The sequence below is a fragment of the Sphingomonas sp. LT1P40 genome, assembly GCF_036663835.1.
Taxonomy (GTDB): domain Bacteria; phylum Pseudomonadota; class Alphaproteobacteria; order Sphingomonadales; family Sphingomonadaceae; genus Sphingomonas.
This window is the reverse complement of sequence record NZ_JAXOJT010000002.1, coordinates 1080071-1131412: the sequence shown is the minus strand read 5'-3', so window position 1 is coordinate 1131412 and position 51342 is coordinate 1080071. Positions and strand designations below refer to the sequence as shown.

Genomic DNA, 51342 nt, shown 5'->3' with positions numbered 1-51342 from the left:
CGTTGCAACGCGGCCCGGTCGGTGACAGCAACAGCTTCGACATCACGCTGGACGACAGCCTGGTCGCGGACGACGGTCGCCTGACGATCTGGGGCTATCCGCTGCTGACCTCGCTCACGGTCGATGGCTCGGCGGAAGTGGGCGGCGACCTGCGCATCTATGGCGGCGCGGTCGGCGACAACCTGATCGGCGGCGGCGGTGACGACTGGTTGTGGGGCGGCGCTGGCGGCGACCGGCTGACCGGCGGCGGCGGCCGTGACACCTTCGCCTATGACGTGGCGAGCCAGTCGACCGGCATCAATTACGACACGCTGGTCGGGTTCGATGCGACGCAGGACAGGATCGACCTGCCGTTCGAGGTGACCAGCGTGGCGGCACCGGTGAGCGGGAGCCTTTCGCTGGCGACGTTCAACGAAGACCTTGCCGCCGCGATCGGCGCAGCGCAGATGGGAAGCGGGCAAGCGGTGCTGTTCACCGCGACCGGTGGCGACATGGCCGGCCAGACCTTCCTGATCGTCAACGGCCTCAACTCCGCCGCCGGCTATCAGAATGGCAGCGATTACGTCTTCCACCTCGAAAGCCCGGTGAGCACGATCATCACACCCGACCCGTTCGTTTAAGGACCAGCATAATGAAGACGCCTTCCACTATTGCGCCCCCGGTCGCCGTCCGTCAGCGCTGGGTCCGCCCGGCGCTGCGCGTCCTCAACGCCAGCCACGCGCAGATCGGCACGCGCCCCGAAAACGAAGACGGCGCTTTCTCGACCTCCTGATCGCGGATTTATGGTTCCTGCGCGTTTTCAAACGGGGTAGCCTGCGCGCAGGAGGACATATGGGCATCTTGGATTTCCTGTCGAAGCAGTTCGTCGACGTCATCGACTGGGTGGACGAACCTGGCGTGCTTGCGGTGCGCTATCCGATGCAGGACCGCGAAATTCAGAATGGCGCGCAGCTCACCGTGCGCAGCGGACAGACCGCGATGTTCTATAATGAAGGGCAGCTCGCCGACGCCTTCCTCCCCGGTCAGCATACGCTCGAAACCTCGAACCTGCCGGTGCTGTCGTCGCTGAAAAGCTGGCAGACCGGCTTCAAATCGCCGTTCAAGGCCGATGTCTATTTCTTCTCGCAAAAGGAGCAGACCGGCCTCAAATGGGGCACGCAGCAACCGATCACGGTGCGCGACAAGGAGTTCGGCCCGCTGCGCGTGCGCGCGTTCGGCAGCTACAGTTTTCGGGTCGAGAATATCGCCGTGTTCGCGGTCAAGATGATGGGGTCGCTCGACAAGCTGACCGTCGCCGATCTGGAGACGCAACTGCGCGGCGTCATCGCCACCGCGATCGCCACCGCGCTGGGCGGCGGCGATGTCGCGTTCATCGACCTCGCCGCCAATCAGACCGCTTTGTCCGAACGGCTGAAGGCCGCAGTCGAACCCGCCTTCGCCGCATGGGGCCTCAGCTGCACCAGCTTCTTCGTCGAAAGCGTGTCGCTGCCCGAAGAAGTCCAGGCCCAGCTCGACAAGGCCAGTTCGATGCGCGTGGTCGGCGATCTCGACCGCTATGTCCGTTACCAGAGCGCCCAGGCGATCGAATCCGCTGCCGAACAATCGGGCGGCATCGCCGGGATCGGCGCGGGCGCGGCGGCGGGCATGGCGATCGGCCAGAGTATGGCTGGCGGCATTGGCGGCGCGGCGGCCCCGACTGCGGCGGCACCCGGTGAGGATGTCTATGCGCAGATCGAAAAGCTCCACAAATTGCTGACGATCGGCGCGATCGAACAGGCCGAGTTCGATGCCAAAAAGGCCGAGTTGCTGAGCCGGATTCGCTAGGACCCATCGCTTGAGCCTGACGGTTTCCTGCCCCACTTGCGGTGCCGATGCGGTGTTTCGTTCACCCGCATTGCCGTGCCGAATCTGCGACTATTGCCAGACGATGCTGGTGCGCAGCGACGGCGGAATCACCGCGGTCGGCGAAGCGGCGGTGTTGCCGTTCGATGTCAGCCCGGTCCGCATCGGCATGCGCGGCAAAGCCGACGGCCATGACTTCGAGGTCATTGGCCGCGTCCGCTGGGCGTGGAGCGACGGAGCGTGGAACGAATGGCTGTTGCTCTTCGCCGATGGTGCGCATGCCTGGCTGGGTGAGGCGATGGGACAGTTCATGCTGCTGCGCGAGCGCCCGGTCGCCACGGCCCGCGCGCGCGTTTTGCGGGAGGTCGTCAATGGCGGCACCGCAGCACCCGGCACCGACGCCCAGTTCGACGGCATCAAGTTCAGCGTCGCCGATGCCCGCGACATACTGTGCATCGCCGCCGAGGGCGAATTGCCGTTCACCGCCCCGCCCGGCTGGCGCGTCTATAGCGTCGACCTGAAAGCGCCCGACGGCAGCTGCGCGACGCTGCAACGCGACCGCACCGAATCGACCTTCTATGTCGGTCGCTACGTAACCCTTGCCGAGCTCGCCCCAAAAGACATGCGCGCAATCGAAGGCTGGACGCTGCCGACCTATGCCCGCTGATCCCGCCCCCCTTGCCGCCCCGCCCGCACCGGCGGTTCGCGCGCTCGCCTGTCCCGCCTGTGGCGCGGCGGTCAGCCTGCGCGCTGCGGGCTATTCGGTGACCGCAGGCTGCACAGCGTGCGGCAGCATCCTCGACGTCAGCGACCCGCTGGTAAAGCTGGTCACACAATACAGCGCTCAGGCACTCGCGCTCGAGATCCCGCTCGGCACCCGCGGCACGCTCGACGGGATCGAATGGGAGGCGATCGGCTATCTCGCGCGCTCGATCGACGGCAGCTATCCGTGGGACGAATATCTGCTGTTCAATCCCTATCACGGCTATCGCTGGCTGGTCACCGACGGCCAGAGCTGGAGCCTGGGCGAGACGCAGACGGCCTCGCCGCAATTCGTCACCTATGACACGCTGGGCATCGGCGAGACCCATTTCCGCCGTTTCTTCTCCGAACGCGAAGCGCGCGTCGACCGGGTGCTCGGCGAATTCTACTGGCGCGTTGCAATCGGCGAGCGCGTCGTCACGTCGGAATGGGCTGCCCCCGGCCATCTCCTCTCACGCGAAGCCAATGCGAACGAAGTAAGCTGGACGGTCCAGCGCCTGCTCGCCCCGCGAGAGATCGCGGCGGCATTCGGGGTCGATGCTGCGCGAAATCCGTGGCCGCCGCCGCCGCATATGCCCTCCCCGCATGCGCGGTCGCTCGGCACATGGTTCAAGATCGGCAGCGCGGCGATGGCGTTCCTGCTGCTGCTCACCTTGTTCATGAGCGGCGGCGCGTGGCGCGATGCCGGCTGGCTGCGCATCGCCAGCGACGGCAGCGCGCAAACCGCGACGGTCGGCCCGCTGCAATTCACTCAGCCGTGGCAGCGCGTGGAAATCCGCGCGCGCGTCCCCCGGCTCGAAAATGGCTGGGTCGATTTCGATTACGCGCTGGTCGATCGCACGACGCAGCAGGTGTACGAGGCCTATGGCGCCGCCGAACGCTATTCCGGCCGCGATTCCGATGGCGACTGGACCGAGGGGTCGCGCCGCTCGCAAATCTCGATCGCCAGCGTGCCGCGCGGGACTTACGATCTGGTGGTTGAATATCGCGGCAACCGCTGGATCACGGGTGAGCAATATGGCGACGCATCCGGCTGGATGTCGCCGCTGCGCCAGCCGGAGGTAAAGGTCGAGGTGAGGCGCGGCGGCGTCTATGCGTCGAACCTCATCATCGCATTGCTGTTCATTCTGCTTCCGTTCCTGTGGACGCTGGCGCGCCACGCCCGCTTTGAACAGGCGCGGCAGGCGGAGAGCGACTACGACCCCACCGGGGTCGCGGCGATATTCAAGGAATCGGAGGACGACGAATGACCCGCGGCACCTTCTTCTTCGCTTTATGGTGCCTGATCGTCGCCGCCGCCTTCGTCATGGCGGGCATCTTCGGCTACTCGCCCTTCGCCCAGGGCGGGCGCTCGGCGGCGCGCGCCGGTGCCTATGGCCCAACCCACAAATAAAGGAGACAAGACATGGTCACGACGATTCCAGCCCTTCTCTCGACCCTGCTCTATGCCGGGGTCGGCATGCTCGTCTTCGTCGCCGGGTTCGTCATCCTCGACCTGCTGACGCCCGGCAAATTGTGGGAAGAGATCGAACAGAAACAGAATGTCGCGGTCGCCATCTTCGCGGGTGCGGTCGCCATCGGGCTGGCGATCATCGTCGCCGCCGCCATTCATGGCTGAGGGCGATGTCGCGCCTTCGATGAAGACCGCCGCCCCCGCAGCGGCGCTGCTCGCCTCGGCGTTCGTGGTGGCGACCTGTGGCCTGATCTATGAATTGCTGGCGAGCACGCTGGCGAGCTACCTGCTCGGCGACAGCGTCACCCAATTTTCCACCGTCATCGGCAGCTATCTCTTTGCGATGGGCATCGGCAGCTGGTGCTCGCGCTATGTGAAGCGCGACGAGCTGCGGCTGTTCGTGCGCGTCGAATTGCTGATCGCGGTGATCGGCGGCTGTTCGGCGGCGGGCCTGTTCCTGCTGTTCCCGCTGATCGATCATTTCCGCGTCGCGCTGTACAGCATCGTGCTGGCGATCGGCTTTCTCGTCGGCCTCGAAATCCCGCTGCTGATCCGCATCCTGCGCGGCTATGATTTTCGGGAGGTCGTGTCGAACGTCCTGACGTTCGACTATGTCGGCGCGCTGGCGGCGTCGTTGCTGTTCCCGCTGGTGCTGATGCCGCATCTCGGCATGATCCGCACCGGATTCCTGTTCGGCTTCGCCAATGCCGGGGTCGCGCTGGCACTGCTGTTCACGCTGCCGCGCGCGGCGCGCTACGGGGCTGAGAAAATCGCGTCGGTCATTATCATGGTCGCGCTGGCGGCAGGCTTCTTCGCGTCGGACCAGCTTCAGCGCTGGGCAGAAGTCGCAAGCTATGGCGAGCCGGTGATCTATGCCGAGACCAGCCGGTTTCAGCGCATCGTCCTGACCCGCCGCAACGACGATTTGCGGCTCTACCTCAACGGCAATCTGCAATTCTCGTCGCGCGATGAATATCGCTATCACGAGGCGCTGGTGCATCCGGCACTCGGCCGCGTCGCCAATCCGCGCAACATCCTGATCCTCGGCGGTGGCGATGGTCTCGCCGCGCGCGAAGTGCTGCGTTATCCGGGGATCGAGCGGATTACTTTGGTCGATCTCGACCCGGCGATGACCGGACTGTTTTCAAAGAGCGGCATGCTGACGCACCTCAATCGTGGCGCACTCACCGACCCGCGCCTCCGCGTCATCAACGCCGACGGCTTCCGCTGGGTACGCGAAGCACGCGGCCGCTACGACGCGATCATCGTCGATTTCCCCGACCCGGTCGATTTCTCGGTCGGCAAACTCTATACCGAGACCTTCTATCGCAGCGTGATCCGCCTGCTCGCGCCGGGTGCGATGCTGGTGGTGCAGAGCACCTCGCCGCTGATCGCACCGCAAGCCTATTGGACCGTCGCCGCGACGATGGAGGCCGCGGGTCTGCGCACGCGGCCCTATCACGTCTATGTCCCCAGCTTCGGCGAATGGGGCTTCATCCTCGCGGCGGCGGGCGAGATCCCGGAACGGGCGCGCTTTCCGGCGGGAAAATTCCTGACCCCCGATGTCGAGCGCCAGCTGTACCAGTTTCCGCCCGATATGGCGCGCCGCCCGGCGCAGGTGAACCGGCTCGACAACCAAATCCTCGTGCGGGAATTCGCGGCGGCATGGGGCAAGTATGAAGGCTGACCGCCGCACGATTCTGGGCGTCGGTGCTGCGGCGGCGTGCGCGGCGGGCGGCGCGTTCGCCCTGACACGTTCGGCAGCATTGCCCGAAGGCGAGATCGACGGTGCCGACGTGGCGCGCGGCCACCGCCTGCGCGACGGCAACTTCCCGGCACCCGTGCGGGTCGAACAGACCGACCTGCTGATCGCGGGCGGCGGCGTTGCCGGATTATCGGCGGGCTGGCGGCTGGCGGATGCCGGGTTTACCCGCTTCCGGCTGGTCGAGCTGGAGGACAGGATCGGCGGCAATTCGCGCGCCGGACGCAACGCCATATCCGCCTTCCCGCTCGGCGCGCATTATCTGCCCGTGCCCAATCGTGAGGGGAAAGCGCTTCACCATCTGCTGCGCCAACTCGGCATGGTCACCGGCGAACAGGATGGCGCGCCGGTCTATGATCCCACCCAGCTCTGCGCGGACTTGCAGGAGCGGCTGTTCTGGCAGGGCAGCTGGCAGGAGGGCCTGATCCCGCGCACCGGCCTGACCCCGGCCGACCGGCGCGACCTCAGCGAATTTCAGCGCGCGATGGCCGGTTACTCGGCGCAAATCGGCAGCGACGGCAAACCCGCCTTCGCCATCCCGATCGCCTATAGCTCGCAGGACGCCACATTGCGCGCACTCGACCGGACCAGTTTCACGGCATGGCTCGACGATCGCGCATGGCGGTCGCCGGTGCTGCGCGCGCATGTTCGCTATGCCATGCGCGACGATTACGGGACCGAACCCGATCAGGTCTCGGCCTGGGCAGGTATCCATTATTTCGCCAGCCGGCGCGGCTGGGCGGCGAACGATGCGGGCGGCAACGAGCTGACCTGGCCGGAGGGCAATGCACGCCTGACCACCGGCATGGCGGCGCGCTTCCGTGACCGGATCACACCGGGCATGGTCGTCCACCGCGTCACGCGCCAAGGCGGCCATATCGACGCCGATTGCTTCGACGTGGCGGCCAATGAGAGCATCCGTATCCGTGCCCGCGCGGCGATCCTGGCGATACCGCACTTCATTGCCGCCCGTGTCTGCAGCGAAGTGCCGCCCGCGCCGGGCTTCAGCTATGCGCCATGGCTGGTCGCCAACGTCACCGTCGATCGCCTGCCTAGCGGACGCGGCGCGCCGCTGGCATGGGACAATGTGGCGAGCGGCAGCAACTCGCTCGGCTATGTCGTCGCCACGCATCAGGGTCCGGCGGCGATGCCCTCGGCCAGCGTCCTTACCTGGTATCTGCCGCTGTCCGACATGACACCGGCCAGCGCGCGCCGCTTGTTGCTCGAACGTCCGGCGAGCGAGTGGAAGAAGATCGTCCGCGACGACCTGATGGCCACCAACCCGGAACTCGACGGCGCGATCCGCCGCATCGACCTGTGGCGCTGGGGCCATGCGATGATCCGCCCGACCCCCGGTTTTCTGGATCGCGGCAAGGCGATACCCGCCCCGCCCTTGTTTCTGGCGCATAGCGACCTGAGCGGGCTGTCGCTGTTCGAGGAAGCAAACTATCATGGCGTGCGCGCCGCCGAAGCGGCAATGACGCATCTCGCCCACCGCCACGAAAGCCTGTTGTGACCGCTTCACCGCCCACTGAGGGTCATCATCTGATCGCCGACCTGACCGGCGGGACCGGGCTTGACGACATCGCGCGGGTCGAGCGCTGCCTGATCGACGCGGCGCAGGCGGCCGGGGCGACCCTGCTCGAAGTGCGGCTTCACGCCTTTGGCCCCGGCATGGGCGTGACCGGCGTGGCGCTGCTCGCGGAATCGCACATCTCGATCCATACCTGGCCCGAACATGGCACGGCGTGCGTCGATATCTTCATGTGCGGTGCCGCCGCCAGCGTCGATGTCGCGCTCGACACGATCGCCGGACAGCTTAGCGCCAAGGTGCGCAGCCGGACGATCCTCGCGCGCCATTATGGCGGGGATTGAAGGCCGTCTTGGTTAGATGGCACCGGCCCGCGCCCCCACCCGGCCACCCATTCAGATTACGCTGTGGGTGGCCGGGTGGGGGCGCGGGCCGGTGCCGTTTCCACGCAAGTGGATCAGCCTCTAGCGCGCCTCGGTCTGCCAGCTAAAGCGTAGCGCGCCCACGCTCGTCGGCTTTTTCGGCGGCCCGCTGCGCGTCGTCGATCCGACCAGCGCGGCATCGATCAGATCCTCGATGCCCGTGCCTGGGCCGGTGCGGTCGCGCATGCGCGTCCCCGCCAGCGTCGGGTCGCTGGCGGCGGCACAGGCCGGGCCATCCTCCGGCCCGCTGACCACCGGACACTGGATCAGCCGCGCATAGCTCAGCGGCACGCCGTCGGTGACGTCGCTGACCAGCAGCACGAAATCGTCGCGCAGCTGCGCACCCGCCTGCGCATCGCTCAGCATATATTGCAGCACGCCGCTTTCGCCCGCGCGCAGCCGCGTGGGATTGTCGGCCTTGATCCCCAGCCTCTTGTCCTGTCCGTCGAACAACAGGATGCCGCCATCCGGGGAGAAGATCAGCGGATTGACATACACGTCGCTCTTGCCGGTGTTCGTGACCTTGATGAACAGCCAGTCGCAACGCTGGAAGGTAAAGCTCCCCGCCTCGCTCCCGTCGCCGCCGATGCGGCGCGCGCCCTTGTCCACCGCATAATAATCGGCGGACGTGTCGGGGCATTTCGCACCCGTCGCCAGCGCCTTCGGCCGTCCCACGTAGAACTCGACCGAGACGTCCTTTGCCGGGTTCTCGCTCTGGTCGCCGGTCGCAAGGCCGGGGCTGGCTAATACGCGCTGCAAGCGGTTAAAGCGCGTCGCCTTCACCAGCGCGCCGCCGACGGTGAATTGAACGCGGATATCGGGACTGCTGCCACCCGCCGCCATCGCTGCGGCCAGGTCGATACCGCCGAATGCGGCGGTGACGCGACCGGGCGGCTGCATCATCGTCAGCATATCCGGCTTCGCCTTGTCGAACGCCAGGATCAGGTCGGCCTCCTGCCCCGCCTGGACAAAGGTCGCGCCGATATCGGCGGGCTTGATCTTTTGCAGCGCGGCGAGCGCCGCCGTCTGCGCGGCAGTGGGGCTGGAGGGTGCGGCGGGCAGTGCGATGCGATAGTCGAGCTGCACCGGTTGCTGTTCGATCGTGGCGATCAGCCGCACCTCGCGCGACAGCGACTTGCCGTCGATGTCCTTGACGTCGTTCCATGTCTCCGCCGGGATCTCGCCATAGCTGGTGGGCACCAGCACCGCACGATAGGCGTCGGCCTTGTCCACGCGACCATAGAGGATCGTCTTGTCGCCGGTTGGCGTCGCCAGCGCGAGTGCGACGATCGTGCCCTCGACAAGCCCCTGCAGCTGACCCGCACCCATCTCCAGGCTCTCGATCTTCACCGGGTCCTTGGTGCTGGCGATCTTGGTCACGGGCTTGAACACCGCCCAGCTGCCGCCGCTCGATGTACCCGCCGAGACCTTCATCAGCCCGCCCAGCAGCGGCCGATCGATATCGCCGTCGAACTCCGGGCGGGGCGCCTTGGCGTGCTTGTCGGTGCCGGCAGTGATGCGGTTGGCCAAATCGCGATAGCTGTACACGCGCGGATTGTTCCAGTTGGCCATCGCATAGACGGTCAGCAACCCGTGCGGTGCCTGTTCGGCGCGGTCGGCGAAAGCGGGCGCCATATCCTGACGCGCCTGCACGGCCGATGGCGCTGCCATCATGCCGACATAGGCACCCCAGCCGGTTTGACCCTTCTTCGTCTCCCCCGCCAAATCGCGGACGAATCCGGCGTCGCTGATCGCAACATATTTGCGCGCCGGCAGCTTCAGCTTCGCCTCGATCGGCTGCGGCGGCGGCGCGTTCGCGTCGCGGCTGGAATCGCCTGAGTGACAAAAGTCGGCGATGAAGGTTACATTGCCACCCTTCGACCGAATCGCGTCGATCGCCGCGCCGATTTCGTCATCCAGCACCGCATTCTGCACCTTGCTGAAACTGGCGTCGGGCGCGCCGGTGTCGAACGGCAGGAACACCTCGTCACGTCCGTCCGGCTCCGATCCCGCGACCGCTTCGACCTGTTGCACGCCGTGGCCGGAGAAACTCAGCAGCACCTCGTCGCCCGCCCGCGTGTCGAGCGCCGCCTTTTTCAGCGCGCCCAGGATATTGTCGCGCGTCGCCAGCGCGTCGATCTGCAGCGTCGTTGGACGCTGCCGCAACCCACGCATCAATTCGGGGGTGGGTTTGTCGGCCAGCAGCGTGATATCTTCGCGCTTCGCGCCCGACCGGATCAGCGTATCGGCGATCAGCACCGCATCGTTGTAGGTCCCGATCAGTGGAGAGGCGATGCCGTCCTTATACGCCGCGACCGCGACGATCACCGCGCGAATGCGGCCCTGCGCCACGGGCGCCGGGGCCGGTTCGGGGGGCATCGCGGCACCGGTCAGTCCGATCGCCATTACTGCCAGCGCAAGCCGCTTCAACATCATGCCCCCCGCTTCAATTCGACACCAGAATCGCGCGCGTCCACACGCGACCCTTGTTTTTCAACACGATACGATATTCCTCGGTCCGGTTCGGAGTCCAGCGGCACAACAGGTCCCGTCGCGCCATCCCCGCCCCGGTCGGCCGGTCGACGCACGCCACGCGCCCCGCCGAATCGGTCACCGCCAGTTCCAGCGCGGCATCGCCATCGCCGCGCACCCGCACCAGCGCCAGCCGCCCGCCCTCCGCCCGCGCGCGCATCGTCAATGCGCGGTCGGCGGGCAGGTCATGGGTATAGACGATCGCGGCGGGAATGATCCCGCGACTGGCCTCGGCAAGCGTCGCCTCGATCGCCGCGAGCTTGTCCTGATCGCCCGCCGCCCAGCCGCGCGCCTCGACCAGCAATGCGGCAGGCTCGGTTACCGGCAGTTCATCGCCCTTGCGCGCGCGCCCCAGTACCAGCGGCGCATTTTCGGCGGGCACCAGCACAAAATCGCCCTGTCGCAGCATGTTGGCAGCAACGATCATCACGTCGACATCGCGGTCGGCACGGGCACGGGCGATCAGGTCACGGACCAGCTCGGCACGCTCGATCACGGCATCGGACGCTGCGGCTTCGGCGGAAACCGCGTCGGGCACGGCGCGCGCAAAGGCGCCGCCCGCAGCCAGCACGAGCATCATGGCGAAAAGGGCAAACGGGCGTTTCATCGCGTCGGCAGGTATCCTGAAGATCGAATATTATGGCACCGGTGTGTCGGGCCGGGCACGCAACCGCCACCGTCAGAGTCTGACAGCCGCGTCATCGCGCCGCCCCGACCGCCCACGCCATCTTCACCTGTCCCAGAAACACCGGTGCGAACAGCCGCAGCTCGGACTGTGCGGCCACGCCATAATCGCGATATCCGCGCATCCGTTGCAGCGCGCCATGCGCCGCGCGTGCGTAGAACACCCGCGCCTCTCCCGGATTGCGATCGCCGACAATCTGTCCCATCCCCATCGCCGCGCCGATCGCATCCATATTGTCCCAGATCCCGCTCAACGCGTGCGCATAGACGGCACGGCGCAACACTGGCTCGGCATCCGCGCTGCGGCCGGCAAAGTGCAGGCTGGTCCCCAGCATCGCCACCGCGCGCAGCGTGATCGGGCTGTTCTTGCCGAAAACCTGCTCATTGACTGCGACGGCACGGCGCAGCACCGCCTCCGCCTCCGCATACCGCTCCATCCCGACCAGTCCGGCCCCCAGCCCGACCAGCGCACCGCCCAGTAACGGCAACCCTTGCTGCCCACCCTTCTCCGCCAACAGGACGGCGCGGCGCAGCAGCGGTTCGGCCTCGGCATGCCGTTCCGCGATGCTGAGCAACATGCCATATTCGACCAGCGCGATCAGCAGCATCTGGGCCAGGTCGCCGGTGTCCTTTTCCAGAATGGCGACGGCACGGCGCAACAGTGCCTCGGCTTCGACCGGCCGCTGCAATTCCACCAATGTCGCGCCGAGATAGCTATAGGCAGTCGCCGCGACCGGCCCGTCGGCACCGAGCGTTGCGACGATGATTCCCATCGATGCGCGCAGTGATTGCTCCGCGTCGGCGGTACGGCCACGAACGCGCTGAATGACCCCCAGCATCATCAGTGCCGCCGCAGCCTCTTCGCCGCGTCCCGCACCGCTCGCCTCGATCGCAGCAAGCGCGCGTCGCGCCGCCGCCTCTCCATCCTCCAGCCTGTCCGCTGCCGGCGCGGTTTGCGCCAGCATCATCCAAAGATCGACACAATTGTCATTGCGCGGGTTTCGCGCGGAACAGGCGGCAGCGGCGGGTGCCGTGATCGCAAAGGCGCGCGCCGGATCCCCGGCCTCGATCGCGGCTTCCGCCGCAGCCGGGACCGGATCGCGCTCCGCTACAGGACTAAAGCCTGTCCCGGCCGCAAGGAGCAAAAGGCCGGTCAGCGCGCCCACCTCATTTCCCCGGTTCGCCGACCAGCGTAAATGCCGCCCAATATTTCGGGCTGACGAACTGGCCGGTGCCTTCGGTACGCACGGTCCGCATCGCCGCTTGCAATGCGCGCGCACGACCGGCGATGTTGCCCTTCTGGATGTTGGTGAAGGTCTGCTGCATCAACAGCGACGTTGCCGCATCGCTGACCGCCCAATGGCTGACCAGCAACGAACGCGTTCCCGCAAAGATGAACGATTTGGCCAGTCCGGACAGGCCTTCCGCACTCTTGCCGTCCGATGCCGCCGTGTTGCAGGCAGATAGCACCACGAGATCGGCGGGGAGGTTCATCTGCGCAACTTCGGACGCGGTGAGCAATCCGTCGTCCATATCCGTCGCAGTCTTTGGCGGCGTGAACACTAGCCCCGGCTCGGCATTGTCGCCGACTTCGGTGGCGAGCAGACCGTGCGTAGAAAAGACGATGAAGCGCGCGAGCGGCAATGACTTGCTGGACTTGACCGCTGTTTCGGTCGCTTCGTTACCGGTGACGACGAAGGACTCGGCACCGAAGGTCTTTTTCAGACTGTCCAGCTCCGCTTGTGCCTGGGGAAGATATGCCAGCGCGCGCAGCTTTTCCGGGTCGGCGAGCTTACCCTTGTACATCTTGCCGGCCAGCCCCGGCGTCACGCTCCGCCCGGTTGCCGCCGTATAGGTGCCCGCCAGCGTCGGCGCGCCATAGGCCGCCAGCATCACGCCGCTTTTCGTTCGCGCTTGCGCGTAGCTGGTCGACGCGGCCTTGACCGCGCAACCGGGGTGCGCGTCCGCGGGATTGGAAATCAGCAGGCAGCGCAGCGAATTCAGCGACGAGACCGAGGGCAGTTCCGCCAGCGCGTATTTGTCGATCAACCACGGGCTGGTCGCCACCGCTGCCGGATCGGTATCCGCACCCTGCGGTGGTGCCGTGACGAGAAGTGCGAGCGGCAGCGACGTCAGCGCGCCGGTGACGTTGGTCAGCAACACCTGCTTGCCCGCCAGCACGCCCTCGACCGGCGCGATCAGTTCCTTGTACAATTCATGCGCCAGCTTGCGGTCGAACGCCTTGCCCGCCGGGGCGACGGCGGCCGCCGCACCACCGGTCGGCGGCGGGGCGCGGCCCGATCCGCGCGCGCCGTCGACTTCCATGCTGGCGCGCAGCAGATTGACCTTTTCGGCGAGCGCGGTGTCCTTCATCGCTTCGGAGCGCGACCATGTCGATTTTTCGCGCGTAATCGCCCAGGTGTAACTGGCGTCGTCGGAGACGAGGATCATGACCATCGCCTCGTCCGGGTTGAGCAGTTTCTGCACCGCCGCGATGTCCAGCGCCTTGGGGCGCGTCAGATCGAAATATTGCGGAAAGTCCTTGGCGATCTTCGCTTCGATCGCGGTCACTTCGTCGCGGATCCCGGCGCGGCGCTGGGTCAGCGCGCGGCGCTCCTCTTCCGGCACGGCGCTGCCGCGTTCGATCAGCGCGCTGAACTGGCGATCGACCGCCTCCAGCTCGGCCAGTTTCTTGTCACGATCCTGCTCGAGTATGGCCAGCGGCCCGCCCCCCGATGCAAAGCGCGCGGTCACCCGGTCCACTGCGGCGGCAGCGCCGGAGATCAACGCATATTGGGCCGCCTCGAACGCCTCGGACCGCAGGACGTCGGGCGAGGGTACAGGTTCGATCTTGATGTCCGGCGTCGTCTGCGCGGTGAGCGCGGCGGCCAGCAACGGCAGCGCGATCAATCTGGTGAGCTTCGCCTTCATTTTCAGCCTCCCCGCCGCATCAGTGCGACGCCTTGTTCAGTTCGTAACGACCGCCATCGTCGTGCCGATCGTGCCATGATTGATTAACTGCGCGGCGAATTCGCCGGTCCAGATCGGATTGACCCGGCAATACAGCGTCGCATTGTGCGACATGTCCTGACACACCAGATTGCCGTTCTCGTCATAGATTTTCATATCGACCGGCGTCGCCGCATCGCGGCGTGCGCCGACCACCAGCGGCTCGCCGCCGCGCGCGGCGAACCGGAGCGTCCAGGTCGTGGCCCTGGGCACATATTGCACCATCCGCACCGCGTGGATGATAATGCCCCGACTCGCCTCGGCCCGCGCCGCTTCGATCGCAGCCAACAGGTCCTGATCGCCATTGGCCAACGCCACGGCTTCGTCATACAAGCTGGCCGCCGTCACCGGTTTCATTTCGGTTGCCGGAACCTTATCGGCATCGGCACCTTCGATCTTGCCCTTGTCCGCACTGTCCTTGACGGTGACCGTATCGACGATCCGCGCCGCCGCGATCATCGCGCGCGCATCCTTCGTCGTGCGGGCATAATCGGCAAGGCGATATCCCAGCATCAGCGTGTCCGTCGCCGCGCTCGCAGGCGTCGGCTTCGCATCGCTGTCGGATAAATTGGTGCCGCTTTTGTCCTGGGCAGGCGCGGTCTGCGTGGCGGCTGGCGAAGCGATCGACGCCGCGGCGATCAGCGGCAACGCGGCCAGCACACGGAAATCGATCTTCATGCCCGCCTCCTCAAAGGATGCCCAGGGCATCCCGCATCGGCCCGACAGGTCGTCGGGCGGAGGGATCGCCGCCCCGGCGCCACTGGGCACCAGGGCGGACGATCGGTCTGGCTTAGTTGGTCACCAGCGCCATGCCGGTGCCGTACCCGCCATGGTTGATCATCTGGACCGAGAATGCGCCCGTCCAGATCGGGTTGACCCGGCAATACAGCGTCACGTTGTGCGACATGTCCTGACAGACCAGGTTGCCGTTCTCGTCATAGACCTTCATGTCGACCGGGGTTGCCGAGTCGCGGCGCGCGCCGACGACCAGAGGCTCACCGCCACGGGCGTCGAAACGAACGGTCCAGGTGGTCGCGCCCGGGACGTACTGCACGGTCCGGATCGGACCGCTGACCACGCCACGCGATGCTTCGGCCTGTGCAGCCTCGACTGCCGCCAGCACGTCCTGATCGCCCGCCGCCAGTTCCTTGGCTTCGGCGAACAGGCTTGCCGCCGTCGTCGCCTTGGCTTCGCCGGTACCCTTGCCGGTGCCTTCGATCTTGCCCTTGTCGGTGCCTTCCTTGACGGTGACCGAATCGACCATCTTGGCCGCAACGATCATCGCACGCGCGTCCTTGGTGGTGCGCGCATAGTCGGCCAGGCGATAACCCAGCGTCAGCGTGTCGACGGCTTTCGAGCTTTCGGTTGCCGGAACGTCCTTGTCGCCAAGGTTCGTACCCTTCTTGTCCTGCGCAATCGACGGCGATGCCAGCATGCTTGCAGCAACTAGTGCCAGTGCCATCTTTTTGTTGAGCTTAACCATAACCACGTCTCCTCACTCTCCGGTCCTGCTCCCAAGCAGACCAACATTTACTGATCCCTCGATCAGGCAGGTTCTTCTGTAAGGTGGCCCCCGCCGCCGCGACACTAACAGTTTCAGTCGTCATTTCCAGCCGATTCGTCGCAATAGTCTTGACGATTCAGACACATCCGAACGCGACTTGAGCATGACTTGGCCGACGCAAGAATTACCGTTTCGGGTAATGCTCAACTTCAATCTTTACAGTTAGTTACGCGGCACAAGGGCCCCCATAGCCTGCCCGTGACCTTCATTGCACAGCCCGGCGGCAGCGGCATCCCCCAAAAGGGGGAGAAGCCATTGCCGGATTACTTTGTGCTTTGTTCGTAAAATCGCGAATTGCAGTGCGGTGCCAGCCCGCTCCCCCACCCGGCGGGCTGGCACCGCGACACAAACTCAGCGTTCGAGCCGCAACTGGACCAGGCTGTTGCCGCGCGCGACGAACAGCACCGCGCCGCCGGCGATATTCTGGAAGGCGCGGGCGAGTTCCGCCGCGCTCTGTACTTGTTCGCCATTGACGCCGACGATGATGTCGCCGACCGCCAGTCCCGATCGCGCCGCCGCCGAATTGGGCTGCACGTTCGACACCACCGCGCCGCGCACCTGCGCCGGCACCTTGTCGCTGGCATTGACGTCGCGGAACGTCGCACCGAGTGCGGCGAGGCCCACACCACCGGTCGCCGGCCGATCGACGACGACCGGCTGCGGTGCCTCGACCGTCACCGTCGTGCGTGCGGTCTGCCCAGCCCGACGATAGCCCAATGTCACCGTCTTGCCCGGCTCCATCGTGCCGAAGATTGCAGTGAGGTTGCCCGGCCCTTCGATCTGGCGCCCTTCGACCTCGGTGATGATGTCGCCCGCGCGCAGGCCCGCTTTTGCAGCCGGGCTGTTGGCGGCGACTTCGGCGATCAGCGCGCCGCGCGTCGATCCGCTGCCTGCCGCCTCGCGCGTCACCGGCCCCACGGTCACACCGACACGCCCGCGCCGGACGGTGCCGGTGCGGCGAAGCTGGTCGGCGATCGCCATTGCCATATTGACCGGCACGGCAAAGGCGATGCCGGCATTGTCGCCCGATTTCGACCAGATCGCGGTGTTGATCCCAATCAGCCGCCCGCGGCTGTCGATCAGCGCACCGCCTGAATTGCCGCTGTTCACTGCGGCGTCGGTCTGGATAAAATCCTGGAACCCGTCGCCGATGCCGGTGCGGCCCAGCCCGGAGATGACCCCCATCGTCAAAGTCTGATCGAATCCGAACGGATAGCCGACTGCGAACGACAGGTCGCCGACCTGAATCTTCGCGCTGTCGCCGATCGGCATTGCCGACAGGCCGGTGGCGCGGATGCGGAGCAGCGCGATGTCGGTCTGCGGATCGCGCCCGACCAAAGTCGCGTCGACCACGCGGCCGTCATAGAGCTGGACCTGGAACGCAGTGCCCTTTTCGACGACATGGTTGTTGGTCAGGATCTCGCCCTTCGCCGCGTCGATGATGACGCCGGAGCCGCTGCCGATCGGCGTCGGTGCGGCACCGCCTGCCGGGGGCCGCTGGCCCTGCGCACTCTGCCCCCGGAACGGATCGTCCTCGGGCGGCTGTTGCTGCTGTGGCGCTTGCTGTTGCGGCTGGCCCTGCTCGGCCGGTTTTTGACCCAGCACGATGACCTTGACCACCGTCGGCGCAACCGCGCGCAAATCCTTGGCATAGCTATAGACGCCACGCTCATTGTCGTAAGGAACGGTCTGCGCCGCGACCGGCATGGCGATCACTGCCACGGCCACGCCGCCCAGCAACATCGAATGCAGTCCGCTCTTCATCTTGATTCTTCCCCTCATGCCCCGGCATCTTCCTTGACCGCCGGCAGCGAAATCTCAATCCCGAATCCGTTTACACGGTTGAAAGCCTGCACGTTTCCACCCGCACGAAGCGATACGGTGCGCACGAACGCCAGTCCCAGTCCGTGACTGTCCGCACCGCCGCTCGAATAGCCCGGCTCGAATATTCGTTCGATCTTGCCTTCGTCGATACCCGGCCCGTCATTCTCGACCGCGACCCGTATCTGATCCCCATCTTGGGTAACACTGCACCGGATCGTCGATTCGGGGGTCGCAAACTTCACCGCATTGCCCAGAATGTTTTCGATCATCCGGTCGAACAGGTCGCTCGCCACGCGTACCGCCGCCGGCTCCGCTTCCAGCGCGAATTCCAGATCCTTGTCGTCGCCCAGATAGACGAACATGTCGTCGATCAGCTGGCGGATGCGTGCACCGGGATCGACCACATCGCCCTCGGTCCGCCGCGATACTTCGGCGTCGATGATGCCCAGCAGCATGCGGCAGCGTTTATCGACCGTCACCAGTTTGGCGTCGGTATCGGCGATCAGCGGCTCGTCCGGCGTCTTCGCGCCCAGCGCTTCCAGATGCCGCCGCGCCACCATCACCGGCCCGCGCAGATCATGCGCAACATGGCGGTGCAGCCGCCGCATCCCCTCGATCATGTCCTCCGAGCGGCCGAGCAGCGCGTTCAGATGATGCGCCAGCAACCTGAACTCGGGCTGCCCCTCATCCTCCTCGGCGCGCTCCGAAAACCCGCTGCGATCGGCGCGATCGAGCAGCGCGTTGAACCGGTCGAGGCGGTTACGCCATCCGCGCATCAACCCCCATGCCAACAAGCTTGCAAGCACCACAAATGCCACCGCCACGCCCGCCGCCAACAGATAGGCCCGCATCACCAGACGCGGGTCCGAACTATAGATGCGCGCGCTCAAAAACTGCCGCCCGCCGCCCAGATCCTCGACCACGCCGACCGCCGTTGTCGCCGCGCGCTGGCACGCCGTTCCCGCCGGAACCCTGAAATGCACTTCGCCCGTGCCGCCGGGCCAAGCCAGCTGCGGCGTCCCGCTCACGCTGCCATCGGCCATGCGATAGAGGAACAGCGCACGCGCCCGCTCGCCGCTGTCGCAGCGCCCGCCATCGGTCGCCTCCTGCGCGCGCGCCGCGATCATCGTCAGTATCTCCGCTTCGCGCTCTTCGGCGGACAGGCGCGGGGGCAGGCTGTCGATCTTGCTCGACAATACCGCCGCATCCGCCTGTGATCGCACCATCGCCAGCTCGCGCGCGTTCATCGACACCATCTGGAGCAGGCCAAGCGTCAGCCCGACCAGCGCCACGGCCGCCAATGCGCCGATCACCAGCGTGGTACGAAGCGGGAGCCAGCGAAGCATCGGGTTAACGCGAACCCTCCAGCCCGGCGAGATTCCGGAGCGCAAACCCCTGCGCCCAGATATTCGTCACCAGCGGATGGTAATCGTCCGGAATATCCGGGCATTGCCGCTTCAGCGACTTGCGCAGCCGCTTGATCGCCTGGTCCACCGTATTGGCGAATTCATCGGGGAAATGGCTCCAGCCCTTGCCGATCCAGCACCGGTCCCACAGCATCGACTGGCTCAGCGGATTGCCGCGTTCCTTGTACAACTCCACCAATATGTCCGCCTCGCGGCTGGTCAGCTGCAGCAGCCGCCCGTTGCAACGCACATCCTTGGTATCGGCATCGATTTCCAGCGGCGCGGACGTCCAGCCTTTCGACCGCATCGTCGGCTTGCGACGGCGCAGCTGTGCGGCGACCCGTGCCACCAGTTCCTCGCTCGTCGCCGGTTTCGGCACATAATCGTCCGCGCCGCGCGCGATCAGCCCGTGGATGCGTTGATCCTCCCCGCCCAGCAGCGAATAGACCAAAGCGGGCACGTCCGGATCGGTCTTCATCCCATTAGGGCGGCGGCGGATGCGGTCCAGCACCTCAAGTCCCTCCATCCCCGGATTGATGCGATCCAGCACCACCACGTCATAGCTCTGGCTGGTCAGCGCCGCGACCGCATCTTCGCCGGTCACGACCAGATCGACAATATCGCATCCGGCATCGGCCAACGCGGCCTTCATCTCGTCGCCAATCTCGTCCTCCAGGATCAGCGCGCGGCATCCGGTAAAGGTATCGGCGATGTTCTGTGCCGCTTCGCTATCGAAATTCAGACTGCTCATCACAATGGTCCTCGTGGAAAGCGGCGCGGGACGCCGGGTCGCCGTGCCTTTGCGGATTCGGCGCTGAGTGGGAGTGCGACATGCAGCGTTCCCTGCCCTGCGCGCTGAATGCGCAGCACGGTCACTTCGCGTTTCGACGCGGTGATCGCCGCCATTGCCGCCGCCGGATCGCTCACCGCCGCGCCGTCGACCGCGAGCAGTTCGTCGCCCTCGTACAGCCCGTACATCTGCCCGATCGATGCGTCCTCGACCTTGCCCAACAGGACCTTGCCGGCCGCGCCCGCCTTGAACACGAAACCCAGCGTGAAGCCGCCATCGGGTGCCATTCCGTCGGACATCGACAGCGCCGCGACCTTGCCGCGTTCGCCAGCGGTCTCCTCATCGGCCTCCAGCGCAACTGCCACGTCGATCGTCTTGCCACCGCGCACGACCTTGACCGCCACCTTCTCACCCGGTCGCGTGTCGATCAGCGCCATCGACAGGTCGCGGACCACATCGAGCTTGCGCCCCTCGACCGCCAACAACAGATCGCCGATCTTCACCCCGGCCTTGTCCGCCGCACCGCCGCTGCCAACCGCGTCGACGATCAGCCCGGTCTTGCCAGGCGCGCCCAGCGCCTCGGCCATACCGGCATCCGCGCTGCTGGCAGTGACACCCAGCCGACCGCGCACCACCTTGCCCTCCGCGACCAGCTTGGGTGCGATCCTGGCGGCGAGTTCGGCTGGAATGGCCAGGCCAATGCCGATATCGAAAATGGTTTCCGGCGGAGTCGCCGTGTTGATGCCGATCACGTCCCCCTCCTCGGTAATCAGCGGCCCCCCACTATTTCCGGGATTCAATGCGGCGTCATGCTGGATGAAATTGACCGGCCACGCAACGTCATAGGCGCGGTCATACCCACTCACGATACCCGAACTGACCGAAAACCGGTTCCCCATCGGGTTGCCCAGCGCATAGACCTTCGTCCCCAGCGGCAGTTTCGACGAGGCCGCGAACTTCAGCACGGGGAGCGGTCCGTCCGGGGTGATCTTGACGATCGCCAGGTCGGTGCGTCCGTCGCGTCCGATCACCTTGCCGGTATAGCGCTTGCCATTGGAAAACGTGACTTCGACCGTGTCGCGCTTCGCCACGACATGCGCATTGGTCAAAATCAGCCCGCTTGAGTCGATGACGAAGCCGGAGCCACCAGAGGCCTCGCTATCCCCATTCTGCTTGCGCGCCGCCTCGTCCTGAGGGCTGATCGCGACGACCGCCTTCATCGCGCGCTCGATCCCGGTTTCGGGTTTCGCGGCTTGCGCCATCACCGGCATTGCCGCGGCACGGGCGGTGGAGGGCAGGGCAACGCCGAAACACAGCGCGGCGGCGAGAAACCAGCCGAGCGAGCGGCGCATCAGATTGAAGGGTTTTTTGGGGGTCATGGAAATTCCGGGACGTTACTAATGACGCCCCTTTCCTGTCATTCGGTTCAGCTAAAATCGACGGTCAGGATCAGACAGTGCGGTATTTCAACACCTTACCTTGCCGCACTCAATCCCCATGCCGCCCGCACCTGGTCGCGGAAGACGATCGTGAATCCGCTCAACTCACTTTGCGCCCGCGCGTCGAACCCGACCCCGGCGGCGGCCCGCAACAGCACCGCCTGTCCCGCGTCGCGCAGCAACGTCCGCGCCAGCGGTAACCCGCCCGGTTCGCGCAGCATGAAGGTGCCATAACTCCAGCCGATATTGATCCGCTGGCTATGGTCGGGGCGAAACGCCGCGCGACCGTCGGCGATCGCGCGAACATACCAGCCGCGCGCCTCCGCACGCTTGCCCGCCTCGGCCAGGATCGCGGCCAGACTGACCGCCGCCAGTGCGCGCAACTGCATACCCTCGCCACCCAACGCCAACCCGGCCTCGTAATTCGCGGTCAACAGCGCGATCGCCTCCGCTTTCTGCCCAATCGCGGACAAGGCGCTGCCCAGATTCTGGCGGAGCATGACGGTGCGGCCATGCCCCTTGCCGAAATTCGTCTCCGCGATGGCCAGAACCTGACGCTGGATACCAACCGACTCTTCCACCATCCCGATCTTCGCGAGTACCAGCGCGAAGTTGTTCAGCACCGTCACCAGTTCCTCGGGATTGGCACCGCCCGCCGCGTTCAGGACCGCCAGCGCGCGGCCGAACATCGATGCCGCTTCGTTCAACTGGCCGCTTTCCATCAGCACCAGCCCGACATTGGAATAAGCGACGCCGGTGAAGTTACTGGCTTCGCCGAACTGTTTCAGCCGGATGTCCAGCGCCTCGCGCAACACGCTTTCCGCCTCACGCGATTGGCCGCTGCGCAGCAACGCCATGCCGAGGCCGCTCAGGCTGTCGGCGATGTCCGCCGCCTCGCCCCGCGTCCGCCGGATCGCCAGCGTCCGACGCCAGATCGCAATCGCTTCGTCCGCGCGATTCTGTTCCGCGAAATACAGCGCCAGCGCTTCGCGCAACGCCAGCGTCTCGGTGACATCCGCGCCGACCAATGCGGTCAGGCGCTGGATCCCGCGCGTGAACGCCGCCTCCGCCTCCGCCATCCGGCCCAGCCGCATCAGCGCATTGCCCTGCATCAGCCGGAAAAACGCGCCGTCCGCCGTATCCCCGGCGATCGCAATCGCGCGTTCGGCCAGCGGCAGCGCTTCGGCGAACCGGCCCAGCATCAGCAAATTGCTTGCGCGACGGATGATATAGGTCGCCAGCGCGGGATCGCCCTTCAGCAGTTGCTCGGCACCCTGAAGCGAAATCCGGTACGGCTGCTCGGCATCGCCATGCTGGCCTTGCCGCTCCAGCGTCAGCCCGAACAGCAAATTGGCGACGATGGAAATCTCGCTCGCTTCGCCGAAGTCGGCCGCAACCTCGACCGCCTTGCGCGAAATCGGCAACGCCTCCCGAATCCGGTCGGCTCCCGCCAGCCCGGCACCATAATAAGCGAGCAGCATCACGCACGGTGCCAGCGTATCCTTGTCGGCCTTGTCCCCGCCGGCGGCGGCAACACACGCCTTGGTGTCGGGCTCGATCAGCGGCAGTGCCTTGCGCAGATCGCCGCTCTCGAACGCGGCAAGGAACGCCGCACTCGGTTGTTTGACGTCGATCTGCTGCTGCCCATGCGCGACCCCGGCCGCCAGCAACGACAATGCGGCGATCAGCGATCGTGAAACATGGGCCATGATCGTCCCCCTCCGGCACGAACCTCTCTCCGCGACCTTGCGTTGACAAGCGAAAGTTCGGACGAAAAGATTAGTATCATTTGACACTATATGCCGAACTAGACTAACCTTCGGCCAGTTTTTCCGGAGAATGCCGCGATGACCGACACCGCCAATCCGCTGGGCCTCAACGGCTTCGAGTTCGTCGAGTTCACCTCGCCCGACCCGGCGGCGATGGGCGCGCAGTTTGAGCAGCTGGGCTTCGTGCCGAGCCACCGCCACCCGACCAAGAACATCACCCGCTATAAACAGGGTCGCATCAACCTGATGCTCAACCGCGATGCCGATGGCCGCGTGGCGCAATTCCGCAACGAACATGGCGCATCGGCCAGCGCAATGGCCTTCCGCGTCTCCGACCCCACCGCCGCTATGGAATGGGCGCTCGCCAATGGTGCCAAGTCGACAATCGAGGACGACACGGTGATCGAGGGGATTGGCGGCTCCTACCTTTATTTTATGCAGGACGGCGGCGACCCTTATGCCGATTGGGCCGAAATCCCGGGCTGGCGTGAAGCCGAAGCCGCGAACAATGTCGGCCTCGACCTGCTCGACCACCTCACCCACAATGTGAAGCGCGGCCAGATGTCGGTCTGGTCGGAATTCTACAAGACGCTCTTCAATTTCGAGGAGCAGAAATATTTCGACATCAAGGGGCAGGCGACCGGCCTGTTCAGCCAGGCGATGATCGCCCCCGACCGCGCGATCCGTATCCCGCTGAACGAAAGCCAGGACGACAAGAGCCAGATCGAGGAATTCATCCGCGAATATAAGGGCGAAGGGATCCAGCACCTCGCGCTGACCACGCCCGACATTTTCGACACCGTCGAACGCCTGCGCGCGCGCGGCGTGAAATTACAGGACACGATCGAGACTTATTACGAACTGGTCGACAAGCGCGTCCCCGGCCACGGCGAAGACCTGGAGCGGCTGCGCAAGAACCGCATCCTGATCGACGGCAATGTCGGTGAGGAAGGGCTGTTGCTCCAGATCTTTACCGAGAACATGTTCGGGCCGATCTTCTTCGAGATCATTCAGCGCAAGGGCAATGAGGGTTTCGGCAACGGCAATTTCCAGGCGCTGTTCGAGAGCATCGAGCTCGACCAGATCCGCCGCGGGGTCATTAAGGTCGACGCCTAATATCCCTCTCCCGTCGGGAGAGGGTTGCGCAGACTTGGGTCGCGTTCTCTACGCGGCCTTAGTCGTAGCTGGGTGAGGGGATCGCGCTCTCGACAGCGGGCCTTCCCTCATCCAACCTCCGCTAGGCGCTAGAGCGCCAAGCTGCGGTATCCTTCCTCCTCTGGAGAAGGTTTGGGAGAAACAATGACCGACTATTTTCCCGGCTTCGGCAATCACATCTCGACCGAGGCGGTTCCCGGCGCACTGCCCATCGGCCGCAACAGCCCGCAACGCCCCGCCTATGGTCTCTACGCCGAACAACTCAGCGGCACCGCGTTCACCGCCCCCCGCCACGAAAATCGCCGCTCATGGCTCTACCGCATGCGTCCCAGCGCCGAGCATCCGCCCTTCGTCCGTTATGACGGTGCAAAACGGTTCGCCCCCGGTACGGTGGATACGCGCTTGCCTCCCAATCGCCTGCGCTGGAACCCGATTGAAAGCCCCGCCCCCGGCACCGACCTGATCGACGGCATGACGACGATGCTCGCCAACCGCGACCCCGCCGATCTGGAGGGCGTCGCGGTCCATCTCTACGCCGCCAACGCCGACATGACCGCCCGCGCGTTCGTCGATGCCGATGGCGAATTGCTGTTCATCCCGCAGGCGGGCCGTCTGGCCCTCCTCACCGAACTCGGCCGCATTGACATCGCCCCCGGCCAGGTCGCGCTGATCCCGCGCGGCGTGAAGTTTCGCGCGCTGCTCCCCGACAGCGAAGCGCGCGGCTATGTCGCCGAGAACCACGGCGCGCTGTTCCGCCTGCCAGACCTCGGCCCGATCGGTGCCAACGGCCTCGCCAACCCGCGCGATTTCGAGACGCCGGCGGCATGGTATGAAGACCATGACGAGTCCTTTGAACTCGTCCAGAAATATCTCGGGAGTCTCTGGACCACCCAATTGGACCACTCCCCCCTCGATGTCGTCGCGTGGCACGGCAATCTCGCGCCGTGGCGTTACGATCTGTCGCGCTTCAACACGATCAACAGCGTCAGCTTCGACCATCCCGACCCGTCGATCTTCACCGTCCTCACCTCGCCCAGCGACGTGCCCGGCCGCGCCAATGCCGATTTCGTGATCTTCCCGCCGCGCTGGATGGTCGCCGAGGACACGTTCCGCCCGCCCTGGTTCCATCGCAACATCATGAGCGAGGCGATGGGCCTGATTTACGGCGCTTACGATGCCAAGGCCGAAGGCTTCGCCCCCGGCGGCCTCTCGCTCCACAACCTCATGGCCGGTCACGGCCCCGATGTCGCCAGCTGGGACGGCGCGAGCAACGCTGACCTGAAACCCCACAAGATCGATGGCACAATGGCGTTCATGGTCGAGACGTGCTGGCCCTACAAGCCCACGCAATTCGCGCTCGACACCGCCCAGCCCGATTACGACGCGGCATGGGCTGGCTTCCCGAAGGCGAAGCTGCCCTGACCCCACGCCTCACCGCCACCCCGCCCGGCATCGCGCTCGGTCCGCTTGAGCAGATTCCCGACGGCAAGGCGCGCAACTTCGTGCTGGAGATGAAGGCGGGCCGCTTCCACGGTTTCGTCGTGCGGCGCGGCGACAGCGTCACCGGCTATGTCGATCGCTGTCCGCATATGGGGCCGCCGCTGGCGCAACAACTCGACGACTACCTCACCGCCGACGGCAGCCTGATCCAATGCAGCTGGCATGGCGCGCTGTTCCGTATCGATGACGGCGTCTGTGTCGGCGGTCCGTGCGCGGGTGCGGCGCTCACGGTATGGCCCGTCGAGCAACGCGACGGCATGATCTACACCACTTAAGCCACAACCTTCGACCTCGGCTCCGGGTTCGAAAACTCCATGCCCTCGTCGATCCCGCCATAACGCAGCGTCATCAGGTCCAGCGCGTAATTCTGGTGTACCTTCCACGGCTTGCGGTCGCCCTGCTTGGGAAACTTGTCCATGCCCCGCTGCACATAGCCCGACGTAAAGGTCAGGAACGGCTCGACGCTGACATCGCCCGACACACGTGGCGTTACCTGCCGCATCCCGCGCTTTTTCATCGCATTGAGCAGCCGCGCGACATAGGCGGCAGTCAGGTCGGACTTCAGCGTCCAGCTGGCGTTGGTGTAGCCGAACGACGAAGCCAGGTTCGGGATATCCGAATACATCATCGCCTTATATCCCAGCGACTTCGCCGGATCGGCGCGCACCCCATCGACGGTGAACGGGATGCCGCCCATCAATTGCATGTCCAGCCCTGTCGCCGTGACGATGACATCTGCTTCCACCAGCTCGCCCGATTGCAAGCGGATGCCGCCCGCCTCGAACCGCTCGATCTGCCCGGTCACCACCGACGCGCGCTGCTCACGAATCGCGGCGAACAGGTCGGCGTCGGGGACTAGGCAGATGCGCTGATCCCACGGATTATAGCTCGGCGTGAAATGCGTGCCGATATCATAGTCCGGCCCCAATTCGGTCCGCACCATGTCCAGCAACCGTTCCTTGACCTGCGTCGGCTTCTTGCGCGCCAGCCGATAGAAGAACTGCCCCATCCCGACATTTTTGAGCCGCGTGAGGCGATAGGCGAGCTTGCCCGGCAACTTCGCGCGAAGCCAGTTCGCCACCCCATCCTCGGACGGTCGTGCGACAATGTACGTCGGTGACCGCTGCAGCATCGTCACATGCGCCGCCGTTTTCGCCATTTCCGGCACCAGCGTCACCGCCGTCGCGCCGCTACCGATAATGACGACACGCTTGCCCGCATAATCCAGCCCCTCGGGCCAGAATTGCGGGTGCACGATCGGGCCGCCGAAATCCTCCCGCCCGGCAAACTCCGGCGTGTAGCCGCCCGCATAATTATAATAGCCCGCGCACATGAACAGGAAGCCGCAGGTGATCGTCGCCCGCTCCCGCTCCGCCCCGCGCTCCACCGTCACCTTCCAGCGCGCCTCCGGCGTCGACCAGTCCGCCGCGACGACACGATGCTGGTGCCGGATATGCCGGTCGATACCGTTGTCGCGTGCGGTCTCGTCGAGGTAATTCAGGATCGCCGGGCCATCGGCGATGGCCTTCGCCTGAGTCCACGGACGAAAGCTGTAACCCAGCGTGTACATGTCGCTGTCCGAGCGGATGCCCGGATAACGGAACAAGTCCCACGTCCCGCCCAGCCGCTCGCGCCCCTCCAGGATCACATAGCTGCGGTCCGGGCAATCGCGCTGCAGGAAGTAGCCCGCGCCGATCCCGGACAGCCCCGCCCCAACCACCACGACATCGAAATGTTCAGTCATATCGCTCTCCGCCAGCGATACTTACACTGATGTAAGTTGCGTTCAATCCTTGAATGGTAACACACTGGAAAGGTCGGACACATATCCAGAACGGCATGAAGGCGGAGTTTTCAATCGACGTCGATGTCCCGCACGATCTCGTGCGGATCACCCTCGCCGGTTTCTACGGACCGGATGATATCAAGCGGCTCGTCGCTGCGCGCGATGAAGCGTTCAAACAACTGCAATGTCCGCCGAACCAGCATCTGACATTGATCGACGTGCGCGCAATGGACATTCAGGCGCAGGATAGCGTCGCTACCTTCCAGCAATTGCTGATCGACCCGACCAAGGTTTCAAGAAATCTGGCCTTTGTGGTGGCACAGTCGCTGGCGCGGATGCAGGCGAAACGGGCGACCGAAAAACGTCAGGTGAGCTTTTTCGTAACCCCGGAGGAAGCCGAAGCCTGGCTACTCAGCGTCTAAGCGAACCACGTGGCTTTCGCTCAGCGATGCCTCAATAATCCTTCGAATATTTCAACCCCGCCCGCGACCCGCCGAACGATCCCGTCTGCGTCAACAGGCTCAGCGCCCGCGTCAGCGCGATTTCCAGCTGGACGGCGGTAAAGCCGCGCGCGTCGGTGATGATCTCGATATAGATATCGTCGGTAATATACTGCCCCGCCGCCAGCGCCATGCCGCGCCCGGTGGTGTCGTCCTCGCCCAGAATCCGCAGCCGGTCGATCCCCGCCGCCGATCGCAATTGCCCCAGCGGATTGAGCCCGCCGCCCGCCGCGCGCAGCGAATTGAGCGCGGCGGCCAGCTGCACCGCTTCAGTCGCCGACAGATTGGTGACCGAGCTGCCAAACAACAGGCGCGACAGCACCTCGTCCTGCGGCAGCGCCGGGGTCGAGGTAAAGGCGATGCGCGGCACCTGTCCGCTGCCCGAAATATTGATGATCGCGGTCACGCCCTCGGCGGTCGTGCTCGCGCCGATATTGATCTGCGGATCGGCGAGCGGCCCGCCCTCGAAACTCACCACGCCGCGCGTCAGCTCGAACCGGCGGCTGGCAAAGCTGTAGGTGCCGCGCACCACCTTCGCCTCGCCGGTCACGATCGGCGCGGCGGAAGTGCCGGTCACCTGCATCCGCGCGCTCCATTCGGATTCCAGCCCCATGCCGGAAACGAACAGCCGGTTGTCGGCGACCAGCGAGATGTTGAGCTTGAAATTGCCGCCGCGCGGCGTGCGCGACGGGCGCTTGCCGTCCGACGTCAGCTCGCTCTTGCGATAGACGCCGGACAGTTCGGGAACTTCGGCCGCGCCCTGGCGGATGATCTGATAACGCGCCTCGGGGATGATGATCCGCCCCTCGATCAATCCGCCGTCCAGTCCGTTGGTTACGCGCAGCTGCCCGGTTGCGGTCGCGCCCAACGCATTGCTGCGGGCGAGGCGCGCGTTGCGAAAGCGCGCCGTGATGTCGATCGGGAAACCTTGCGCCGACGACAGCCCGATCGTGCCCGACGCGATCACCCGGCCATTGCCAGCGACCGCATTCAGCTCGGTAATGTCGAGCGAGTCATTGTCGAACCGCCCCTCCAGCTTCATCTGCGACAGGCGGGTGCCGTAAACTTCGTTCTCGTAAACCAGGTTGGTGCCGCGGACGAGACCGGTGATCTGCGGGGCGTTCAATTGCCCGGAGAAATCCGCCGCAACCGCGACCGGCCCCGACAGCTGTTGCCCGGTAAAACCACCCAGCGAGAACAACACCGCCGACGGCCCATTATAACGGATGCCGCCCGACAGCGCCCCAGCCATCAGCCGTTCGCTCCAACCACCAGCGCCAGCCGGTTGCAACGTCGCTACCAGCCGCCCAATCGTTGTCGGGCCGCGCTTGATCACCGCACGCGCCTCGCTGCCATCGGGGAGCAACCGCCCGATAAACGCGACATCGACCGGTGCGGACACACCAGCCAGACTCGACCGTGTAAACTTGGCGATGTTCAGCCGCATGATCGCCTGTGGGAAACTCACCCCGGTCGGCTGGCGGAAATCGAGCGATCCGGTGGCACTGCCTCCCAGACCCAATCCCGGATATAGCGCGTTGGCGACCGACAGGTCCAGCTTGTCGAGCCGAGCCTGCATCGTCAGCCCGTCGCCCCACACACCTGCCAGCCGCGCGCTGCCCCGGTCGAAATCGATCTTCGCGGGGGCCAGCCGATACGTCCCGTCCGCCACCGCGATCCGTGCCGGTTGCGCGGTCTTGAAATTGATCCCGTTCGCCTTCCCACCCAGCGCGACCAGCCACAGATTTGGCTCGAACTTCGCGTTAGCGGCAACCCGGAACGGCACGCCCGACGACCCTTCCGCCAGCGCCTGAGCACTCCCGCGTCCGCCGCGATAGTCGATCTTCGCGCGCGCCGTGGTCAGCACGAATGCACCGCTCTTCAAATTGGCGACCTGCGCATCGCCGACGATCGCCGGGGCATCGTCGTACAGGACAGCCGTCGCGTTGATGATCGCCCGCCCGATGGTGATCCCCATGTCGCCGGGGATCGTCGCGTTGTTCGCGGTCGCCCGCACCACCGCCTGCTGATATTTGCCCGCCGCCGACAGATCGACATTGCCGTTGATGCCGGAGCCCACGAACGCCAGCGCACCGGCGAATGGTCCCGCCGGGGTCTGGCGCAATTGCCCGGTGATGTCCGTGCCGGCAAAGCGCGCGGTGCGCACGTCCACGGTCAAGGCCTGTCCCGTTCGCACCAGCACATCCGCAGTGAACGGCCCGTAATTGGTGCCGCCGGTCGCCAGAATCGCATAGGCATCGCCCTGCCCGCGAATTCGCGCGTCCAGGTCGACCAGCCCGACGCCCACGCCGGGACGCGGCGCACGCAGATGGATCAGCGGCGCGGTCAGGCTGCCCGTCACCCGCGCCGTCACCGGCCCATAGGCGTTGGAATAGCCATTGGCGTTGAGCAGCAACGCCCCGGCCGGGTCATAACGCCCCGACCCGTTCAGCACCTTGAACTGCGGTGCCGCCAGCTTGAGATTCGAAAACTGGATGATTCCGCTCGGGTCCAGCGCGACGTTGACGCGCAGGATCGCATTCCCGCCCAGGAAATCGCGCACGCCCGCATTGAACAGCCGCGTGCTGCGCCCGACGATCCGCCCCTTGATGCCCCAGCCGCCACCTGCCGCTGCGTACAGATCGGCATCGGTTTCCAGATTGACGATACCGATGCTGTCGATGACGTAGTCGTTGACCCGCCCCTTTAGCGCGCCGGTATAACGGCCGGTGGCCATATCGGCAGCAATGATCGCGGTGGCGTCGATCCGGTCGGATCGGATGCGCAGATTCTCCGACAATATCTGCGTTCCGGTGATCGCCAGATCGCCGTTGATCGTCACATTGGTCAGCAGCCCGCCTGCCGCTGCGTTCAGGCCAGAAACCCGACCCGCGCGCGCCTTTAACGGGATCAGGATGCGGTCGGCATTCACCGTTGCCAGCCCCTCGGCATAGAGCCGCTCGACCACCGTCTCGCCAAAGCCCAGCGCCGCCGCCTGCAGCTTGTAATCCACCGTCGGCGTCGCAAACGGCCCGTTCAGCGCGACCGCACCGATCACCGACCGGCCATTCAGGTTCGGCGCGATCGCGCCTGGCGTCAGCAGCATTGCCTCGACCCGGAACTGGTCGAACGCGCTTTTCGCCAGATCGATGATGCCCGTCGTCGTCAGCGCCATCGCGTTCGACCGCAACCGCAACCGCGTATCGACGCGCCGCCGGTCCAGTACCGCATCCAGCGCGACCTGCATGTTAGGCGCGGTCAGCCGCTCGACCGGCCCCTTCAGATACAGGCCGGGCTGGGTCACGCCGCGCACCTGAAACGCACCCTTGCGCGCCGTGATCGCCAGATCGGCGAGCTGTCCCGCGCCCAGCCGCCCGACCGCACGTCCGCGCCAATTGTCCCAGCCGCCGCGCCCGCTCACCCGCGCTAAAAGTGGTGCCTCGAGCTTAACCAGTCCGGCCACCAGCCCGCCCACGGGAGCCGCCAGATCGGCGCGCAAATCGAACTTGTTGTCGTCCGGCACCGCATCCAGCACCAGCGCCAGCCGATCACCACCGGTTCGTCCCAGCGTCCGCCCATTGACGATCACCCGCGCGCGCCGGTCGGCAATCTTCGCCTTGCCGTTCAGCGTAGCGATATGCCGCCGCCCCGCGACCGGGGCTTCCAGCACCAGCCGGTCGATATTCAGCGATCCGATATCGATATCAAGGTCGGGCAGCATCGGCGCATCCGGATCGCCCGGATTCAATTCGGGCAAGCGCGTTACCCGCACCAACGGGCTGCGCAGCGAGCGGACATCGACATGGTTGTTCAGAAACGCGAACGGTCGCCAGTCCATCGCAATCGACGGCGAGGTCGCAAACACGCCCTTTGGGTCGCTGACCCGCACGTCACGCAGCACCATCGCGCCATAGACCGATCCCTCGATCCGCCCGACCTTGACGTTCAACCCGCTTGCCGTCGTGAACTTGCCGATCTGATCGACGACCAGCCTTTTGCCGACGCCGGTGTTCAGCCCCAGCACCGCGACCAGCAACAGCGCCGCCAATCCGACCAGTGCGATCAACACCCATTTCGCCACGCGCTGCCACATCGGCGCACGCACGATCACAGTCTCGGTAACCTCGGGTTCGACGGCTGCCCCCTGCTCGACCATCAGAATGCCTGACCAATCGAGATATACAGCGCGACCTTGGACTCGCCCGGCTTGCGCCCGATCGGCGTCGCCACATCGAGCCGCAACGGCCCGAAATTGGTGTAGATGCGTCCGCCGATACCTGCGCCAAAGCGGATGCGGCTGAACTGCGGCAGCGTTTCCTCATAGACCTGGCCCGCGTCGATAAACGGCACGATCCCCAGATTGCCGAAACGATAGCGCGCCTCGATGGCGAACTCGTTGAAGCTGCGCCCGCCGACCGGTTTGCCGTCCGGTGCGCGCGGCCCCAGTTCCTGATAGCCAAAGCCGCGCACCGATCCGCCGCCGCCTGCATAATAGCGCCGCGACGGGGCCAGCTCGTTGCGCTCGATCCCCTGGATCGTCCCGAACCGCGCGCGACCGCCGATCACGATCGCGTCGGTTACCGGGTAATAGATCGTCCCCTCCGTCATCACCCGCGCATAGGGGCGCGTGCCGCCGCGCACCGATGCCTCCGGGCTGACGTTCAGCTTCACACGAAACCCGCGCGTCGGGTTGAGCAGATCGTCGGACTTGTCCCACCCGGCGAACAACGGCAGCGCGCCGATGAAATACAGGTTCCGGCGGCGTGCGTTGCGGGTAAAATCGAACCCGTCTTCGCTCGTCCCGACCAGCTCGATGCCATAGCTGTAGGTCAGCGGCTTCTGCCAGATCGGCGTCGAGTCATAGGATACCCGCGCCGACAGCGTGCCGGTCAGTCCGGTAAACGCCTCGACATCCGATCGCAGCGCCGATGCCACGATCTGAAACGTGCGGTCGCGCTGTCGGGCATTGGACCGGCGGAAGGTCGCGGATGCGCCCTGTTCCTGCGTACCCAATATACCGGTGGCGATCAGCGCGCCCTCATCCGGGAACAGGTTGCGATGCGTCCAGCTCACCTCGGCACGGAACCCCTGCCCCGTGCTGAAGCCGACTTCGCCGGCCAATGTGCGCGGCGGTCCCGCCATTTGCCGGACCATCAGATCGACATATTCGGTCCCGTCCGGCCCCGCCTCGCCGGTCTTTACCGGCTCGACCGTCACGGTGGAAAACAGGCTGGTGGCGATCAGCGCATCGCGCAGATCGTCCACCTTGCGCGTATCGTACAGGTCGCCCTGCTTGAACCGGGTCAGCACGTTGATGTGATCCGGCTCGAACACCTTGGTACCCTCGGTCTGGATACCCCGGAAACTCGCGCGCGGCCCGACCGTGACCGGCAACAGATATTCGCCGGTCTGCTTCGCTTCATCCAGCAGGATGTCGCGCTGCCCCACCTCGGCAAAGGGATAGCCGGTCTGCGGAAGCACCAGGCTGACCGCCGCTTCCGCCGCCTGTACGCGGATCGCGTCGATCGGCTCACCCACGCGCAGCGCGAAATTGTCGGCGATCAGGTTCGGTGGCACCGTCGCATCGGCCTCGATCTTGATCGACCCGATCTTGTACAGCGGCCCCGGCACCGCCGCGATCACGGCTGTCACGCCCGTCGCGGGCGGAGGTGCCTGTTCGATCGACGCCACTGCGGTCGCATCATAATAGCCCAGCGACTTCATCAGCCGCACCGCCAGCGCCTCGTCCTCGCGCGCCCGCGCCCCAATGATCGCGGCATTGGCGGCAACCCCGTCGCCATCCTCCAGCGCGGACAGGTCGTTGAACTGATCGTCCAGCCCGATGGTGTCCAGCCCGGTGACGCGGGTGGCATAGCGGATTTCGACGGTCGCCTCATCGTTGGTCGGCGCGACTTCGGCCACCGGCGTGGTGTCGAATTCGGTGATCGGCGGCAGCGGCGCGGCAAGTTCGGTCTCGCTCGGCCCGGTTTCCTCACCCAACAGATCGACGTCCGCTGCCGGCGGTGCGGCCGGGTCGAGCGGCACCATCGGCTCCAGCGGCGCGTTCATGTCGTCGGTCAGCGGCGGCAGCGACTTCTCGAACTCGTCGTCGGGAACGATCGTCGTCGTGTCGGGCTCCGTAGGTGTCTCTGGGGCTGGCTTGGGATCGTCGGCGGGCGCGCTTTGCCCCGGCTTGCCCGCGCTCCCACCGATCTGCGCCAACGCAGTCGCGGGTAGCAGCAGACCGCCCGCAAGCAGCAAGAACAGGAGATTGACGCGCAAAATTTCCAAATCTCCCGAGGGGATCGCGCTCAAGCCGACATTGGCGCGCACCCGCTCGCTAACCTAACGAGCGAGCGGGTGGAAGGTTCAAGCGATAAATCGTTCGATTTCAGCCGCGTGCCTTCGCCTCGGCGCGGAACCGGTGCAACAGCGGCTCGGTATAGCCATTGGGCTGCGCCGACCCCTCGAACACCAGCGAGCGGGCGGCGTGATACGCCAGGCTGGTGTTCTCGTTCCCCGCCATCGGCTGATATAGCGGATCGCCTTCATTCTGCGCATCGACCTTCGCTGCCATTCGCACGAGCGCCGCATCGATATCGTCCTCGGTCGCAACCCCGTGCAGCAGCCAGTTGGCCATATGCTGCGAGCTGATGCGCAACGTCGCGCGATCCTCCATCAGGCCGATATCGTGGATATCCGGCACCTTGGAACAACCGACGCCCTGATCGATCCAGCGAACGACATAGCCAAGGATGCCCTGCGCGTTGTTATCCAGCTCGCGCGCGACCTCATCCGGCGTCCAGTTGCGCCCCGCCTGTGCCACCGGGATCGTCAGCAATGGCCCGAGTGGCGGCACCGCCTCCCCGGCAATCTCCCGCTGCCGCGCGAACACATCGACCTTGTGATAATGCATCGCGTGCAGCGTCGCGGCGGTCGGCGAAGGCACCCACGCGGTATTCGCGCCGCTCATCGGATGGCCGATCTTCACCTCGATCATCTCCGCCATCCGGTCGGGTGCCGCCCACATCCCCTTGCCGATCTGCGCCTTGCCCGACAGCCCGTGCTTCAGCCCGATGCGAACATTGCGATCCTCATACGCCTTGATCCAGCTCGACGCCTTCATCTCCGCCTTGGGCACCATCGGCCCGGCGCGCATCGATGTATGGATCTCGTCGCCGGTGCGGTCGAGGAAGCCAGTGTTGATGAACGCGATCCGCCCTTTCACGGCCTTGATGCACGCGGCGAGGTTGGCGGAGGTCCGCCGCTCCTCATCCATCACCCCGACCTTGATCGTGTGGCGGTCGAGGCCCAGCATATCCTCCACCGCGTCGAACAGCCGGTTGGTGAACCCAGCCTCCTGCGGCCCGTGCATCTTCGGCTTCACGATATAGACGCTGCCCGCACGGCTGTTGCGATGCGTCCCCAGGCCGCGCAGGTCATACAATGCGATAAGGCTGGTCATGATCGCGTCGAGGATGCCTTCTGGCGCTTCACCGCCTTCGATCATCACCGCTGGCGTGGTCATCAGATGCCCGACATTGCGCACGAACAGCAGCGAACGACCGGGCAAGGTCAGATCGCTGGCGTGTGGCCGCTGATACACACGGTCCGCCGCCAGTTCGCGAGTCAGCGTCTTGCCGCCCTTCTCGAACGTCTCGGTCAAATCGCCGCGCATCAGCCCCAGCCAATTGGCATAGGCCGCGACCTTGTCCTCGGCATCGACCGCCGCGATCGAATCCTCCAGATCGACGATCGCGGTCAGCGCACTTTCCAGCACGACATCGGCAATCCCGGCCGGATCGCCGCGCCCGATGATGTGGCTGCGGTCGATCACCACTTCGATATGCAGGCCGTTGTGCACGAACAACAACGTTTCGCCGCGCGTCCCCACCAGCTGCGCCGGATCGGCCAATGGCAGGTCGCCGCCCGCAAAGTCCGTCCACTTCATGCCCGTCAGCGGTACGGCCTCATCCAGAAACGCTTTCGCCGCGGCGATTACCTGTGCGCCGCGCGCTGCGTCATAACCGCCCGGTGTCGCATTTCCCGGCAGCGCATCGGTGCCATAGAGCGCGTCATACAAACTTCCCCATCGCGCATTGGCGGCGTTGAGGACAAATCGGGCATTCAGCGCGGGAACGACGAGTTGCGGCCCCGCCATCGTCGCAACTTCGGCATCGACATGTTCCGTCGTCACTGCAAACTCGTCCGGCTCGGCAACCAGATAGTCGATCGATTTCAGGAACGCTTCCTGCGCCGCCGGATCGCTCGCCCGCGCCGGATCGTCCATGCACCAGACATCGATCTGCTCCTGCAGCATGTCGCGCTTCGCCAGCAGCCCGCGATTCTCACCCGCAAATTTCTCGAAGATCGCCGATGCGTCGCTCCAGAACGCCTCGGCCGCGATGTCCAGATCGGGCAGCACCCGTTCCTCGACGAAGCGCGCAAGCGGCTCGGCCACCGAAAGTCCGGCGCGAGTCTGATAAGCAGTCATTGGAATCCTCCTGGGTAACCTGTGTGCCCTGGGGAGGCGGTCGCTGCTTAGAGGAGGTGGGCGGGGTCGATCAAGACCCCGGATCGATCGCCGCCGCCGCCGCCTCGACCCGTTCCAGCATCGCGCGCAGCTGCGACTGTTCGTCGTCGGTCAGGCTGGCGAAAATGCGACGTTCCAGCTCAAGCGCCTGGGGCGCGATCTGGCGGTACAGTGCCCAGCCATCGCCGCTGAGGTCGAGCAGATGCGAGCGCTGGTCGTCCGGATTAGGCGTGCGGGTAATCAGCGCGCGTTCGTACAGCGAGATCGCCGCGCGGCTCACTGTCACCTTGTCCATCCGCGTGCGTCCACACAGCGCCTGCTGGCTCATCGATCCGAACTCGGCAAGCACAGTGACCAGCCGCCACTCCGGGATGCGCAGGCCGAACTGGGCGTGATAGGCCCCGGCGATCGTCCCCGACACGCGGTTCGACGCCACCGACAGGCGGTAAGGCAGGAACGCATCGAGTTTGAGTGTTGCCGTCATATGACACTAAATGCCCAAATCCCGGTTCGGACGCAATGACAGCAAAGCTTCATTGCGCCCCAACCGGGACTTTCGACAGATTATATCAGGTCATTTCACGCGCCTGGACCCGCTCCAGCCGTGGCGACAACAGGTGGATCGCCGCGACCGCGATGAAATAGGTCACGGTGCACGCCGCAAAGATCAGCGTGTAATTGCCGGCCGTCGCATCCAGAACCAGCCCGGTGGACTTGGCCATAATCATGCCGCCGACGCCGCCCGCGAACCCGCCCAGCCCGATGACCGAACCCACCGCACGTTTGGGGAACATGTCGGGCGGGATCGACAGAATGTTCGATGAAAACGCCTGATGCCCCGCCAGCGCGATGCCGATCAGCACCACTGCCAGCCACATATTCTCCAGCCCGCTGACGAACAGCAACGGCAACACGCAACACCCGGCGATCAACATCGTCGTCTTGCGCGCGAAGTTCACGCTATGCCCGCGCTGGATCAGTTTGGACGACAGCCACCCGCCCGCGATGCTGCCGACGTCCGACAACAGATACATGACGATCATCGGCAACAGCACGACCTTCAGGTCGACATTATAGGTCGAGCTGAAATACTTCGGCAGCCAGAACAGCATCAGGAACCACACCGGATCGGTCAGGAATTTGCCGATGGCGAACGCCCATGCCTCGCGCGTGCGCACCACCGCGCTCCAGCCGATCTTTTCGACCTGTTCCGGCGGATCATGCTCGATCCACGCCAGCTCGCCCTCGCTTACCGTGCCGGTTTCGCGCGGGTTGTTATAGAATTTCAGCCACAGGATCAGCAGAATGACGCCGAACAGGCCCGAATAGATAAAGGTGTCGCGCCAGTCCAAACCCAGCCAGGTCATGAACACCCACAGGGTCGGCGCGGTCAGGATCACACCGATCGTGGTCGCGGAGTTGACCCAACCGATGGCGTAAGCGCGTTCCTTCTGGGGAAACCATTCGCTGCTCGCCCGCACGACCGAAGGAAAATGCCCGGCCTCGCCCACGCCCAGCACGACGCGCGCCGCCATGAACGATGCGACCGAGGAGGCGAAGCCGTGCGCGACATGGCCCACCGTCCAGATCGTGATGGCGATGCCATAGCCGATCTTCGGCCCGAACCGGTCGACCAGCCAGCCCATCAGCAAGAAGCCTAACGCATAGGCCGCCTGAAACGCAGTGACGATGTTGCCGTAATCATTCTCGTTCCAGCCAAGCTCTTCGCCCAGCCCGGGCGCGAGAAGCCCCAGCATCGTGCGGTCGATATAATTGACCGTGGTGGCGAAAAACAGCAGCGCGATAATCAGCCAGCGACGCCCGCCCACTTTCGCAACCACTGCTGCGCGTACCGTTTCGGCCGGGTTTTCAGCCCGCGTCGTGTCCATTTAGCTTCTCCTGCTTCCTCTCGGGCGTGGCTGCTTCGATCGAGCAGCTCACACGCATATCCTTGAACATGGCGACGACGTGCGCGCCCGGCGCGACTTCGTGTACGCCGGTTACTGCGCCCGACGAAACCCATTGTCCGGCCTTGAGCGCGATGCCGCGTGCGGCGAGCGCCTCGAACAGGAAGCGCGCGGCACCGATTGGGCCGTCCAGCATCTGCGCCGCCGTCGCCGCGCCCGCCTCGACACCGTCGATCGTCAGGGAAACCGGCCAGTCGATGAAATCGACATTGTGCCAGTTGGCAATCGCATCGCCAATCACCAGCCCGTAATTGTTGCCGAAATCGGAAATGGTGACCAACGGCCCCATCGCGTTGATGCCGGGAAAGGGCGAACTGGCAATCTCCAGTCCGACATGCACCGCGTCGATCAGGTCGGCCGCTTCCTCCATCGTGTAACTGGTTTTCGTCGGATCGGGGGTGCGGGCGATGCGTAGCAGAAACTCCGCCTCAGCCGCCGCAAAACCTTCCGCGAACACCGGCATCGCCAGCCCGTCGGTGGCATCGCACACGCTGTCGGCGAAAATCGGTCCGGCCAAGCGGTTGGTGCCCAGTTCGCCGTCGAGCGGCGGGCCGATCTTGCCGACTTTCCACCCCACGACATCGCCACTCGCCAGCGCCAGCGCACGATCCTGAATGGCATAGGCATCCGCGATCGAGGACGGCGGTTCGCCGGGATAGTCGGGCAGCCCGCTCGCGGTGCGGCGCGCGGCGACGAACGCCTCCGCAATCCCGTCCAATCTGTTCATCCACCCCTCACTCATCTTCTTTGCGCCGGGGGTAATGGAAACCGGTGTCATTGACAAGGGCGCTGTATCATCGATCCAGCAACGTCGCAGTCTCGCCGTTGCGGATCGCGGCAAGCGCGCTTTCGACGGCGTTACGGAACGGCGCATACGCCGTCAGTGCGGGCGGGAAAATCGCATCGAGTGCCAATAATCGTTCCGTTAATTGTGCCGGGTCCGCGCCGAGTGCGACCTCCGCCAGTTGCGCGGCCAGGGGATCGGTAATCGCCTCGCCCGCATCTACGCGCGCCGCGATAAACGCCATCCACGCCGCCACCGGCACTGCCAGCCGATCGACCGGCCGCCCCGCCCGGATCACCGCCGCAACGGTATCGAGCAGCCGGTACGGCAGCTTTTGCGACCCGTCCCACGCGATCTGTGACAACAGATGCCGGATCGCCGGATTGCGGAAGCGCGTCAGCACGTCCTGCGTATAAGCCGCATGGTCCAATCCGGCGACTGGATCGAGCACCGGCACGATATCCTCCAGCGCCAGCCGCTCAACAAACGCCGCCAGCTTCGGCTCAACCATCGTATCGGCGACGGTTTCAAGTCCTAGCGCCAGCCCCAGATAGGCCTGGCTGGAGTGCAGCCCGTTCAGAATGCGCAACTTGGCCCGCTCATAACCGCCGACATCGCTAGTCAATGTCGCCCCCGCGCCCGCAAGGTCGGGGCCGTCGGCCAGTTCATATGGTCCGATCACCCATTGCGTGAACGCCTCACGCTGCACCGCCGCGCGATCCTTCAGCCCGATCCCGTCGGCAATCCGCGCCAGAAACGCGGCGTCGCTCGCGGGCGTAATCGAATCAACCATCGTATCGGGAAACGCCGCCTCCGCCGCGATCCACGTCGCCAGTTCAGCATCGCGAGTCGCCGCCAGTGCGATCGTCGCCGCACGCAACTTGCCGCCGTTGCCCGACAGATTGTCACAACACAGCACCGCGAATGGAGCCACCCCTGCGGCCCGCCGCGCCGCGAACCCGGCTACCAGCCAGCCCACGAAACTCCGCGGCTCGCCACCCTCATGGTCATGTACGATATCGGGGTGCGCCATATCGAGCGTCCCGTCACCGCTCAGGCAATAGCCCTTCTCGGTCACCGTCGAAGTCACGATCCGTACCGCCGGGTCCGCCAACAATTCCGCCACACGCTTACCGCCGCCCGGCCCGATCCACTCACGATGCGCGCCGATCACCCGCATCGACGGCTCGCGGTCCAATACACCCAGTGTGTAAAGCCCATCCTGCGCCGCCAGCGCCTCGACCGTTCCCGCCGACCGCAGCGACACCGCCGCAATTCCCCAACGCGGATCGCTCGCCAGCACCAGGTCGAAATAGGCCGCCTGATGCGCCCGGTGAAACGCCCCCGGCCCGAAATGGACGACACCGATCGATACGCTCGCCGGATCATAGGCCGGACGCGCCACGCCTGCGGGCAGCGCAGCCAGCGTCTCAAGCGACAGTCGGTTCATAGCGTCACACCCCGTTTCCAGATCGCAATCTCGCGCTCGTCATTGCGCTCAGCTGCAACTTCTTCACCCGAAGCGATCGCGGCGATTTTCTGCAACAGGTGATCCGCCGCCGCATCCGCACCCTCGGTCAACACCCGCCCCGCGTCGAAATCGATCCAGCCGGATTTGCGCGCGGCAAGGTCCGAATTCGACGCGATCTTCAGCGTCGGTGCTGGAAACCCCACCGGCGTTCCCCGCCCGGTGGTGAACAAAATCACCGTCGCCCCCGCCGCCGACAGCGCGGTCGACGACACCGCATCATTGCCCGGCGCCTCCAGCAGCGTCAGTCCGCGCCGCTTCACTTGCGCGCCATAATCGATCACATCGGTGACGATCGCCTGCCCGCCCTTTTGCACCGCGCCCAGGCTCTTTTCCTCCAGCGTGGTGATGCCGCCCGCGATATTCCCCGGCGACGGATTCTCCGACACCGGCTCGCCATGGTCGAGGAAATAGCGTTTGAAGCGGTTCACCAGCGCGCCGATCGCATCGAACGTCGCCGCATCGGCGGCGCGCGCCATCAGCAATTGCTCGGCCCCGAAAATCTCCGGAATCTCGGTCAGGATCGCGGTGCCCCCGGCACCGGTCACGCGATCGGCCATGACGCCGACCAGCGGATTGGCGGTCAGCCCGGACAGCCCGTCCGACCCGCCGCACTTCACCCCCAGCACCAGCCGGTCCAGCCCCATTTCCTCACGCGTTGCGGTCGCCGCGATCTCCGCCAGCTCAAGCACCGCCGCTACACCCTCGGCAATCTCGTCCGACGCCGCCTGCGCGCCAACCGTCCGCACCCGCGCACGCACATCGGCTGGCAGCGTTTCCAGCAGCGCCGACAATTGGTTCGATTCGCACCCGAGCCCGACCAGCAGCACCCCACCCGCATTGGGATGCCGCGCCAGCCCCGCCAAAATCGAGCGCGTCCCATCCAGATCGCCACCCAGCTGCGAACAGCCGAACGGGTGGGTGAAGGCATGCACACCGTCGATTCCTGCCGGCACCAGCACACCGGCCTTCGCCGCGATCTTTTGTGCCGTGCGCGCGACACAGCCAACGGTCGGCAGCACCCAGATCTCGTTGCGCGTCCCCGCCCGCCCATCGGCCCGCGCATAGCCGCGCCAGCGCACCGGCGAGGGAATCGACTTGCGCGCCGCGATGCCCGCGCCCGCGTCGTAGGCCGCCTCACCCACCAGCGCAGTCGCCACATTATGCGCATGAACATGCGCACCCGGCGCGATCGCCGCCGTCGCGCGCCCGATCGGAAAGCCATATTTGACGACCGGATCGCCCGGTGCATGCGGGATCAACGCCAGTTTGTGCGCGCGCGGCACCGCATCGCTCAGCGTCACGCCGAGTATGGTTTCCCCTGCGGCTAGGTCACGCAACGCCGTCGCCACGCTATCAGCGGGATGGATTTGAAGAGCAGCAAGATTCATCATACGAATACCGGTGTCACTACTTCACACTGCCACGATTGGCTAGGGGTCGGTTGCGCGCTATGCAATCGCCATGAAGAAAACGGGGCAGGCAACAATCAACGACGTCGCGCGACTGGCGAACGTTTCGAAAAAGACGGTCAGCCGTGTCATCAACCGCTCCCCCCTGCTGAATCAGGAAACGCGCGAGCGGGTGGAGAAGGTTATCGCCGACATCGGCTATGTGCCCAATCCGCAGGCGCGCGCGCTGGCGCTGCGCCGCAATTTCCTGATCGGCCTGATCCACGACAACCCCAACCCGCACATGGTGCTGAACGTGCAACAGGGGTTGCTGGAGGTGCTGCGCGACACCGAGTTCGAGCTGATCGTCCACCCGGTCGATCGCGGCTCCCCGACGATGCTCGACGATATCCGCCGCTTCCTCGAACGCCAGCGGCCCTATGGCGTGATGATCCTGCCGCCGATCTCCGAAAACGACACGCTAGCCGCGCTGTGCGAGGAAATCGGCGCGCGTTACGTCAGGATGGGATCGGCCCCGTTCGACGACGACAATCACATGGTCGCGTCCAACGACCGTGAGGCGGTGTGCGGCGCGGTGACGCATCTGATCGAGGCGGGGCATCGCCGCATCGGTCTTGTCATCGGCCCGCATGGCTTCCGTTCGGCGCATGAGCGGCAACAGGGTTATGAAGCCGCACTCGACGCCGCCGATATCCCGATCCAGCGCACGCTGATCGCACAGGGCGACTATACGTTCGAATCCGGCATGCGCGCGGCAGAGCGCCTGCTCGACCTGTCGCCGCGTCCGACCGCCGTGTTCAGTTCGAACGATGCGATGGCGGCGGGCGTCCTCCACACCGCCCGGCAACGCGGGCTGGAAGTCCCGCGCGACCTGTCGATCGTCGGCTTCGACGACACCTCGATCGCCTCGCACCTCTGGCCGCCGCTCACCACGGTTCGCTGGCCGATCGCAACGATGGCACGGGCCGCCGGATTGAAGTTGATCGGGGACGGCGAAGATGAGGAAAGTGGCGAATCGCTGTTCGTATCGACCCTGATCCGTCGCGCTTCGGTTGCTGCCCCGATGGAATGAAGCGTTGAAAAAGAACCTGACACCGGTTACCGGGTCGGGACAAACTAGAGAGAGGAAGTTCGGCAGTGCGCCCTCTGGCACTCGATCCCGACCGGCTGTTTCCCGCCGACCCGACGACGCGCAGCATCGCCCGCACGCTATATGCGGAGGTCGCGGACCTGCCGATCGTAAGCCCGCACGGTCACACCGATCCGGCGTGGTTTGCAACCAACGATGCGTGGGAAAACGCGACCGAATTGCTGCTCGCGCCAGACCATTATGTGTTCCGCATGCTCTATTCGCAGGGGGTGGACCTCGACGCGCTACGCGTGCCACGGCTGAGCGGCGTCCCTGCAACGGATCCGCGCGCGGCGTGGCGGCTGTTCGCCAGCAACTATCACCTGTTTCGCGGCACGCCCTCGCGCATGTGGCTCGACCATGTTTTCGCGGAAGTGTTCGGCTTCAACCAGGCGCTCGAAGCCGCCACCGCCGACAGCTATTACGACGCGATCAACGCAGCCCTCGCCACCCCGGAATTCCGCCCGCGCGCGTTGTTCGATCGCTTCCGCATCGACTTCCTCGCCACGACCGAGGGCGCGGACGATCCGCTCGAACATCATGCTGCGATCCGCAAATCGGGCTGGGCCGGACGCGTCGTCACCACCTATCGCCCCGATTCGGTGATCGATGTCGAGCATGAGGCATTCGCGGGCGCGCTCGAAGCATTCGCCGGCCTGACGGGTGAAGATGTCCACAGCTGGACCGGCTATCTCGCCGCGCACCGCAAGCGCCGCGCCGATTTCCGCATCGCCGGGGCGACCGCTACCGACCACGGCTTCGCCACCGCGCAGACCGCCAACCTCTCGACCGCCGAGTCAGAAACCCTGTTCGCACGCATCATCGGCGGCACATGGGACGCCGCCGACGCCGAGCTGTTCCGCGCGCAAATGCTCACCGAAATGGCGAAGATGAGCGTCGAGGATGGCATGACGATGCAGATCCATCCCGGCGCCTGCCGCAACCATAATGCCAAGCTGTTCCACAGCCACGGCCGCGACAAGGGTGCGGATATTCCGACCCGCACCGATTATGTCGGCGCGCTGAAACCGATGCTGGACGTGGTCGGCAACGAGCCGGACCTGACCGTCATCCTCTTCACCCTTGACGAGTCCACCTACGCCCGCGAGCTCGCGCCGCTGGCGGGTCATTATCCTTGCCTGCGACTTGGCCCGAGCTGGTGGTTCCACGATTCGCCGGAGGGCATGCGCCGTTTCCGCGAGATGACGACCGAGACCGCCGGTTTCTACAACACCGTCGGCTTCAACGACGACACCCGCGCCTTCCTGTCGATCCCCGCGCGGCACGATGTTGCGCGCCGCATCGATTGCGGCTTCCTCGCCCGCCTCGTCGCCGAAGGGCGGCTGGAGGATTGGGAAGCCGTCGATCTGGCGCAGGAACTGACCAACGGCCTCGTCCGCAAAGCCTATAAACTCGATAATCTCACCCCGGTCGCAGCAGCGGCCTGACTGGAGTCTCCCATGTTCGATCGCACTTACTACGCCACGCATCCCGACATGATGGAGTGCGTCTCCAATGAGGAACTGCGCGACCGCTATCTGATCCCCGGCCTGTTCCGCGAAGGCGAGGTCGTCCTCAACTACACGCATGCCGACCGTTTCGTGATCGGCGGCGTCGCGGTCGGCAGCGCCCCGGTGCTGCTCCCCGCGCAGACCGAACCCGCCTCCGCCGTCGGCCACCCCTTCCTCGAACGCCGCGAGATGGCGGTCGTCAATGTCGGCAGCGTCGAAGGCACCGTCACCGTCGATGGCGAGAGCTTCACGCTGGGCAACAAGGACTGCCTCTACGTCACGATGGGCGCAAAGGACGTGTCGTTCAGCGGCCCCGGCGCGCGCTTCTACATCGCCTCATGCCCCGCGCATAAGGGCTTCCAGACCCGCAAGCTCGGCATCGCCGACGCCAACAAGCTCGAGCGCGGCAGCCTGGAGGAATCGAACGAGCGCACCATCTTTCAGCTCGTCATCCCCGGCGTGTGCGACAGCGCGCAGCTGGTCATGGGCCTGACCGTGCTGAAGCCCGGCAGCGTGTGGAACACCATGCCACCGCACATTCACGAGCGCCGCAGCGAGATCTATTTCTACTTCGAACTGGACGATCTCGATAAGGATCGCGTGTTCCATTACATGGGCGAAGAAGACGCGATGCGTCACATCGTGATCCAGAACGAAGAGGCCGTGATCAGCCCGCCCTGGTCGGTCCATATGGGTTCCGGCACCAAGGCCTATGCGTTCATCTGGGCGATGGCTGGCGAGAACCAGGATTATACCGACATGAACGTCCTCGACATCTGCCAGCTGGCGTGAAGCTCCCCTCCCGCTTGCGGGAGGGGTTGGGGGAGGGCTTGTCCGCCAGTCCTCCGTCCGAAACAGTCCCTCCCCTAACCCCTCCCGCAAGCGGGAGGGGGACTTGGAACGACCCATGACCAACCCCTTCGACCTGACCGGCAAGGTTGCCATCGTCACCGGTGCCAACACCGGCATCGGCCAGGGCATCGCGCTGGCCCTCGCCGCCGCCGGTGCGGACATCGCCGCCGTCGGCCGCTCCGCCGCGACCGAAACCGTCGAAAAAGTCCGCGCGCTCGGCCGCCGCGCCGAGATCATCAGCGCCGACCTCTCGACGATCGAGCCGGTCCAGCGCGTGGTGGAAGAGACGCTGGATAAGCTCGGCGGTCTCGACATCCTCGTCAACAATGCCGGCATCATCCGCCGCAACGATGCGGTCGATTTTACCGAGGAAGACTGGAACACGGTGATGGACACCAACCTCAAATCGGTGTTCTTCCTGTGCCAGGCGGCGGCGCGGCACATGATCCCCAATGGCGGCGGCAAGATCATCAACATCGCCTCGATGCTGACCTTTCAGGGCGGCATCCGCGTGCCGAGCTACACCGCATCCAAATCGGGCGTGGGCGGCCTGACCAAGCTGCTGGCAAACGAATGGGCAAGCAAGGGCATCACCGTCAACGCGATTGCGCCCGGCTATATCGCCACCAACAATACGGCGGCGCTGCAGGCGGATGAGAACCGCAACCGATCGATCATGGAGCGTATTCCGGCGGGCCGCTGGGGTGATCCATCCGATCTTGGCGGCGCGGCGGTTTTCCTCGCCTCCAGCGCATCGGACTATGTGCAGGGCCACATCCTCGCGGTAGATGGCGGCTGGCTGGCGCGGTGATGCCAGCGTCGCGGGGAAAAGCGTAATGACCGGTCGCATCGTCTGTTTCGGGGAACTCCTGCTCCGCCTTACCGCGCCCGGCCGCGAGTTGCTGATGCAGACCGGCCACCTCGACGTGCATGTCGGCGGTGCCGAGGCCAATGTCGGCGTCGGCCTCGCCAGCCTTGGCCACCCGGTTTCAATGGTCAGCGCGGTGCCGGACAATCCACTGGGTCAGGCCGCGATCCGCTTCGTGCGCGGCTACGGCGTCGATGCGTCGAACGTCCAGTTGCGCGACGGCCGCATGGGGCTGTATTTCCTGTCGGTCGGCGCGGGCCTTCGCGCCTCCGATATCGTCTATGACCGCGCCGCCTCGTCCTTCGCCGAAGCCCCGGCCGACGCGTTCGACTGGCGCACGATCCTCAACGGCGCGAGCATGCTCCACCTCTCCGGCATCACCCCCGCACTCGGCCCCGCGACTGCGCAGGCCGCGATTCGCGCTGCCGAGACCGCACGCGACATGGGCGTGCCCGTCAGCTTCGACGGCAATTACCGCGCCCGCCTGTGGAAAGCATGGGACAGCGATCCGCGCGGGGTGCTGACCCAACTCGTCAGCCTCGCCGACACGATGTTCGGCAACCACCGCGATGTCTCGCTGCTGCTCGGCAAGACCTTCTCCGGTGACGGGTCCGACCGCCGCCGCGAGGCTGCCGAGGCCGCCTTCGACGCCTTCCCGAACCTGAAACGCATCGCCTCGACCGCACGCCATGTCGACGATGCCGACCGCCACCGCATCGCCGGTCGGATCGACACGCCCGAGCGCGGCTACCAGACCGAGGAAGTCGTGGTTGCCGGGATCATCGATCGCATCGGCGGCGGGGACGCCTTTGCGGCAGGTATCCTCCACGGCGTGCTGTCGGGACAGGATTTGGAGGGCATTGTCACTTCGGGCCTCGCGCTCACCTGCCTCAAGCATTCGCTCCCCGGCGACGCCAGCCTGTTCGGGCAGGCGGACATCGACGCGTTCCTCGAAGGCGGACTGGACGTGCGACGGTGATCGGGCGGCGGACGCTTCTGGGGGCGGGTGCCATACTGACGGCCCTGCCCACCGCCGCGTTCGCCCAGACCGACCCCGTCGCCACCGGCAAGGGCGGACGCTGGCAGGGCAAGCGCGACGGCAACACCGCCGCCTTTCTCGGTATCCGCTATGGCAACGACACCAGCCGCACCCGCTTCCGCCCCGCGAGCGCACCGGATGCGGCCCGTGACACGCTGACCGCCACCGAGTTCGCCGCCAGTTGCCCGCAAACCGGGCGCGCATCCAACCAGCGCGAGGATTGCCTGTTCCTCAACGTCTGGACGCCGCAAGCCAACTCGAACGCGAGCCGCCCCGTCATGGTCTATTTCCACGGCGGCGCTTACTCGAACGGCACCGTCATCGAACCGCAAGTGTTCGGCCAGACGCTCGCTGAAAAAGGCGATGTGGTCGTCGTCACCGTCAATCACCGGCTCAATGCGCTGGGTTATCTGTACCTCGCCCGGCTCGATCCTCGCTTCCCCGACAGCGGCAATAACGGCCAGCTCGACCTGATCCTCGCGCTGAAATGGGTGCGCGACAACATCGCCGGATTCGGCGGCGATCCGCGCAGGGTGATGGTGTTCGGCCAGTCCGGCGGAGGTGCGAAGATCGCCACGCTGATGGGCATGCCCGCCGCCACAGGCCTGTTCCACACCGCCGCAACGATGTCCGGTCAGCAAGTCACCGCCAGCGGCCCGTTGAACGCCACCCGCCGCGCCGAAGCCTTGCTCGACCGGTTGAAAGCCAAACCCGGCGACCTGATCGACATGCCGGTCGAGAAATTGATCGAGGGGCTGAAGGCCGAAGACCCGATCCTCGGCGGCGGGGTCTATATGGGCCCGGTGCTCGACATGAAATGGCTGACCCGCCACCCCTTCTGGCCCGACGCCAATCCGCTGGGCAATGGCATCCCGCTGATCCTCGGCAATACCCGCGACGAGACCCGCGCCTTCGACGATCCCAAGTCCGACGTTGTCCGCACGCTCGACTGGGCCAACCTCGCCGCCCGCATCGCCCCGCGCCTGCGCATCGACGCCCACCCCGAATGGGTCGTCGCCGAGTATCGCAAGCAATTCCCCCGCTGGTCCCCGACCGAAATCTTCTACGCCGCCACCACCGCCGGCCGGAGCTGGCGCGGCCAGGTGATCGAGGCGGAAGAACGCGCGAAAGCAGGCGTCCCCGCCTGGGTCTATCAGCTCGATTACATCTCGCCGATAGAACCCGATCGCGGTGCCGCGCACACGCATGACATCCCGCTGGTGTTCGGCACGATCGGCGCGGAAGGGACGACGTCCGGCACCGGCCCGGCGGCTCGGGCGGTGTCCGTCACAATGCTCCACGCCTTCGTTAACCTCGCGGCGACGGGCAACCCCAACGGCAAGGGTGTTCCCGCATGGCCGAAACACACGCTGCCGCAGCGCCAGACGATGCTCTTCGATGCACGCAGCCGGGTGGCGAACGATCCGCGCCAATGGCAGCGCGAACTGTTCGCGCGGATTCCGTACATTCAGCCGGGAACTTGAAGGGCCATTTTTATCCTCCCCGGCACGGGGAGGGGGACCGCCGCGAAGCGGTGGTGGAGGGGGCGGGAGGCAAGCGAGTCCGGTGCGGATGGCCCCCTCCGTCAGCACTTCGTGCTGCCACCTCCCCGTGCCGGGGAGGATAAGGCTCCCATCCTACTCCCGCGTCTCCACCTTAAACCCCGCCAGCCGCGCCGGTGAGTTATACTCCCGCGATACCCCCACCACATAATCGCGGAATTCGGCGGCAGTCTTCAGCACCTCGCCCTCGCTCCACCCGGCGGCCAGCATATATTCGTAGCGCCCGTCCGCCCGCACCGGGAAGCGAAACAGCTCATTCCCCTGCTGCTGCGCGACCGAGACGTGGCGCGCGCGATAACTGTCCTTCACCACCAGCCCGATACCCGCATAAGCCACCGTCAGCGCATTCTGCGTTGAGTCCGTATCGTCGGGATTTCGGATCGCCTCGGGCGCCGTCGTCACCACCACGCCGCCCTGCCGCAGCCCCAGCGTCTCGCCCGCCTTCTTGCGGATACCCGCCGCGAACTGCACGCCCTTCCCCCCATCCCATTGACTGAAATGCACCTTCGCCGTCGCATAATTATGCCCGGCATAGGCGGTATAGACCTGTTCCAGCGCATACCGCCCCTTGCCGGTATTCCAGTTCATCGTCTTGATCCGCACCATCGACCGCAGCGGGCCGTTGACGATCACCTCGAACGCATAGCGCGTGTCCTTCAGCTGGTTGGTATTCCACCGCTCCTTCGCATCGGCATTCGGCGAGAATCGCGGCCGCGAAACCTTGTCGCTGCCCGGCGTCTCGAACAGCCCGATCCCGCCGCCGCCGAAACTGTCGTCCACCGACATGATGTCGGAGCCATAGGCCGGATCGACATAGGCGACCGCATAACCGTCCCAGTTCTGCGTCAATATCTGCGGCGCGACGAGGATGTTCTTGCGCTTGCCATAGACGTCGGCGCTGTCGGGGAACCACAATTTCCACCCGACATTGCCGGACTCCCAGAACGGCACCATGTGCCGCGAATAGCTGCCGATCGCCGCCGCCGCGCCATGCGGGTTCCAGCCGCGCTGGTGAAAGCCGAGATAGAGATAATAGGTCCGCGTCTCACGCGGCTTCAGATCGGCCTGAAAGAACAATTCGTCCCACACGCCATCCTTGTCGAGATCGTCCATCTGCAGGTCGAGCGCGCGACCATTGGTCTCCTGCCGGATGCCGTGCGGCCCCATCACCGCCAGTTGCTCCTTGGTCGGCACCGGGCGCGGCGCGCCCGCCGGATCGACCAGCGTCACCGTCAGTTCGTGCATCCCGGCAAGCTCGGGGATCTGCGTGGGCGTGATGACCACCGGCGTCGCGCGAACGGGCTGATTGAGGTCGTTGGTGATCTGGATCGCGATCCTGCGGACCGGCTTGAAGTCCTCACGGACATACCAGTTATCGGACGGCATTGCCTGGACGGGAACTGCGCCAGCCACTGCCAGCGCCGCGATACAAATAAGCCGCCCGGGCATGCCGTCTCCTGCTTCTACCTCACGCTTGAAGCGCTTTCATTAGTGTTATCATATGATTGATGAAGGTGCCAGTCGAGATGGCGACCGGCCCGTCCTCGGTGTCGAATGGCGAGGTATCGGTGATGTCGCCGACATCGGTCGAGCGATAGTCCCCAGGTGTGATGGTCGCCGATCCGTCGGCAGTATAGGGGTGGCTCATCGACTGAAGCTGGGTCGGCCACCAACCCTCTGCATTCAGCGCAGCGGCCAAAGCGGGGGCGTCCATCCCGTCCTTCACGCTGTTCTTGTCGGACCCCGGATCGACCTCGGCCAGCCACAGTTTCTTGAGCGGCTGACGCTCTTTCAACAGTGGTGAATCCTTCGCCGCCTCTGCCCCCGGCATCGCCTTCAGCTTGGCATATTCGGCGCGCAGTTTCGGCACGTCGATCGACCGGCGGGCATTGTAATGGCCGATCGTGTTCGCCGCGTCATAATCGGCATAATATTCGCCATTCACGACATTCGATCCGCGCCGGTGGACGAACAGCGGCTTGTTGCTGCCAATCTCGACAAAGGTCGGGAATTGTCGCCCGCCAATCTGCAATTCCGCAGGCAGCCGCACACTCTCCAGCCAGTCGAACGCCGCCGGAATGCCCGCCAGATATTTCGCATCGCCGGTCAGGCGGTAAAAGCTCATCAACTGCTCGATGTTCGACGCCGTCGTATGCGTGACGAGCGCCTTGGGCTCATAGGTCCGCGCACCCGCAGGCTTCAGGTCGAATGTGTGTTGCAGTCCCCAGCCCGCTTGCGGAGCCGCCTGCTGGCACGCGATATAAATATCCATGCCGCGCCGAATCGCGGGCAAAATGCGCGGATCGCCGATCGCCTGATGATAGGTCAGCAGCACGTCGATATTGTCGGCAATCACGCCGTCGTTAAAGGTGATGAGCCCGGTATAATCGGGCTTCCCATGCAGTCCGCCATCGGCGACCCCCGGCC

At 65.3% G+C, this 51342-nt stretch carries 42 protein-coding genes (1 of these 42 running past the window's edge); 20 read left to right on the top strand and 22 right to left on the bottom strand.

Annotated features, from left to right (window positions below; translation table 11 throughout):
- From U1702_RS17085 to speD, 10 genes are all read left to right on the top strand, one after another.
- Positions 1-620: M10 family metallopeptidase C-terminal domain-containing protein (locus U1702_RS17085; RefSeq protein ID WP_332726371.1), on the top strand; the 620-nt coding region annotated here is incomplete at its 5' end.
- An 11-nt stretch (positions 621-631) separates the two neighbouring features.
- Positions 632-772: a hypothetical protein gene (locus U1702_RS17080; protein ID WP_332726370.1), complete on the top strand. Its 141-nt coding sequence runs from the start codon at positions 632-634 to the stop codon at positions 770-772.
- A gap of 59 nt (positions 773-831) precedes the next feature.
- Positions 832-1824, top strand: coding sequence for an SPFH domain-containing protein (locus U1702_RS17075; RefSeq protein ID WP_332726369.1), 993 nt, complete (start codon positions 832-834; stop codon positions 1822-1824).
- A 10-nt stretch (positions 1825-1834) separates the two neighbouring features.
- The gene (locus U1702_RS17070; protein WP_332726368.1) at positions 1835-2509 is read left to right on the top strand and encodes a DUF4178 domain-containing protein; all 675 of its coding nucleotides are present in this window, start codon (positions 1835-1837) and stop codon (positions 2507-2509) included.
- Positions 2499-3854 (top strand): DUF4178 domain-containing protein, encoded by a 1356-nt coding sequence (locus U1702_RS17065; RefSeq protein ID WP_332726367.1) that lies wholly within the window; start codon positions 2499-2501, stop codon positions 3852-3854. Before U1702_RS17070 ends, U1702_RS17065 begins: the two co-directional genes overlap by 11 nt.
- On the top strand, positions 3851-3997 hold the full coding sequence (locus U1702_RS17060; RefSeq protein ID WP_332726366.1) for a hypothetical protein: 147 nt from the start codon (positions 3851-3853) through the stop codon (positions 3995-3997). Before U1702_RS17065 ends, U1702_RS17060 begins: the two co-directional genes overlap by 4 nt.
- Positions 3998-4009: 12 nt before the next feature.
- A complete protein-coding gene (locus tag U1702_RS17055) occupies positions 4010-4222 on the top strand; it encodes a DUF350 domain-containing protein (RefSeq protein ID WP_332726365.1) in 213 nt (70 codons plus the stop codon).
- Entirely contained in the window at positions 4215-5744 is a 1530-nt protein-coding gene (locus tag U1702_RS17050; RefSeq protein WP_332726364.1) for a polyamine aminopropyltransferase, read from the top strand. The genes U1702_RS17055 and U1702_RS17050 overlap by 8 nt, the downstream gene beginning before the upstream one ends.
- On the top strand, positions 5734-7335 hold the full coding sequence (locus tag U1702_RS17045) for a flavin monoamine oxidase family protein (protein WP_332726363.1): 1602 nt from the start codon (positions 5734-5736) through the stop codon (positions 7333-7335). The genes U1702_RS17050 and U1702_RS17045 overlap by 11 nt, the downstream gene beginning before the upstream one ends.
- Positions 7332-7694, top strand: coding sequence for an adenosylmethionine decarboxylase (gene speD, locus U1702_RS17040; RefSeq protein ID WP_332726362.1), 363 nt, complete (start codon positions 7332-7334; stop codon positions 7692-7694). Before U1702_RS17045 ends, speD begins: the two co-directional genes overlap by 4 nt.
- Before the next feature lie 120 nt (positions 7695-7814).
- Here speD and U1702_RS17035 read toward each other — a convergent pair whose 3' ends face one another.
- The 11 genes from U1702_RS17035 to U1702_RS16985 form a co-directional block, all read right to left on the bottom strand.
- On the bottom strand, positions 7815-10208 hold the full coding sequence (locus U1702_RS17035) for a caspase family protein (RefSeq protein WP_332726361.1): 2394 nt from the start codon (positions 10206-10208) through the stop codon (positions 7815-7817).
- 10 nt (positions 10209-10218) lie between these two features.
- Positions 10219-10884, bottom strand: coding sequence for a hypothetical protein (locus U1702_RS17030; RefSeq protein WP_332726360.1), 666 nt, complete (start codon positions 10882-10884; stop codon positions 10219-10221).
- 118 nt (positions 10885-11002) lie between these two features.
- The gene (locus tag U1702_RS17025; protein ID WP_332726359.1) at positions 11003-12154 is read right to left on the bottom strand and encodes a tetratricopeptide repeat protein; all 1152 of its coding nucleotides are present in this window, start codon (positions 12152-12154) and stop codon (positions 11003-11005) included.
- A gap of 1 nt (position 12155) precedes the next feature.
- Positions 12156-13919, bottom strand: a complete 1764-nt coding sequence (locus U1702_RS17020; protein ID WP_332726358.1) for a CHAT domain-containing protein — start codon at positions 13917-13919, stop codon at positions 12156-12158.
- A 36-nt stretch (positions 13920-13955) separates the two neighbouring features.
- Entirely contained in the window at positions 13956-14675 is a 720-nt protein-coding gene (locus tag U1702_RS17015) for a hypothetical protein (protein ID WP_332726357.1), read from the bottom strand.
- 112 nt (positions 14676-14787) lie between these two features.
- The gene (locus U1702_RS17010) at positions 14788-15480 is read right to left on the bottom strand and encodes a hypothetical protein (protein ID WP_332726356.1); all 693 of its coding nucleotides are present in this window, start codon (positions 15478-15480) and stop codon (positions 14788-14790) included.
- Between the two features lie 432 nt (positions 15481-15912).
- A complete protein-coding gene (locus U1702_RS17005; RefSeq protein WP_332726355.1) occupies positions 15913-17343 on the bottom strand; it encodes a trypsin-like peptidase domain-containing protein in 1431 nt (476 codons plus the stop codon).
- Entirely contained in the window at positions 17340-18731 is a 1392-nt protein-coding gene (locus tag U1702_RS17000) for a sensor histidine kinase (protein ID WP_332726354.1), read from the bottom strand. The genes U1702_RS17005 and U1702_RS17000 overlap by 4 nt, the downstream gene beginning before the upstream one ends.
- Positions 18732-18735: 4 nt before the next feature.
- Positions 18736-19542, bottom strand: a complete 807-nt coding sequence (locus U1702_RS16995; RefSeq protein ID WP_332726353.1) for a response regulator transcription factor — start codon at positions 19540-19542, stop codon at positions 18736-18738.
- Positions 19542-20960, bottom strand: a complete 1419-nt coding sequence (locus U1702_RS16990) for a S1C family serine protease (RefSeq protein WP_332726352.1) — start codon at positions 20958-20960, stop codon at positions 19542-19544. Before U1702_RS16990 ends, U1702_RS16995 begins: the two co-directional genes overlap by 1 nt.
- A gap of 95 nt (positions 20961-21055) precedes the next feature.
- Positions 21056-22729 (bottom strand): tetratricopeptide repeat protein, encoded by a 1674-nt coding sequence (locus U1702_RS16985; protein WP_332726351.1) that lies wholly within the window; start codon positions 22727-22729, stop codon positions 21056-21058.
- Positions 22730-22867: 138 nt separating this feature from the next.
- Between U1702_RS16985 and hppD the strand changes: the two genes are divergently transcribed.
- The 3 genes from hppD to U1702_RS16970 all read left to right on the top strand — a co-directional run bounded on the left by hppD (position 22868) and on the right by U1702_RS16970 (position 25719).
- Positions 22868-23905 (top strand): 4-hydroxyphenylpyruvate dioxygenase, encoded by a 1038-nt coding sequence (gene hppD, locus U1702_RS16980; protein WP_332726350.1) that lies wholly within the window; start codon positions 22868-22870, stop codon positions 23903-23905.
- A gap of 183 nt (positions 23906-24088) precedes the next feature.
- Positions 24089-25366 carry a homogentisate 1,2-dioxygenase gene (gene hmgA, locus U1702_RS16975; protein WP_332726349.1) on the top strand — a complete coding sequence of 426 codons (1278 nt, stop codon included), beginning with the start codon at positions 24089-24091 and terminating at the stop codon, positions 25364-25366.
- The gene (locus U1702_RS16970; protein WP_332726348.1) at positions 25333-25719 is read left to right on the top strand and encodes a Rieske (2Fe-2S) protein; all 387 of its coding nucleotides are present in this window, start codon (positions 25333-25335) and stop codon (positions 25717-25719) included. Before hmgA ends, U1702_RS16970 begins: the two co-directional genes overlap by 34 nt.
- On the opposite strand, the gene U1702_RS16965 is transcribed toward U1702_RS16970, so the two are convergent.
- On the bottom strand, positions 25716-27188 hold the full coding sequence (locus tag U1702_RS16965; RefSeq protein WP_332726347.1) for a flavin-containing monooxygenase: 1473 nt from the start codon (positions 27186-27188) through the stop codon (positions 25716-25718). The two genes, U1702_RS16970 and U1702_RS16965, sit on opposite strands and share 4 nt — an antisense overlap.
- A gap of 53 nt (positions 27189-27241) precedes the next feature.
- On the opposite strand from U1702_RS16965, the gene U1702_RS16960 reads away from it, so the two are divergent.
- A complete protein-coding gene (locus tag U1702_RS16960) occupies positions 27242-27652 on the top strand; it encodes a hypothetical protein (protein ID WP_332726346.1) in 411 nt (136 codons plus the stop codon).
- Positions 27653-27683: 31 nt separating this feature from the next.
- On the opposite strand, the gene U1702_RS16955 is transcribed toward U1702_RS16960, so the two are convergent.
- The 8 genes from U1702_RS16955 to U1702_RS16920 all read right to left on the bottom strand — a co-directional run bounded on the left by U1702_RS16955 (position 27684) and on the right by U1702_RS16920 (position 41933).
- Positions 27684-31886, bottom strand: a complete 4203-nt coding sequence (locus tag U1702_RS16955) for a translocation/assembly module TamB domain-containing protein (protein WP_332726345.1) — start codon at positions 31884-31886, stop codon at positions 27684-27686.
- Complete coding sequence (locus U1702_RS16950; protein ID WP_332726344.1) at positions 31886-34012, bottom strand: autotransporter assembly complex protein TamA; 2127 nt, start codon at positions 34010-34012, stop codon at positions 31886-31888. The genes U1702_RS16955 and U1702_RS16950 overlap by 1 nt, the downstream gene beginning before the upstream one ends.
- A gap of 109 nt (positions 34013-34121) precedes the next feature.
- A complete protein-coding gene (locus U1702_RS16945; RefSeq protein ID WP_332726343.1) occupies positions 34122-36224 on the bottom strand; it encodes a malate synthase G in 2103 nt (700 codons plus the stop codon).
- A 70-nt stretch (positions 36225-36294) separates the two neighbouring features.
- Positions 36295-36747 carry a MarR family winged helix-turn-helix transcriptional regulator gene (locus U1702_RS16940; RefSeq protein WP_332726342.1) on the bottom strand — a complete coding sequence of 151 codons (453 nt, stop codon included), beginning with the start codon at positions 36745-36747 and terminating at the stop codon, positions 36295-36297.
- An 85-nt stretch (positions 36748-36832) separates the two neighbouring features.
- Positions 36833-38152, bottom strand: coding sequence for an MFS transporter (locus U1702_RS16935; RefSeq protein ID WP_332726341.1), 1320 nt, complete (start codon positions 38150-38152; stop codon positions 36833-36835).
- Entirely contained in the window at positions 38133-38957 is an 825-nt protein-coding gene (locus tag U1702_RS16930) for a 2-keto-4-pentenoate hydratase (RefSeq protein ID WP_332726340.1), read from the bottom strand. The genes U1702_RS16935 and U1702_RS16930 overlap by 20 nt, the downstream gene beginning before the upstream one ends.
- Before the next feature lie 67 nt (positions 38958-39024).
- Positions 39025-40464 carry a mannitol dehydrogenase family protein gene (locus U1702_RS16925; RefSeq protein ID WP_332726339.1) on the bottom strand — a complete coding sequence of 480 codons (1440 nt, stop codon included), beginning with the start codon at positions 40462-40464 and terminating at the stop codon, positions 39025-39027.
- Positions 40461-41933, bottom strand: a complete 1473-nt coding sequence (locus tag U1702_RS16920; RefSeq protein WP_332726418.1) for a UxaA family hydrolase — start codon at positions 41931-41933, stop codon at positions 40461-40463. The genes U1702_RS16925 and U1702_RS16920 overlap by 4 nt, the downstream gene beginning before the upstream one ends.
- Positions 41934-42006: 73 nt before the next feature.
- Between U1702_RS16920 and U1702_RS16915 the strand changes: the two genes are divergently transcribed.
- The 6 genes from U1702_RS16915 (at position 42007) to U1702_RS16890 (ending at position 48837) form a co-directional block, all read left to right on the top strand.
- The gene (locus U1702_RS16915; RefSeq protein WP_332726338.1) at positions 42007-43026 is read left to right on the top strand and encodes a LacI family DNA-binding transcriptional regulator; all 1020 of its coding nucleotides are present in this window, start codon (positions 42007-42009) and stop codon (positions 43024-43026) included.
- A gap of 65 nt (positions 43027-43091) precedes the next feature.
- Entirely contained in the window at positions 43092-44531 is a 1440-nt protein-coding gene (gene uxaC / locus U1702_RS16910; protein WP_332726337.1) for a glucuronate isomerase, read from the top strand.
- A gap of 12 nt (positions 44532-44543) precedes the next feature.
- Positions 44544-45386, top strand: coding sequence for a 5-dehydro-4-deoxy-D-glucuronate isomerase (gene kduI / locus U1702_RS16905; RefSeq protein ID WP_332726336.1), 843 nt, complete (start codon positions 44544-44546; stop codon positions 45384-45386).
- Between the two features lie 115 nt (positions 45387-45501).
- Positions 45502-46257: a 2-dehydro-3-deoxy-D-gluconate 5-dehydrogenase KduD gene (gene kduD, locus U1702_RS16900; protein WP_332726335.1), complete on the top strand. Its 756-nt coding sequence runs from the start codon at positions 45502-45504 to the stop codon at positions 46255-46257.
- 25 nt (positions 46258-46282) lie between these two features.
- A complete protein-coding gene (locus U1702_RS16895; RefSeq protein WP_332726334.1) occupies positions 46283-47293 on the top strand; it encodes a PfkB family carbohydrate kinase in 1011 nt (336 codons plus the stop codon).
- Positions 47290-48837 carry a carboxylesterase/lipase family protein gene (locus U1702_RS16890; protein WP_332726333.1) on the top strand — a complete coding sequence of 516 codons (1548 nt, stop codon included), beginning with the start codon at positions 47290-47292 and terminating at the stop codon, positions 48835-48837. Before U1702_RS16895 ends, U1702_RS16890 begins: the two co-directional genes overlap by 4 nt.
- Before the next feature lie 153 nt (positions 48838-48990).
- Here U1702_RS16890 and U1702_RS16885 read toward each other — a convergent pair whose 3' ends face one another.
- Together U1702_RS16885 and U1702_RS16880 are read right to left on the bottom strand one after the other, a co-directional pair.
- Positions 48991-50364: a DUF4861 family protein gene (locus U1702_RS16885; protein ID WP_332726332.1), complete on the bottom strand. Its 1374-nt coding sequence runs from the start codon at positions 50362-50364 to the stop codon at positions 48991-48993.
- A 19-nt stretch (positions 50365-50383) separates the two neighbouring features.
- A protein-coding gene (locus U1702_RS16880; protein ID WP_332726331.1) for a pectate lyase crosses the window boundary here: on the bottom strand, positions 50384-51342 show its 3' portion. Its footprint extends 622 nt past the window's final position; 959 of the gene's 1581 nt are visible here — the last part of the coding sequence; its start codon lies beyond the right edge, outside the window; its stop codon occupies positions 50384-50386.

Coding starts and splice junctions, on each gene's coding strand:
- U1702_RS17080 (WP_332726370.1), top strand. CDS start 632: ATGAAGACGCCTTCCACTATTGCGCCCCCGGTCGCCGTCCGTCAGCGC.
- U1702_RS17075 (WP_332726369.1), top strand. CDS start 832: ATGGGCATCTTGGATTTCCTGTCGAAGCAGTTCGTCGACGTCATCGAC.
- U1702_RS17065 (WP_332726367.1), top strand. CDS start 2,499: ATGCCCGCTGATCCCGCCCCCCTTGCCGCCCCGCCCGCACCGGCGGTT.
- U1702_RS17060 (WP_332726366.1), top strand. CDS start 3,851: ATGACCCGCGGCACCTTCTTCTTCGCTTTATGGTGCCTGATCGTCGCC.
- U1702_RS17055 (WP_332726365.1), top strand. CDS start 4,010: ATGGTCACGACGATTCCAGCCCTTCTCTCGACCCTGCTCTATGCCGGG.
- U1702_RS17050 (WP_332726364.1), top strand. CDS start 4,215: ATGGCTGAGGGCGATGTCGCGCCTTCGATGAAGACCGCCGCCCCCGCA.
- U1702_RS17045 (WP_332726363.1), top strand. CDS start 5,734: ATGAAGGCTGACCGCCGCACGATTCTGGGCGTCGGTGCTGCGGCGGCG.
- U1702_RS17035 (WP_332726361.1), bottom strand. CDS start 10,208: ATGATGTTGAAGCGGCTTGCGCTGGCAGTAATGGCGATCGGACTGACC.
- U1702_RS17030 (WP_332726360.1), bottom strand. CDS start 10,884: ATGATGCTCGTGCTGGCTGCGGGCGGCGCCTTTGCGCGCGCCGTGCCC.
- U1702_RS17020 (WP_332726358.1), bottom strand. CDS start 13,919: ATGAAGGCGAAGCTCACCAGATTGATCGCGCTGCCGTTGCTGGCCGCC.
- U1702_RS17015 (WP_332726357.1), bottom strand. CDS start 14,675: ATGAAGATCGATTTCCGTGTGCTGGCCGCGTTGCCGCTGATCGCCGCG.
- U1702_RS17010 (WP_332726356.1), bottom strand. CDS start 15,480: ATGGTTAAGCTCAACAAAAAGATGGCACTGGCACTAGTTGCTGCAAGC.
- U1702_RS17005 (WP_332726355.1), bottom strand. CDS start 17,343: ATGAGGGGAAGAATCAAGATGAAGAGCGGACTGCATTCGATGTTGCTG.
- U1702_RS17000 (WP_332726354.1), bottom strand. CDS start 18,731: ATGCTTCGCTGGCTCCCGCTTCGTACCACGCTGGTGATCGGCGCATTG.
- U1702_RS16995 (WP_332726353.1), bottom strand. CDS start 19,542: ATGAGCAGTCTGAATTTCGATAGCGAAGCGGCACAGAACATCGCCGAT.
- U1702_RS16990 (WP_332726352.1), bottom strand. CDS start 20,960: ATGACCCCCAAAAAACCCTTCAATCTGATGCGCCGCTCGCTCGGCTGG.
- U1702_RS16985 (WP_332726351.1), bottom strand. CDS start 22,729: ATGGCCCATGTTTCACGATCGCTGATCGCCGCATTGTCGTTGCTGGCG.
- hppD (WP_332726350.1), top strand. CDS start 22,868: ATGACCGACACCGCCAATCCGCTGGGCCTCAACGGCTTCGAGTTCGTC.
- hmgA (WP_332726349.1), top strand. CDS start 24,089: ATGACCGACTATTTTCCCGGCTTCGGCAATCACATCTCGACCGAGGCG.
- U1702_RS16970 (WP_332726348.1), top strand. CDS start 25,333: ATGGGCTGGCTTCCCGAAGGCGAAGCTGCCCTGACCCCACGCCTCACC.
- U1702_RS16965 (WP_332726347.1), bottom strand. CDS start 27,188: ATGACTGAACATTTCGATGTCGTGGTGGTTGGGGCGGGGCTGTCCGGG.
- U1702_RS16960 (WP_332726346.1), top strand. CDS start 27,242: ATGGTAACACACTGGAAAGGTCGGACACATATCCAGAACGGCATGAAG.
- U1702_RS16955 (WP_332726345.1), bottom strand. CDS start 31,886: ATGGTCGAGCAGGGGGCAGCCGTCGAACCCGAGGTTACCGAGACTGTG.
- U1702_RS16945 (WP_332726343.1), bottom strand. CDS start 36,224: ATGACTGCTTATCAGACTCGCGCCGGACTTTCGGTGGCCGAGCCGCTT.
- U1702_RS16940 (WP_332726342.1), bottom strand. CDS start 36,747: ATGACGGCAACACTCAAACTCGATGCGTTCCTGCCTTACCGCCTGTCG.
- U1702_RS16935 (WP_332726341.1), bottom strand. CDS start 38,152: ATGGACACGACGCGGGCTGAAAACCCGGCCGAAACGGTACGCGCAGCA.
- U1702_RS16930 (WP_332726340.1), bottom strand. CDS start 38,957: ATGAACAGATTGGACGGGATTGCGGAGGCGTTCGTCGCCGCGCGCCGC.
- U1702_RS16925 (WP_332726339.1), bottom strand. CDS start 40,464: ATGAACCGACTGTCGCTTGAGACGCTGGCTGCGCTGCCCGCAGGCGTG.
- U1702_RS16920 (WP_332726418.1), bottom strand. CDS start 41,933: ATGAATCTTGCTGCTCTTCAAATCCATCCCGCTGATAGCGTGGCGACG.
- U1702_RS16915 (WP_332726338.1), top strand. CDS start 42,007: ATGAAGAAAACGGGGCAGGCAACAATCAACGACGTCGCGCGACTGGCG.
- kduI (WP_332726336.1), top strand. CDS start 44,544: ATGTTCGATCGCACTTACTACGCCACGCATCCCGACATGATGGAGTGC.
- kduD (WP_332726335.1), top strand. CDS start 45,502: ATGACCAACCCCTTCGACCTGACCGGCAAGGTTGCCATCGTCACCGGT.
- U1702_RS16895 (WP_332726334.1), top strand. CDS start 46,283: ATGACCGGTCGCATCGTCTGTTTCGGGGAACTCCTGCTCCGCCTTACC.
- U1702_RS16885 (WP_332726332.1), bottom strand. CDS start 50,364: ATGCCCGGGCGGCTTATTTGTATCGCGGCGCTGGCAGTGGCTGGCGCA.